General features: G+C 47.5%; 59 protein-coding genes and 1 riboswitch (1 of these 60 running past the window's edge). Of the genes, 14 read left to right on the top strand and 45 right to left on the bottom strand.

Annotation, left to right across the window (positions count from 1 at the left end; translation table 11 throughout):
- Window positions 1–492: the 5' portion of a hypothetical protein gene (locus A1sIA79_RS02365; protein WP_125918786.1), read on the bottom strand. It extends 255 nt beyond the left edge of the window; only the first 492 of its 747 coding nucleotides appear in the window; the start codon lies at window positions 490–492; its stop codon lies off the left edge, out of view.
- A gap of 79 nt (window positions 493–571) precedes the next feature.
- Here A1sIA79_RS02365 and A1sIA79_RS02360 point away from each other — a divergent pair, with 79 nt between their 5' ends.
- Window positions 572–1,039 (top strand): NUDIX hydrolase, encoded by a 468-nt coding sequence (locus A1sIA79_RS02360; RefSeq protein WP_095674634.1) that lies wholly within the window; start codon window positions 572–574, stop codon window positions 1,037–1,039.
- Here the strand turns inward: A1sIA79_RS02360 and A1sIA79_RS02355 are convergent.
- The 3 genes from A1sIA79_RS02355 to A1sIA79_RS02345 are packed head-to-tail and all read right to left on the bottom strand — an operon-like array spanning window position 998 to window position 3,500.
- Complete coding sequence (locus tag A1sIA79_RS02355) at window positions 998–1,615, bottom strand: ABC transporter ATP-binding protein (protein WP_095674633.1); 618 nt, start codon at window positions 1,613–1,615, stop codon at window positions 998–1,000. The two genes, A1sIA79_RS02360 and A1sIA79_RS02355, sit on opposite strands and share 42 nt — an antisense overlap.
- Window positions 1,606–2,577: a FecCD family ABC transporter permease gene (locus A1sIA79_RS02350; RefSeq protein ID WP_095674632.1), complete on the bottom strand. Its 972-nt coding sequence runs from the start codon at window positions 2,575–2,577 to the stop codon at window positions 1,606–1,608. The genes A1sIA79_RS02355 and A1sIA79_RS02350 overlap by 10 nt, the downstream gene beginning before the upstream one ends.
- Window positions 2,577–3,500, bottom strand: coding sequence for a heme/hemin ABC transporter substrate-binding protein (locus A1sIA79_RS02345; RefSeq protein ID WP_095674631.1), 924 nt, complete (start codon window positions 3,498–3,500; stop codon window positions 2,577–2,579). Before A1sIA79_RS02345 ends, A1sIA79_RS02350 begins: the two co-directional genes overlap by 1 nt.
- Window positions 3,501–3,607: 107 nt before the next feature.
- Here A1sIA79_RS02345 and A1sIA79_RS02340 point away from each other — a divergent pair, with 107 nt between their 5' ends.
- Window positions 3,608–4,072 (top strand): hypothetical protein, encoded by a 465-nt coding sequence (locus tag A1sIA79_RS02340; protein WP_095674630.1) that lies wholly within the window; start codon window positions 3,608–3,610, stop codon window positions 4,070–4,072.
- A gap of 24 nt (window positions 4,073–4,096) precedes the next feature.
- Window positions 4,097–5,077: a hypothetical protein gene (locus tag A1sIA79_RS02335; RefSeq protein WP_095674629.1), complete on the top strand. Its 981-nt coding sequence runs from the start codon at window positions 4,097–4,099 to the stop codon at window positions 5,075–5,077.
- A 1-nt stretch (window position 5,078) separates the two neighbouring features.
- Here the strand turns inward: A1sIA79_RS02335 and A1sIA79_RS02330 are convergent, their stop codons facing one another.
- Window positions 5,079–7,076: an ATP-dependent DNA helicase gene (locus A1sIA79_RS02330; RefSeq protein ID WP_095674628.1), complete on the bottom strand. Its 1,998-nt coding sequence runs from the start codon at window positions 7,074–7,076 to the stop codon at window positions 5,079–5,081.
- Between the two features lie 93 nt (window positions 7,077–7,169).
- Between A1sIA79_RS02330 and A1sIA79_RS02325 the strand changes: the two genes are divergently transcribed.
- Entirely contained in the window at window positions 7,170–8,066 is an 897-nt protein-coding gene (locus A1sIA79_RS02325) for a 2-hydroxyacid dehydrogenase (RefSeq protein ID WP_095674627.1), read from the top strand.
- Here the strand turns inward: A1sIA79_RS02325 and A1sIA79_RS02320 are convergent.
- The 3 genes from A1sIA79_RS02320 to A1sIA79_RS02310 are packed head-to-tail and all read right to left on the bottom strand — an operon-like array spanning window position 8,063 to window position 9,875.
- Window positions 8,063–9,226 carry an MFS transporter gene (locus tag A1sIA79_RS02320; RefSeq protein ID WP_095674626.1) on the bottom strand — a complete coding sequence of 388 codons (1,164 nt, stop codon included), beginning with the start codon at window positions 9,224–9,226 and terminating at the stop codon, window positions 8,063–8,065. The genes A1sIA79_RS02325 and A1sIA79_RS02320 overlap by 4 nt on opposite strands.
- A 50-nt stretch (window positions 9,227–9,276) precedes the next feature.
- On the bottom strand, window positions 9,277–9,465 hold the full coding sequence (locus tag A1sIA79_RS02315) for a hypothetical protein (protein ID WP_095674625.1): 189 nt from the start codon (window positions 9,463–9,465) through the stop codon (window positions 9,277–9,279).
- 47 nt (window positions 9,466–9,512) lie between these two features.
- Window positions 9,513–9,875 carry a hypothetical protein gene (locus tag A1sIA79_RS02310; protein WP_150122979.1) on the bottom strand — a complete coding sequence of 121 codons (363 nt, stop codon included), beginning with the start codon at window positions 9,873–9,875 and terminating at the stop codon, window positions 9,513–9,515.
- 108 nt (window positions 9,876–9,983) lie between these two features.
- On the opposite strand from A1sIA79_RS02310, the gene ppdK reads away from it, so the two are divergent.
- On the top strand, window positions 9,984–12,698 hold the full coding sequence (gene ppdK, locus A1sIA79_RS02305; protein ID WP_095674623.1) for a pyruvate, phosphate dikinase: 2,715 nt from the start codon (window positions 9,984–9,986) through the stop codon (window positions 12,696–12,698).
- A 33-nt stretch (window positions 12,699–12,731) separates the two neighbouring features.
- On the opposite strand, the gene A1sIA79_RS02300 is transcribed toward ppdK, so the two are convergent.
- The 19 genes from A1sIA79_RS02300 to A1sIA79_RS02210 form a co-directional block, all read right to left on the bottom strand.
- A complete protein-coding gene (locus tag A1sIA79_RS02300; RefSeq protein ID WP_095674622.1) occupies window positions 12,732–13,649 on the bottom strand; it encodes a hypothetical protein in 918 nt (305 codons plus the stop codon).
- Window positions 13,640–13,975 (bottom strand): metal-sulfur cluster assembly factor, encoded by a 336-nt coding sequence (locus A1sIA79_RS02295; protein WP_095674621.1) that lies wholly within the window; start codon window positions 13,973–13,975, stop codon window positions 13,640–13,642. Before A1sIA79_RS02295 ends, A1sIA79_RS02300 begins: the two co-directional genes overlap by 10 nt.
- A 50-nt stretch (window positions 13,976–14,025) precedes the next feature.
- Window positions 14,026–15,075 carry an amidohydrolase family protein gene (locus tag A1sIA79_RS02290; protein WP_095674620.1) on the bottom strand — a complete coding sequence of 350 codons (1,050 nt, stop codon included), beginning with the start codon at window positions 15,073–15,075 and terminating at the stop codon, window positions 14,026–14,028.
- A gap of 131 nt (window positions 15,076–15,206) precedes the next feature.
- Window positions 15,207–16,280: an ABC transporter ATP-binding protein gene (locus A1sIA79_RS02285; RefSeq protein WP_095674619.1), complete on the bottom strand. Its 1,074-nt coding sequence runs from the start codon at window positions 16,278–16,280 to the stop codon at window positions 15,207–15,209.
- 2 nt (window positions 16,281–16,282) lie between these two features.
- The gene (locus A1sIA79_RS02280) at window positions 16,283–17,362 is read right to left on the bottom strand and encodes an ABC transporter ATP-binding protein (protein WP_223298183.1); all 1,080 of its coding nucleotides are present in this window, start codon (window positions 17,360–17,362) and stop codon (window positions 16,283–16,285) included.
- A gap of 10 nt (window positions 17,363–17,372) precedes the next feature.
- Complete coding sequence (locus A1sIA79_RS02275) at window positions 17,373–18,209, bottom strand: carbohydrate ABC transporter permease (RefSeq protein ID WP_095674618.1); 837 nt, start codon at window positions 18,207–18,209, stop codon at window positions 17,373–17,375.
- Between the two features lie 3 nt (window positions 18,210–18,212).
- On the bottom strand, window positions 18,213–19,037 hold the full coding sequence (locus A1sIA79_RS02270) for a carbohydrate ABC transporter permease (protein ID WP_223298371.1): 825 nt from the start codon (window positions 19,035–19,037) through the stop codon (window positions 18,213–18,215).
- Between the two features lie 172 nt (window positions 19,038–19,209).
- Window positions 19,210–20,823, bottom strand: a complete 1,614-nt coding sequence (locus A1sIA79_RS02265) for an ABC transporter substrate-binding protein (protein WP_095674616.1) — start codon at window positions 20,821–20,823, stop codon at window positions 19,210–19,212.
- Window positions 20,824–21,107: 284 nt separating this feature from the next.
- Window positions 21,108–22,082 (bottom strand): quinone oxidoreductase family protein, encoded by a 975-nt coding sequence (locus tag A1sIA79_RS02260; protein ID WP_095674615.1) that lies wholly within the window; start codon window positions 22,080–22,082, stop codon window positions 21,108–21,110.
- 87 nt (window positions 22,083–22,169) lie between these two features.
- Complete coding sequence (locus A1sIA79_RS02255) at window positions 22,170–23,222, bottom strand: NAD(P)-dependent alcohol dehydrogenase (RefSeq protein ID WP_095674614.1); 1,053 nt, start codon at window positions 23,220–23,222, stop codon at window positions 22,170–22,172.
- A gap of 92 nt (window positions 23,223–23,314) precedes the next feature.
- Entirely contained in the window at window positions 23,315–23,770 is a 456-nt protein-coding gene (gene ribH / locus A1sIA79_RS02250; RefSeq protein WP_095674613.1) for a 6,7-dimethyl-8-ribityllumazine synthase, read from the bottom strand.
- Window positions 23,771–24,988 (bottom strand): 3,4-dihydroxy-2-butanone-4-phosphate synthase, encoded by a 1,218-nt coding sequence (gene ribB, locus A1sIA79_RS02245; protein ID WP_223298370.1) that lies wholly within the window; start codon window positions 24,986–24,988, stop codon window positions 23,771–23,773.
- On the bottom strand, window positions 24,978–25,589 hold the full coding sequence (locus A1sIA79_RS02240; protein ID WP_095674612.1) for a riboflavin synthase: 612 nt from the start codon (window positions 25,587–25,589) through the stop codon (window positions 24,978–24,980). Before A1sIA79_RS02240 ends, ribB begins: the two co-directional genes overlap by 11 nt.
- Window positions 25,590–26,588 carry a bifunctional diaminohydroxyphosphoribosylaminopyrimidine deaminase/5-amino-6-(5-phosphoribosylamino)uracil reductase RibD gene (gene ribD, locus A1sIA79_RS02235; protein ID WP_095674611.1) on the bottom strand — a complete coding sequence of 333 codons (999 nt, stop codon included), beginning with the start codon at window positions 26,586–26,588 and terminating at the stop codon, window positions 25,590–25,592.
- A gap of 13 nt (window positions 26,589–26,601) precedes the next feature.
- Window positions 26,602–26,729, bottom strand: a riboswitch (FMN riboswitch).
- Window positions 26,730–27,253: 524 nt separating this feature from the next.
- Window positions 27,254–30,094, bottom strand: coding sequence for a vitamin B12-dependent ribonucleotide reductase (locus A1sIA79_RS02230; RefSeq protein WP_095674610.1), 2,841 nt, complete (start codon window positions 30,092–30,094; stop codon window positions 27,254–27,256).
- Window positions 30,095–30,097: 3 nt separating this feature from the next.
- Window positions 30,098–30,637, bottom strand: coding sequence for a transcriptional regulator NrdR (gene nrdR, locus A1sIA79_RS02225; RefSeq protein WP_095674609.1), 540 nt, complete (start codon window positions 30,635–30,637; stop codon window positions 30,098–30,100).
- Between the two features lie 199 nt (window positions 30,638–30,836).
- The gene (locus A1sIA79_RS02220; protein WP_223298390.1) at window positions 30,837–31,205 is read right to left on the bottom strand and encodes a type II toxin-antitoxin system VapC family toxin; all 369 of its coding nucleotides are present in this window, start codon (window positions 31,203–31,205) and stop codon (window positions 30,837–30,839) included.
- The gene (locus A1sIA79_RS02215) at window positions 31,205–31,495 is read right to left on the bottom strand and encodes an AbrB/MazE/SpoVT family DNA-binding domain-containing protein (protein ID WP_095674607.1); all 291 of its coding nucleotides are present in this window, start codon (window positions 31,493–31,495) and stop codon (window positions 31,205–31,207) included. Before A1sIA79_RS02215 ends, A1sIA79_RS02220 begins: the two co-directional genes overlap by 1 nt.
- Before the next feature lie 16 nt (window positions 31,496–31,511).
- Complete coding sequence (locus A1sIA79_RS02210) at window positions 31,512–31,871, bottom strand: LysM peptidoglycan-binding domain-containing protein (protein ID WP_095674606.1); 360 nt, start codon at window positions 31,869–31,871, stop codon at window positions 31,512–31,514.
- A 148-nt stretch (window positions 31,872–32,019) separates the two neighbouring features.
- Here A1sIA79_RS02210 and lexA point away from each other — a divergent pair, with 148 nt between their 5' ends.
- From lexA to A1sIA79_RS02195, 4 genes are all read left to right on the top strand, one after another.
- A complete protein-coding gene (gene lexA, locus A1sIA79_RS02205; RefSeq protein WP_223298369.1) occupies window positions 32,020–32,649 on the top strand; it encodes a transcriptional repressor LexA in 630 nt (209 codons plus the stop codon).
- A 247-nt stretch (window positions 32,650–32,896) separates the two neighbouring features.
- The gene (locus A1sIA79_RS02200) at window positions 32,897–33,271 is read left to right on the top strand and encodes a hypothetical protein (protein WP_095674604.1); all 375 of its coding nucleotides are present in this window, start codon (window positions 32,897–32,899) and stop codon (window positions 33,269–33,271) included.
- Between the two features lie 3 nt (window positions 33,272–33,274).
- Complete coding sequence (locus tag A1sIA79_RS07000) at window positions 33,275–33,397, top strand: hypothetical protein (RefSeq protein WP_257789624.1); 123 nt, start codon at window positions 33,275–33,277, stop codon at window positions 33,395–33,397.
- A 157-nt stretch (window positions 33,398–33,554) separates the two neighbouring features.
- On the top strand, window positions 33,555–34,232 hold the full coding sequence (locus A1sIA79_RS02195; protein ID WP_095674603.1) for a hypothetical protein: 678 nt from the start codon (window positions 33,555–33,557) through the stop codon (window positions 34,230–34,232).
- A 3-nt stretch (window positions 34,233–34,235) separates the two neighbouring features.
- On the opposite strand, the gene A1sIA79_RS02190 is transcribed toward A1sIA79_RS02195, so the two are convergent.
- From A1sIA79_RS02190 to A1sIA79_RS02180, 3 genes are all read right to left on the bottom strand, one after another.
- Window positions 34,236–34,544, bottom strand: a complete 309-nt coding sequence (locus A1sIA79_RS02190) for a nucleotide pyrophosphohydrolase (RefSeq protein WP_223298368.1) — start codon at window positions 34,542–34,544, stop codon at window positions 34,236–34,238.
- 8 nt (window positions 34,545–34,552) lie between these two features.
- Window positions 34,553–36,406: a DUF2075 domain-containing protein gene (locus tag A1sIA79_RS02185; protein WP_095674602.1), complete on the bottom strand. Its 1,854-nt coding sequence runs from the start codon at window positions 36,404–36,406 to the stop codon at window positions 34,553–34,555.
- A 247-nt stretch (window positions 36,407–36,653) separates the two neighbouring features.
- Window positions 36,654–37,118: a hypothetical protein gene (locus A1sIA79_RS02180; protein WP_150122977.1), complete on the bottom strand. Its 465-nt coding sequence runs from the start codon at window positions 37,116–37,118 to the stop codon at window positions 36,654–36,656.
- A 15-nt stretch (window positions 37,119–37,133) separates the two neighbouring features.
- On the opposite strand from A1sIA79_RS02180, the gene dcm reads away from it, so the two are divergent.
- Both dcm and A1sIA79_RS02170 read left to right on the top strand, forming a co-directional pair.
- Window positions 37,134–38,480 (top strand): DNA (cytosine-5-)-methyltransferase, encoded by a 1,347-nt coding sequence (gene dcm / locus A1sIA79_RS02175; protein WP_223298389.1) that lies wholly within the window; start codon window positions 37,134–37,136, stop codon window positions 38,478–38,480.
- Window positions 38,473–39,042: a hypothetical protein gene (locus tag A1sIA79_RS02170; protein ID WP_095674599.1), complete on the top strand. Its 570-nt coding sequence runs from the start codon at window positions 38,473–38,475 to the stop codon at window positions 39,040–39,042. The genes dcm and A1sIA79_RS02170 overlap by 8 nt, the downstream gene beginning before the upstream one ends.
- Window positions 39,043–39,044: 2 nt before the next feature.
- Here the strand turns inward: A1sIA79_RS02170 and A1sIA79_RS02165 are convergent, their stop codons facing one another.
- From A1sIA79_RS02165 to A1sIA79_RS02135, 8 genes are all read right to left on the bottom strand, one after another.
- Entirely contained in the window at window positions 39,045–39,491 is a 447-nt protein-coding gene (locus tag A1sIA79_RS02165) for a hypothetical protein (protein WP_095674598.1), read from the bottom strand.
- Window positions 39,488–41,509: an AAA family ATPase gene (locus tag A1sIA79_RS02160; RefSeq protein ID WP_095674597.1), complete on the bottom strand. Its 2,022-nt coding sequence runs from the start codon at window positions 41,507–41,509 to the stop codon at window positions 39,488–39,490. Before A1sIA79_RS02160 ends, A1sIA79_RS02165 begins: the two co-directional genes overlap by 4 nt.
- Window positions 41,510–41,662: a hypothetical protein gene (locus A1sIA79_RS06935; RefSeq protein WP_190277080.1), complete on the bottom strand. Its 153-nt coding sequence runs from the start codon at window positions 41,660–41,662 to the stop codon at window positions 41,510–41,512. It abuts the gene before it with no gap.
- Window positions 41,655–43,832, bottom strand: coding sequence for a DEAD/DEAH box helicase family protein (locus tag A1sIA79_RS02155; RefSeq protein ID WP_190277079.1), 2,178 nt, complete (start codon window positions 43,830–43,832; stop codon window positions 41,655–41,657). Before A1sIA79_RS02155 ends, A1sIA79_RS06935 begins: the two co-directional genes overlap by 8 nt.
- A complete protein-coding gene (locus A1sIA79_RS02150; RefSeq protein WP_095675469.1) occupies window positions 43,825–44,319 on the bottom strand; it encodes a protein-tyrosine phosphatase family protein in 495 nt (164 codons plus the stop codon). The genes A1sIA79_RS02155 and A1sIA79_RS02150 overlap by 8 nt, the downstream gene beginning before the upstream one ends.
- A 14-nt stretch (window positions 44,320–44,333) precedes the next feature.
- On the bottom strand, window positions 44,334–45,644 hold the full coding sequence (locus tag A1sIA79_RS02145) for a vWA domain-containing protein (protein WP_095674595.1): 1,311 nt from the start codon (window positions 45,642–45,644) through the stop codon (window positions 44,334–44,336).
- 90 nt (window positions 45,645–45,734) lie between these two features.
- Entirely contained in the window at window positions 45,735–46,262 is a 528-nt protein-coding gene (locus tag A1sIA79_RS02140) for a hypothetical protein (protein ID WP_095674594.1), read from the bottom strand.
- Window positions 46,252–46,623: a hypothetical protein gene (locus A1sIA79_RS02135; protein WP_095674593.1), complete on the bottom strand. Its 372-nt coding sequence runs from the start codon at window positions 46,621–46,623 to the stop codon at window positions 46,252–46,254. Before A1sIA79_RS02135 ends, A1sIA79_RS02140 begins: the two co-directional genes overlap by 11 nt.
- A 226-nt stretch (window positions 46,624–46,849) precedes the next feature.
- On the opposite strand from A1sIA79_RS02135, the gene A1sIA79_RS02130 reads away from it, so the two are divergent.
- Complete coding sequence (locus A1sIA79_RS02130; protein WP_095674592.1) at window positions 46,850–47,920, top strand: hypothetical protein; 1,071 nt, start codon at window positions 46,850–46,852, stop codon at window positions 47,918–47,920.
- On the opposite strand, the gene A1sIA79_RS02125 is transcribed toward A1sIA79_RS02130, so the two are convergent.
- Window positions 47,914–50,298 (bottom strand): serine/threonine protein kinase, encoded by a 2,385-nt coding sequence (locus tag A1sIA79_RS02125; protein WP_095674591.1) that lies wholly within the window; start codon window positions 50,296–50,298, stop codon window positions 47,914–47,916. The two genes, A1sIA79_RS02130 and A1sIA79_RS02125, sit on opposite strands and share 7 nt — an antisense overlap.
- A gap of 120 nt (window positions 50,299–50,418) precedes the next feature.
- On the opposite strand from A1sIA79_RS02125, the gene A1sIA79_RS02120 reads away from it, so the two are divergent.
- Entirely contained in the window at window positions 50,419–50,898 is a 480-nt protein-coding gene (locus A1sIA79_RS02120; RefSeq protein WP_095674590.1) for a T3SS (YopN, CesT) and YbjN peptide-binding chaperone 1, read from the top strand.
- Here the strand turns inward: A1sIA79_RS02120 and A1sIA79_RS02115 are convergent.
- The 6 genes from A1sIA79_RS02115 to A1sIA79_RS02090 all read right to left on the bottom strand — a co-directional run bounded on the left by A1sIA79_RS02115 (window position 50,888) and on the right by A1sIA79_RS02090 (window position 56,120).
- Window positions 50,888–51,490, bottom strand: coding sequence for a hypothetical protein (locus tag A1sIA79_RS02115; RefSeq protein WP_095674589.1), 603 nt, complete (start codon window positions 51,488–51,490; stop codon window positions 50,888–50,890). The genes A1sIA79_RS02120 and A1sIA79_RS02115 overlap by 11 nt on opposite strands.
- Before the next feature lie 135 nt (window positions 51,491–51,625).
- A complete protein-coding gene (locus A1sIA79_RS02110; protein WP_095674588.1) occupies window positions 51,626–52,852 on the bottom strand; it encodes a hypothetical protein in 1,227 nt (408 codons plus the stop codon).
- Between the two features lie 9 nt (window positions 52,853–52,861).
- Complete coding sequence (locus A1sIA79_RS02105; protein WP_095674587.1) at window positions 52,862–53,350, bottom strand: hypothetical protein; 489 nt, start codon at window positions 53,348–53,350, stop codon at window positions 52,862–52,864.
- Window positions 53,347–54,276 (bottom strand): tetratricopeptide repeat protein, encoded by a 930-nt coding sequence (locus A1sIA79_RS02100; RefSeq protein ID WP_095674586.1) that lies wholly within the window; start codon window positions 54,274–54,276, stop codon window positions 53,347–53,349. The genes A1sIA79_RS02105 and A1sIA79_RS02100 overlap by 4 nt, the downstream gene beginning before the upstream one ends.
- A 278-nt stretch (window positions 54,277–54,554) precedes the next feature.
- Window positions 54,555–55,604, bottom strand: coding sequence for a GIY-YIG nuclease family protein (locus A1sIA79_RS02095; RefSeq protein ID WP_095674585.1), 1,050 nt, complete (start codon window positions 55,602–55,604; stop codon window positions 54,555–54,557).
- Window positions 55,605–55,847: 243 nt separating this feature from the next.
- Window positions 55,848–56,120: a hypothetical protein gene (locus A1sIA79_RS02090; RefSeq protein ID WP_190277078.1), complete on the bottom strand. Its 273-nt coding sequence runs from the start codon at window positions 56,118–56,120 to the stop codon at window positions 55,848–55,850.
- 378 nt (window positions 56,121–56,498) lie between these two features.
- Here A1sIA79_RS02090 and A1sIA79_RS02085 point away from each other — a divergent pair, with 378 nt between their 5' ends.
- Window positions 56,499–57,050: a hypothetical protein gene (locus A1sIA79_RS02085; RefSeq protein ID WP_150122976.1), complete on the top strand. Its 552-nt coding sequence runs from the start codon at window positions 56,499–56,501 to the stop codon at window positions 57,048–57,050.
- Window positions 57,051–57,131: the final 81 nt, after the last annotated feature.

Below are 57,131 nucleotides of genomic sequence, written 5' to 3'. Positions count from 1 at the left end.
GAAGGTGGGCTTAAGTGATACCTCAACAACTTCGCCCACGATTTCAATCTTTTTGGTAACAATAGTTGGAATATCGGACCAGAAGAAGACCGGCACTTTAATGAGCGGCTGAAATGAAGGGGAATAAGCGATACCAGCAGTGGGCAGAATTTCAATCAACTTATCGCTCAGCGATGTGGCCGTGGGGGCTACTTCGGGCTTTACCCGTTTTTTCACTATTGGTTTTTTAGTAGCGGTAATAATCTTTGGTTTTGCACTCCCGGTTGGTTTCGGCGGTGGGGTAAATGTTCTCTTGATGATTGGCTTTCTGGTCTTACTCGGAGCCGGTGCTACCTCTTTCTTTTGCACTGCACCCGTTCCTTTACGCCCTTCAATGACAATCTTGCCGTCCTGGGTATAGACATCAATACATGCTCGCTCGATGCAATCTTGGGCATGCGCTGAAGGTGAAATAGTCGTCAGTAGTAATGCGATTACTAGGAATCTCTTCATGCGCGGGAGGTTAATTCCCTTGAGCGCGCAGAAACGATTCAATCGTGCTGGTTGTGGATAGATATGAGAAAGTAGGACCATGGCGGCCCGCGATGGAGATGGATGGATCCAATGCGTATGTGGCTCCAAACATTGGGGCGTTCACGGCGCAGCAGGGCTACTCATTATTCGTGACGGCGCTATCTTCTTGCAGCATCGCGCACCATGGGTGCATAACGGAGACACTTGGGGAATTCCAGGTGGCGCGCGAGATTCGCATGAAAGTGTCATGGAAGGTGCGATTCGGGAAGCGGTAGAAGAAACTGGCATCAACCCAGGTGATCTAGAGCCGCTTCATACCTTTACCGATGATCACCAGGGCTGGAGTTACTCAACAGTGATTGCCCGCGCAAATCAATCACTTGAGGGCCATGAACTCAACGATGAATCATTTGAAGTGCGCTGGGTGAAATTCGATGACGTTACGCGCCTGCCCTTGCACCCTAGCTTTGCTAAGAGTTGGCCGTTATTGCGCCAATGTATCGATGATCTGATCACACCAGGATAAAGAGCTCTTATCAATATGGGCAATCACCAAAACTGTTCGCCCTTGATCACGCAACTCTTGTAAGAGCGCAATAATCCGCGCTTTACTCTGCACATCCTGCGCCGATAAGGGTTCATCTAATAAATAGATGGGGGTATCTAGTATCAACGCCCGCGCAATTTCAACTCGCTGTGCTTCTCCCCCAGATAAAGTAGTAACGCTCTGGTTTTCAAATCTAGTCATATCAAGGCGCTGCATCACAGCGTCCACGCGCGCAAGTTCGGCTGGTCCTTGGCCCATTTCGATCAGTTCCCGGGCGGTGTAGGAAAGCCAGTAATTTCTATTTTGTAAGACAACACTGCGTAACTGTGCTTGTTCGGCTACCGAAATCTCTTTTAGATCGCGACCAGCAATAGTGATCACCCCAGAAGCAATAGGCAGATCTCCGGCCAAAGCTCCGAGCAATGTGCTCTTCCCGCTGCCATTGGGCCCGATGATTGCCGTGATCTTTCCCGGTTCAATACTGGCGCTGAAATCGGTAAGGACGTTCTTGCCACCACGAATAATGGAGACTTTCTCAATCGTAATTAGCGCCATATGTCACCACTTTTTTTAAGAGTGAGGATCAAAATCGGTGCACCAATCAGTGATGTCAAAAGGCCAATCGGAAGTTCAAATGGTGGAATTGCAGAACGCGCTGCAGTATCGGCAATGAGGAGAATAAGTGCGCCAATGAGTCCTGAATAAATCACTAGCACCCGATTGCGTGGGCCACATAAGTAGCGCGCTATGTGTGGCGCAGCCAGAGCTAGGAATGCAATGGAGCCAACGCTGGAGACAGTCACTGCAACAAGAACTGCCAAGATGGCAAATGCGGATAAGCGAATGCGTTGTGCGTTATGTCCGATGTGTCTTACCGATGCATCACCTATCGAAAGTAGATCAAGGGTTGGCGCAATCTTCCAGGCAATCACAGCAGCGATGACGAGCACTGGGGCTAGTACGTAGAGCGTCTTGCTGCTCACCAGTGAGAGTGAACCAAATGACCAGAATGAGATAGAACGCGCATCTGGTCTGCTCACCGCTGAAAGTGTGAGCCCCACAATTGCACTCAGAATTGCCGAGACGCCAATGCCAATCGTAATTAGCTGCAACGCAGAGCGAGCGAGTGAAAATGTCAGCAACGTTGCCGCCATCGCACCAATTGCTGCGCAGACAACGGCGCCGGCTGAGCCGATGCTGACTAAGTTGGTCAGTACCCCAAGTAGAACTCCAAGTGAAGCACCTGCTGATGTTCCAAGAATTGCTGGATCTGCCAAGGGGTTATTGGTTGAACTCTGAGCAAGGCAGCCGGCCATACCCAGTGCGGCGCCAATCAAAATCGCTGCTCCCACACGCGGTGCGCGAATCTGCCAAATAATTTGGTGTGATGCGCTCTCCGGATTAAGAAATGGATTAAAGATATATCGAAAAAGTTCACTTACCTCGGTCGCACCGAGTGATAGCGCAACGATAGAGATAATGGGAAGTAAAAGAATCAGTGGCGCAATCTTTTTCATCACTTCATCGCCTTTGCCATTGCCGCACTTAACTTAATTAATAAATCAGGGGTGCGCGGACCAAAAGAGAGCAGCAGTGAATCATCGACGGCAATCACTCGCTTATTCTTACCGGCATCAGTCTGTGCGATTCCGGGAAGTTCTACCAATCCCTTGAGGCCACCGACTGATTGCAGCCCCTTGCTCATCACAAGAATGACATCAGGATTCAGTGAAGCAATGAGCTCACTTGTCATAGCGTTAAATGGATTAGCAAGCGTTGCTGCCCCAACATCTTGCGCCCCGATTGCTGTGATTAACGAATCAGCACCTGATCCTTTTCCACCAATTAAATAGATGGAACTGCCACCGCGAAGATAGAGAAAGACGACTCGACTCTTTCCTTTAGCAGCACCGATTTTTGCAAGGGATGAATTCATTGCCGCGCTCAGGGCAGTCCCACTTGCCGGCGCCCCGATTGCATCGGCAACGGCGCCAACCTTTGCCGGCAGATCACTTAACGTCCATGCCTCTGGCGTTTTCACTACCCGAATTCCGGCTACCGCTAGCGCATCGAGCGCGCTTTGCGGGCCGGTGGATTTATCAATAATGACCAGATCTGGTGTGAGGGCGATTATCTTCTCCGCAATCACTTGGTGTCCGGATGTCACTACCGGCACCTTTCTCAGGTCTGCATCAGTACTTGCTATATCGCGGCCAATCAGAATTGATTTATATCCCATGGCAGAAATAATCTCTCCGGCGCCATTGGCAAGTGCCACAACTTTCTGCGCTACCGGACTTTCACTACTTTCAATGGTGGTCACTTGCGCCGATGAAATCTCAATTGCCTTTGATTGCACCTTGCTGCAACCGGTAAGTAAGAGCGCAACCGATGTGATTATGAGAACACCTAAGGTGATCACACTTCGCTCTTTACGCATGAATGAATCCTCTCAAACATTTTGCCGACAAGTTTCGGCCTAGTTGTCGGATAAAGCTAGGTGCCACCTTCTCTATTCTTCTCACCATGCGTAGGAAGTGGGTAGTAATGACGGTTATCGTCATCGCTGCTGCGCTGCCCGCACCAGCGATGGCTGCCACCACTGTCGTTGGCGCAGATGGCCAAAAATTTAGCGCATCTGCTACGAAGGTGAAGAGCGGGCAAGAGATATCAGTATCAGGAAAAGGATTTGATGAAACTGTAGGAATTTATCTCGCTTATTGCCTGCTGCCTAAGAAGGGTCAGCCTCCCACACCATGTGGTGGTGGAGTCAATAAAGAGGGTATTGGCGATGCTTCTTATTGGATCTCATCTAACGCACCTGCTTATGCCACTGGGCTAGCAATCGCATTCGCACCTGGTGGACGTTTTGTTGAGAAAGTTCGAGTAACAAAGAAAATTGGTAAGCACGACTGCACCCAAGTTAAATGCGCCATCACAGTCAGATCAGATCACCTGCATGAAGGCGATCGCACCCACGATCTATTTATTCCCGTCACCTTTAAGAAGTAAATCAGCTACGAAACTAGGAGAAACATGTTTACCGCACATAAGAAAGCTCTCATCGCACTTACCGTCATCGCTTTAGTTGCCCCCATCGGCATCGCCACACCAGCCCAGGCCGAGACCTTTGCCTTCGCAAGTGCGCCCCTGACAAATCTCAATCCAGCCGGAGACACAATCAATGGCGGTTTCACTAAGTTTCCAACAAAAGCTGGAATGTATATTCAACAATGCATCGCACCAGTAGGTGCTGCTCGCCCGGTAACGTGTGATGACGTAAATCAACTATGGGTAACCGGAACCGGAGAGCCAGGCTCAAGCATTTCAACGGGTGCGATTAAGATTAAAATTTCTGGATCCATTACCGGTAAGGGCGTCACAGTTGATTGCACAACTACCCAATGTGGACTCTTCTTCCGTTTAGATCGAACAGCTGGTACTGATACTTCCGAAGATAAGTTCTTGCCCATTACTTTTAGAGCCGGTGCCCCAGCGCCGACACTTCCCGCTGATGAAATCACTGTCACTCTTAATGGAACTGCCCTAGTTCGCAATGTGCCAAGTAACTTGGCTTACCGCGCAGTTGCCAAGATTGTGGCAACTGCTAAATCAGGGCTACCAATTACCTTCACATCTCTCACACCTGAATGCTCCTATGCCGACGGAACATTGACCGCCCTCAAAGGCGCAGGGCAATGCGCACTTGGCTATGCAACTGCCGGAAATGAAACCACAGCGGCGGCAACAGGTAACTTCCCATTCATCCTTACACCGGGAGCCCAGAAGATTGGCGCACTGCCGAAATCACTGAAAGTCGGTTCGAGTAAATCACTTCCGAAGTTATCGAACTTTGGTGAAGTAGTTATGTATATGACTTCCTCTAAATCTTGCTCCATCAAGGCCAACGTTCTTAAGGCAAGTAAGCCAGGAACATGTGTTCTCGGTTATCGAGCAGAAGCCAAAGCTGGAATGTGGCAGATGAGCCATGGTTCAGTAAAGATTGCGATTAAGTAACTTACTCATCCACACTTGAGGCAAGTCTGCGAAGTGATTCGCGCACCACTGCCCCATCACTTGTTCGCCACAGCGGTGGCATCGAGTTAAGCAGCACGCTGCCGTAGCGCTTTGTGACAATTCTGGAATCAAGGATTGCCACAACGCCCCGGTCTTCAATGCTGCGAATCAAACGACCAGTTCCTTGGGCCAACAAAAGTGCGGCGCGCGGTACTGATACCTGCATAAATCCACTACCGCCTGATGCATCGGCAAGTGATGAGCGCGCAGACATCACTGGTTCATCCGGGCGTGGAAATGGAATGCGATCGATGGCAACTAAAATGCAAGAATTTCCTGGAACATCCACGCCCTGCCATAGCGACATCGTGCCGAGCAAGATAGAAGTTTCATCTTTAGCAAAACGCTCTACCAGAGGCCCCACCGCATCACCACGTTTTTGCGTGATAATCGAAATCGGTAAATCAACTAATACTTCACGCAGGTGGGCATCTGCTGCCTCCACCCCGCGCCAGGAACTAAAGAGAGCAAGGGTGCGCCCGCCTGCAGCGTCAATCAGTTCCCCGAGTTCATCCAGTACCTCTTTGCTCGGACCATCGCGGCCTGGCTCTGGTAAATGTTTTGGCAGATAGAGAACTCCCTGGTTAGCAAAATCAAAGGGAGAACCAACATCGAGCATCTGCACATTTGCTGGGTCGATATCTTCACTATCACTTTCAGCATCAGCATCTCCTCCCACAACGAAACCAATACTGCGTGCCATCGCATCGAAGTTATTGCCCACAGTTAACGTGGCAGAGGTGGCAATCACTGGCGTCTTAGTGAGCAAATTGCTGCGCAAGACGTGTGAGACTGAAAGTGGTGCTAAATGCAGGGTGGAAAATGTCGGCTCATACCAGAGCACGTGTTCATCACCCATCTTGAGTAACTTGCCGGCGGTCGTTGCAATCTCTTGCACCGCACCCTTTACTCGAGCACGCTCGGCATTGCTATCAGGATCGATAATTTCATCATCGGCGCTCAGTATCTGCACAAACGCCGTTGCACTCTCTTTTAACTTTCGAATCGGTGCTTCTAACATACTTGGAATATCTTCCAGGCGACCTTGCGCTGCAAAATCACTCTTCACGCTTTCACCGTAATCCGCCATCGCATCATGAAAACTATCGGCTGCCTTTGTCAGCGCCTCACTTGGCTTGCCAGGTGAGTATTTGCGAGCCATGGCAGCAGCTCTCTGCACCCGCCCTGATGTGAGCTCTTCAGTCACCGCTTGGGTGGTGCGATCCATAAATTCATGAGCTTCATCCAAAATCACGGCATCGCGCTCTGGCAAAATCGGATGCGAATCAACTATCTCGATAGCAAGCAAGGTGTGGTTGGTAACAACAACATCAGCCTCTTGCGCTTTTGCCTTAGCTTTTGCAGCAAAACATTGCGCGCCCCAGGCACAGACATCGGCGCCTACGCATTCACGTCCTGATAAAGAGTTAGCCGCCCATACTCTGCGATCTACATCTGGTGCATCATCTCGGTCACCTGATACTCCGGGCGTCTTAGCCCAGGCAATCAAGCGCTTGGCATCTTTTTCTAGATAAGAAGATTCCAGTACTAACTCACCATCTGGGTCGGTGTCATCGGCATTCATCTTCTGCAGACAGACATAGTTGCCTACACCTTTATAAATTCCATAAGTAATCTCGCGCCCCAGCACTTTTTCCAGCGCTGGCACAACTGCTGGTAAATCACGTTCTACCAACTGTCGTTGCAGGGCAAGAGTTGCTGTCGCTACCAACACTTTTCGACCATGAACCAGTGCGGGAACAATGTAGGCAAGTGACTTGCCCGTACCGGTGCCGGCTTGAACCATGAGGTGGTGTCTATCAGTGAGCGCGTTCGCAACTGCTTCGGCCATCTCGATCTGGCCTTCGCGCGTTGATCCGCCAATCGCTGCTACTGCAGCATCGAGTGCTTTTCGCACCTGCGCAGATAAATCGCTCATGGTCGCACTCTATCTGCCCGTGGATTTGTCATCATGCTCATAGTGATAAATGGTTATAATTCGGCGCAATGAGAAGATGGGATCAATAAAGTAATGAAGATCTGGACTCAATGGAGTGATCTCACTCTTCCCGCCGGCATGACACACCTAGAAACTGATGGATTTGTTCCATCCGCATCGCAATTTGATGCAATTGAGTTCTATGTCCCCAGCTATATGGGCGGTCTTAAGACCATTGAAATTATTCCGAAGATGAAAAACCTTAAGGTTGTGCACTACAACCAAGCTGGATATGAAGATATCTTGCCCCACATTCCGCAAGGAGTAAGCCTGTGTAATGGAACCGGAATTCACGATGTCTCCACCTCAGAACTGGCAATTGGTCTAGCGATTGCTTGCCGCCGCGGATTTGCCGAGTTTATGGATAACCAGAAGCAGGGCATCTGGAAGCGCACAACAAAGCCAGCACTTGCTGACTCACACGTTGGAATCATTGGCTATGGCCATATCGGCAAGCGGATTGCATCCCTGTTAGAGATGTTTGAAACTAAAGTCACCGCCTTCACCCGAAGTGGTAGCGATGGCTCAATAAAAATTGCAGAATTTGATGCCTATCTTCCAAAGCTCGATGTCATTATTTTAATTCTGCCACTCACACCTGAATCAAAGAACTTTATGAACGCAGAACGTATAAAGAAGATGAAGGATGGCGCCACCTTGGTTAACGTCGCTCGTGGTGCCATCGTCGACACCGACGCACTCGTTGCCGAACTCAACACCGGGCGCATTACCGCTGGCTTAGATGTGACCGATCCAGAACCACTTCCCGAAGGTCATCCGCTCTGGTCGGCGCCGAACGTCATCATCTCCCCCCATGTGGGCGGAGATAGTGGAGCCTTCCAACCGCGAGCACGCGCAATGGTGTCGCAGCAGCTACAGCTGCTATCTGAAAATAAACCCTTGCTTAATCAGATTATCGCTGCGAGTTAAACCTTCTCGTTAGATCCGGCCTTAATGGCAACAAATACCTGTAGCGCTGCAAGTCCGATGATGAAGTAGAGCGCGCGATCCCAATTGCCGGTGATGTCAAAGAGTCTGCCAAGAATGATTGGCGAAACTGTCGCCATCACATAGCCAACTGATTGCATCATGATGGAAAGTGACTTGGTCTTTGCCGCATCTGCTGCGCGGAAGACAACCAAGAACAAAGCGATTGAGAAGGTCACATAGACCCCAATATTTCCAAGGATGACCCATACCCAGAGGCTTATGCCGGTATCAACTGAGATAGCAAAGTAGGAAATCGCCAGGAAGATTGAGAAGACAATTAACACCATGCGGAAATCTTTCCGCTTTGCCGCAAAGTGCGGAACGGCCAAGCTAAGCAGAGATCCCACCAACGTTGCTACCGCAACCAGAATTCCCGCGTTGACCAAGGTGAAGCCTTTAGTTATCAAGATAGTTGGCAACCAGGTCGCTGATGCGTAGTGAATCATGTTCAGCAGACCGAACAAGATTGTAATCGACCAAGCAGAGCTGCTCTTAAATAGTGGATTTGCCCAGAAACTTTCCTTGCTTTCAACAACATCAGATACCGAAGAGCTAGGAATCTTGATCCACCACCACAGCGCGGTGAGGGCGCCGATGATGAACCAAGGAAGCATGGCCAGGCGCCAGGTGTAGGAAGATGCCTCGGCAAGAGGTGCGGTGATGGCAAGTGAAATGGCTGCGCAAGATCCCATAACAGAGGCATAGATTCCGGTCAGTAGCCCCGCATTTGAGGTGCCATTCTCCTTTACCCAGACCGGCAACATGTAGTTAAGCACAGCCACTGAGATACCGAGTGTGATGGAGAAAATCAAGATGGATGCAATATCAAAGGTAGTACGTAAGAAGAGTGAGAGTGTAAGAAGTGTGATGGCGTAAGAAATAACGCGATTGGTATTTCCTAGACGGCTAATACTGCGCATTAAAATTGCGGAAAGTGAGAAGCAGAGAAGCGGTGTTGCAGCCAGAATAGATTCAGTAAAGACGCTGATTCCGTATTCTTCTTTAAGGATGGGTAGCAACGGGCCAATGAGAATAAGGCCGGCTCTCATATTCGATGAGATGGCAAATATCGGCAGGCCCTGCTTCAAGGTATTTTTCATGGCGCCAAAGTAGCAGGGCGCACCACTAATAAGAGGAAATTAGGAGAGTTTTATTTGCCTTTTGCCATGCGAAAGAAGTAGTTAATGATGAAGGCAATTACATATCCAAGGGCACTGTTTACAATGATTGTCGTTGGATAGATGCTGGGCCAGAAGAGGGTGAATCCAAGAGCAATCAGGGCTCCGAGCCAGCCGAACTTAGCTGCCGCACGATGTCTAGAGATAACTTTTTTCGCCATGGCAAAATGATAATCGAAAATCGAAGGTAAAGGTAGGTGACTTATCCCTAATCCAGTGCCGAAATCCGAAGGGAAAAGGAACCGCTCTTAGAAAATATATTGATTGACGCTTCTGAATCCAGGATGCGCACCAGAGTTTGCGAGTGGGCATTTACCCAAGGCCCCGGGTAATCCCAACTCGTAATCTCCGGCCACGGATCAGGGGCCACTCTGGAACGAAAGAGCTCCACGACATCGTCTTCAAACTCTTCGGCAAGAAACTCGGCAATGACTCTCACATCGTGAGAAATTATCTCGGCCGTGACTACCTCACTTGTGGGTAGCGAGGCAGTTTTACGGGTGTGATGAACCTTCCGTCGCATTTCACTCAAGGCATCGGCGCTCAAGAGACAGCTGACCAACCCCTCCATCGCTTCCTCCTCAACTGGCGAATTCTGAGCGGACTCTACAACAGCAGGCTGCTTCTGGCATGTCAGGGCGTTGGGTCCCCCGTTTTGAAAAGCATGTATCATCCGTCCATGCCTGCAACGCCGCTGGTTTATCCGTTCACCTTCGGAGATCGCTCTATGGCCGATCTCCTCGGTGGCAAAGGTGCCAATTTATCCGAGATGACACGGATGGGTCTTCCGGTACCACCGGGATTTACCATCACCACCCAAGCTTGTCGAGAATTTCTGGCATCTGGCGTCATTCCATCTTCCCTCACTGGTGAAATCGAAAGCGCACTGCGCGAACTCGAGAAGATGCTTGATAAGAAATTTGGCGATCCGAAGAATCCACTCTTAGTTTCTGTTCGCTCTGGTGCAAAGTTTTCCATGCCAGGCATGATGGAGACTGTTCTCAATGTCGGCATGACTCCAGAAGTTGCCGAATCACTTGCAAAGCAAACTGGTGATGCCAAATTTGCCTGGGATTCCTACCGCCGCTTCATCGATATGTTCGGCCGCATCGTCTGCGACATTCCGCCGGCTGATTTCAAGAAAATTGAAGCTCGAATTCTTGAATCACATTCCGTAAATAGCATTCAAGAGTTAACTGTAGATGGCCTAAAAGCCCTATCACAGGCTCTCATTAGAGAGATTGAAGCCCAGACCGGTAAGGATTTTCCAACCGATCCACGCCAGCATCTGATTAGTTCTGTGGAAGCAGTTTTCCACTCTTGGAATTCAGAGCGCGCCCAGATTTATCGCCAACGTGAGCGCATTCCATCTGATCTAGGTACTGCGGTAAATATTCAATCAATGGTATTTGGAAATCTCAGTGATGATTCTGGAACAGGCGTTGCCTTCACCAGAAACCCAGCAACTGGTGAAAACGGTAGTTATGGCGATTATCTAGATCGCGCCCAAGGTGAAGATGTGGTTGCCGGTATCCGCAACACGATGACTTTAGTTGAGATGAATGAGCGCGAGCCAAAGGCTTTCCAAGAGCTAGAGCGAGTGATGTCACTTCTGGAAAATCACTACCGCGATCTATGCGATATCGAATTCACAGTAGAGCGCGGAAAACTCTGGATCCTTCAGACTCGCGTAGGAAAGCGCACCGCCGAAGCAGCATTTCGCGTTGCCCTACAACTTGTCGATGAAGGCAAGATTTCTATGGATGAAGCCCTCTCTAGAATCTCTGGTGAGCAGCTAGGTCACCTCATGTTCCCGCAATTTGATTTGGCCGGACAAGTGACAGAAATTGCCCGCGGCATCCCAGCCTCAGCAGGTGCGGCCGTCGGTGAAGTTGTCTTTGACTCAAGACGAGCATTTGATTTAGCACGCGCCGGCCACAAGGTAATTTTGGTAAGACGTGAAACCAGCCCTGATGATCTAGTGGGAATGGTTGCCTCTGAAGGAATTCTCACCAGTCGCGGTGGCAAGACTTCTCACGCAGCTGTGGTGGCTCGTGGAATGGGTAAGACAGCCATCTGTGGAACAGAGAGCATCTCAGTTGATGAGCGCGCTAACTTGTTTACCGTCGGTGCACTGACCGTTTATGAAGGTGAAGTTATCTCTATCGATGGCACAAGTGGCATCGTCTACTTAGGTGCCCTTCCAACGATCGCCTCCCCTGTTACCGCCTACCTAGAAGGCAAGCTTGATGCTAATTCGCCACAGGCAACTCCAGTTGTAAAGGCGGTGGACCGCATTTTGCAGCATGCAGATGCCTCACGTGTGCTGCGGGTTCGAACTAATGCTGATACCCCAGAAGATGCTGTGCGCGCCCGCATTCTCGGCGCCGAAGGTGTGGGGCTTTGCCGCACAGAACATATGTTCTTAGGACCACGCCGTGCCTATGTTGAGAGCCTGATTTTGGCTGAAAATGAAGAAGCACAACGTGGAATCATCGCCGAAATGGAACCACTACAACGTGGAGATTTCGTCGGCATCATGATGGCGATGTCTGGACTGCCAGTGACAATCCGACTTCTTGATCCACCACTCCATGAGTTCTTACCTAACATCGCAGAGCTCAGTGCTGAGATGGCGCGCGCGGAAGCACTCGGAGAAGAAATTTCTCCGCGCCAACAAGCAGTCTTTGCCGCAGTTAAGCGCCTGCATGAATCTAATCCAATGCTGGGTCTTCGTGGAGTTCGCCTTGGAATTTTGATTCCAGAACTATTTAAGATGCAGGTGCGAGCCCTTGTGCATGCCTGCCTTGAGGTTCGAAAGCTTGGCCATAACCCAATGCCTGAAATTATGGTTCCACTCGTTGCCACTCAGCGAGAACTTCTCTACTTGCGCAAGACGCTGGAAGAAGAAATTGCCAATACTCTTACCGGCACCGGACAACACTTCGATATTCCAATCGGCAGCATGATTGAGACACCTCGCGCTGCGATGACTGCCGGCAAGATCGCAGACCATGCCGACTTCTTCTCATTTGGAACAAATGACCTAACCCAGATGACTTGGGCCTTTAGCCGTGATGATGTGGAGTCCAGCTTCTTGCCGCGCTATCTAGATTTAGAGCTCGTGCCATTTAATCCATTTGAATCACTGGATCAAGATGGTGTGGGGCTGCTGGTGCGCATCGCCACCGAACAAGCTCGTGCGCACACCTCAGACTTTAAAATTGGTGTCTGCGGTGAACACGGTGGAGACCCACGCAGTATTCACTTCTTCCACTCACTGCACCTTGATTACGTCTCCTGCTCACCATTTAGAGTGCCGATAGCGCGCTTGGAATCAGGTAGAGCAGTGGTGCTAGCTAATATGGCGGGCCCAGCAAGTTCTAGTACCTGAGCCAACATTCTTTAAACGGCAAGTACCGAGTTTTTAATCTTCGGGACGAGTAAGACCGTTCTCTTTCCAGAAATTACGTCCTGGAATTCCCCACTCAAGGAAGAAATCTCCGACAGTTTTGCATAGCTCGCTATTCACACCGTTCACGGTCTCAATAATGGACTCCGAACGAGTGGCAGCATGCTCCATAAATCGCTTGAAATCTGCCGCATCTGCAAAGAGTGGATCTTCAGACTTTGGATTACGGATAGCTAATTGTTGATGGAGCGCTTCCCGAGCCTCTTCGCCTAAGAAGGTGATGCGAGGTCCCTCGCTTGTCTCAAACTGGAGAACAAGTGGATCGCTATATGGATTTTCCACAATATTTCCATCAATATCTAATGAGCCAGAATCCTTGACCTTAATCTTTTCCAGCTCTTCAAAATCAAGTCCGGTGCCGACCAGGCTGAGCATTAACAAACGCACGACCGGGTCAAAGTCACCCTTTTTGCTATTTGCAATATGTGGACGTGGCACGGTGGTGAACTGCTTAACCCAAGGAACATCTACTCCGTGAAATGCCCACCAGAGCTTTGGTCCCAAGATAAGGGCGGCGAGTTGGACTGAAGTGAGGTCCTGGTGCAGCTGTAAATACTTCTGGTTCAGTAGCTCTGCTGTCAGTGGATCAGCTTGGCCAGCCTTCAGGGCTGCCTCTAAATCTCCATCGCAGACCTCGCGCGCGAATCGATCAAGTGTTGTAACAGCGCTGCGGATCCAAATATCTGGTTTTCTGGTGCGCTCGGCGAGAATGCATGCAACGCGCATTACCGAAGGAATTTCTAAGAGTGAGAGTTCGCGGCGATTCTTAAGGCTTCTGCGCGCTACTTCATCTGCTGATAAATACTCAATAACTGATTCGGCTGTTTCATAGCCAGGAAAATAAGTACTGCCGGTTTCATACCTTATAGCCATGGTGGTGCATCCTTTGCAATCTCAACCTCATTGACCTTGGCAGCAATATCTTTTGCAATAAAGTGATCGCGAATTTCAACTGTGGCGCGTGTGACGCCTTCAACTTGTTCTACGCGACGTCGTATCTCTTTGCCGATTGAGATGGCGAAAGGGGAAGGGCAGAGAGGCGAGGTCAGGTGGTAACGGATAATCGCGTTACCACCCTCCCTCAGCTCTACTTCATCAATCATGCCTAGCTGAGCCATGGTCTTGCGGATTTCAGGATCGGGAACGCTACCTGCCGCAGTACGAATTTCTTCTTCGATACTCATGGATGTTGTAGACATGGCTTCTTTCTTTTTTAGTAACTATTAGTAACTAATTGGTCGCTTAAGAATTAAGCACCGACGTAGGAAGCCTTGTTCGCAAGGAATTCCTTACGGCGCTGGCTAAATTCATCGTTCTCAATCTTCTTGAGCTTTGCATCGGTGTCAATGCCGTATAGACGTGCGACGTTTCCACCGATGATCTTTGCCTTGATTTCAGGAGTTAGCTGAACGCCAAACTCATCAGCGATATCGTCTGGGATCTGGTATTCCATGAATTCATCAAGAATCCAGTGTGGGTACCAAATTGGGAAGTCTGTTCCCCAGATGATGCGGTCTTCGCCGAGCCAGAAGAGAAGGTTTGCCATCATTTCACCGAAGTAGCGAGGACGCTTGTGAATAAATGCGTTCGCAACTGCAAGTGATGCATACACGTTAGTTGAACGTGCAGCAATCCAGCAGAACTCATCCAAACGTGGAAGACCAATGTGATCCACAATGAAGTTAAGTTCTGGATAGAGTGATGATGGTTCGTCAATGTCATAGACGTCGAACTTCTCCATTGAAAGAGGCTCTACAGCAGGGCCCTTATGGAAGTGCATGTTCTTAACGCCCATTGCAATTGCTTCTTCATAGCAAGGGAATACAGCTGGATCATTTGCTTTCCAACCGCGTGATTCTCCGCGCCATTCAGCGGTGTACCACTTGAAGCCCTTCATGCCATCTTGCTCAACTTGTTCACGCATGTGACGAGTTGCGTTCTTATCGCGTGGATCTACTCCACCAAGTCCGATAAGACGCTCTGGTGCGCGAGCAACCATCTCAGCATTGCGCTTTGAGTTTGTAAATCCTGTGTGATAGAAATCCATCAATACCTGTGTAGAAAGAATAGCCATATCCATTTCACCACGTACGAACATGTGGTGGAGATACCAATCTGGATCTACCTTACGGAACTCTTTATCAAAGTCCATTGTCCATTTTGGATCTGGTGGATTAAAACCAGTCTGAAATGCATAAAATGTTTCAGCGAAAGCTAAACCATATTCATTTTTAATGTTCTCTTTGCTGGCATCCCAGAAACCGGTATGCGCATCAAGAACGAATTTTCCATCCTTCATGTGTTCCCTTTCTTCTTGCACACGAAATGTGTTTGGGAAAATGTAAGTGATAGCGATGCACTCCGCAAGGCGAAAATTAGGTGATTTGCAGCGCTCTATGGTTTGGAATGTAACAATCTGGTAACGAAGAGTTAGGCTAAATGCCCATCTTGGTAGAGCCAGGATTTCTCGGAAGGAAGTTTCAAAAACAGGTTCTTGCCAGCAGGCAACCCTTCGCTGCGCGGGATCTTTACCGAGATTGGTGAGCCCCCAGAGACACATTTAAGGACTCGGACGCTGCCTAGGTCATCATGGCCTAGTAGCTCTGCCTCAATTACATTCTCGCCCGCACCCGTTACAAGTGAAACGTATTCAGGGCGAATTCCCACTTCAATGGCCTTGCCTGTGAACGCCGTGTGGGCAGAGCTGGTCTTTAACTTTGTCGAACCAAAGTAAATCTCACTTGATTTAGCTTCCACCGGCAAGAAATTCATGGCTGGGGAGCCGATGAAGTTACCGACATACTTTGAATTAGGCTTTTCAAATAGCTGCTCTGGGGTTCCACGCTGGATTACTTCACCAAAGCTCATGACCAGCAACTCATCGGCAAAGGTCATCGCCTCATACTGATCGTGGGTCACATAGATAACGGTCAAGTTATTGATCTTATTAATAGCCTTGATCTTCTTACGTAGCTCAAACTTAGATTGTGGGTCAATCACTGTCAGCGGTTCATCCATTAGTAGCGCACTCACGTCATCGCGGACCAAACCACGCCCCAGTGAGATCAACTGCTTCTCATCGGCGCCGAGCTTTACGGCTGAGCGGCCCAACTTATCTGTGATCTCTAGGATCTCAGCAATCTCATGCACTCGCGCCTTAATCTTCTCGGGCTTCCAGCCGCGGCAGACCAATGGGAATGAGAGATTTTCAAATACCGACATAGATCTGTAAATGGTTGGGAATTGAAAGACTTGGGCAATATTTCGTTGCGCCGTAGGAATATCAGTAACATCTTGATCATCGAAAAGTAAACGGCCCTGGTGCGGGGTTACCAGACCTGAGATGGTGTTAAGAATGGTGGTCTTGCCGCAGCCAGAAGGACCGAGAAGGGCATAGGTCTTACCGGACTCCCAGACCATATCAAGGGGCTTAAGTGCCCAGGTTGATTGATCCTTATCCTTATTATAGGAATGCCCAATATTTGAGAGCGTAATTTTAGCCATCGTTACTCCCCTGCACTATCTGGTGAGACACAGAGCGCCCCATTAGTTTCGAATAGGAATAAGCGGTTGCCCGGGAGTTCAATCGAGATTGATTCACCGACTTTTACGTCGTGGATACCTTCCATTTGAAGAACTACTTCACCGGCTGGCGTATCAACATAGACCAGGGTCTCAGAACCAGAGACTTCTACCAAGGAGATGGTTCCCTTTTCCCCGCCAGATTTAGCACTGACAATGTCATTTGCCCGGATACCAACTTGATAATGGCCTTCTTTAAAGTTCTTCATCTTCGCTGGAATTGGTTGCGAATAACCATCACCAAAACGAATTTCTCCGGCAGAGAGTGAGACCGGCAAGATGCTCATTGGAGGATCGCTGATTACACGCGCCACTGTGGTCGACTGTGGCTGCTCATAGACCTCTGTTGGGCTGCCGTATTGAATGATTCGACCCTCGTGCATCACCAAGATCTCAGCGCCGAGAATGAGCGCCTCCGGAGGTTCGGTCGTGGCATAGATTGTTACTGCATCTTTTTGAGAATTAAATATTTCCTTAAATTCAACTCGAAGTTGTTCGCGTAGCTTGTAGTCAAGGTTCATCAGTGGCTCATCAAGTAACATGATGTGAGATTGACGAGATAGGGAACGAGCTAGCGCCACCCGCTGCTGCTGGCCACCTGATAGTTGTGCTGGTTTGCGATCAAGGTAGTCACTGAGCCCAACTTTATTGATCGAAGCAAGTGCGACTTCGCGCGCTTCTGACTTCTTAAGCCCTTTACGAAGGAGCGGGAACTCAACATTTTGCAGAACTGACTTGTTGGGATAGTTAATAAACTGCTGATAGACCACAGCAACATCGCGTTCCCAGATTGGCTTATCCTCAAAATCTTCACCATTCATGGTGATTTGACCGCTATCGATAGGCAAAAGCCCAGCGATGGCGCGCATCAGCGAGGTCTTGCCCGATGTAGTACGTCCAATCAGGATGTAGATACGGCCAGGCTTAAATTCAAAGGAGATATCGTCCAGGATCACGCCTTCTTTTTCGGTAGTTACCGAGACGTTTTTAAGTATTAAAGACACTTGATACCTTTCATCGAACAGCTCCGCCAAGGTTTCCACGAGATAAGAATCGTTCAATCACAAAGGCTAATCCGACCAACGGAATAATTGAGAAGACAGTAGAGGCGGCCAGGATCCAATAAGGCGTCACTGTGCCGTTCAGGGCGATGACAGCAACCGGCAAGGTAAGCACCTTTGTTGCGGTCAGTGTGAGTGCGAAGAAGATATCGTTCCAGCCAAAGATGACGCAGAACATGCCAGCCACAGTCAGACCTGGCTTAGATAGCGGCAGGATGGTTCTAAAGAAAGCCTGGATTGGATTACATCCTTCTAACATCGCCATCTCATCGATTTCGCGTGGAAGTGCGTTAAAGAAATCAACCATCAACCAGACCACAATCGGCATCAAGCCAGAAGTAAGAACCAGGATTAATCCGAGGTGGGTATCAAGTAACTTAAGCTCTTTGAGCAAGAGGAAGAATGGAATAGCAAGAACTACCGGCGGCATGATGCGCTGGGAGACGAAGAAGAAGATGATGTCAGCGTTGCTGTAGTTCTTCCAGCCGTAGGTGAAGCGAGAGAGTCCGTAGGCGGCCAATGATCCGAAGATTAGTGAGATTGCGGTAGCACCTGCGGTGACGATAAAGCTGTTTAACGTTGGTGTCAGCAGATTTGTCAGTGAATCTGGACCAGGAAGGATTGCTTTCCAACCAATCAGACTTGGTTGAAACTCCAAGAATGGAATAAAGGTTGCGCCATTTACTACGGCAGACTCTGGCTTAAAGCTAGTCGTGATCGCCCACATGATTGGGAAGAGAACGAAGAGGCTCCAGATAGTGATGAAGGTTGCCTTTAAGACTTTATACATCAGTTAGATCCCCCGAGGCTTCGATAGACGGGCAAAGACTTTTCCGATAATAGTCAGCGTCAAGATTGCGAGAATCAAATACATCAGTGCCAGGGTGGAACCGTAGGCAATCTGGAAATCCTGCAAACTGCGCTGGAAGATATAGGCCGCTGGTGTTTCAGTTGCATTTCCAGGACCACCTCGCGTCATAGTAAAGACGGAGTCGAAGATCTTTGAGGCATCAATTAAACGAATCATGATTGCACCAATACTGATTGGCGCCATCATTGGGAAAGTCACCCGCGCAAATGTCTTCCACGCACTAGCGCCATCAATTGCCGCTGCCATAAATGGTTCTTTCGGCAAGCTAAGAAGTCCGGCCAAAAGAATCAAGAACATAAATGGAGTCCACTGCCAGACTTCGACGATAGTGATTGCAATGTTCGCGGGTCCACTTTCGGTGAGCCAGTTAACTGGACTGAGGCCAACACGGGTGAGAAGTCCATTGAGTGCACCAATATCTTCGGTGAAGATCGAACGCCAGATGATTGCCATAAGTGATGGTGTTGTCATCATTGGAACCAACCAGAGAACTCGGTAGAAGCGGCGCGCTGCTATTCCTTTCCAAGCGAAGAGCGCGATGGCAAAGCCGAGGACATACTGAATTGCTACTGTTAAAAATGAGAGATAGAAAAGTCTAAGTAGTGAGCCCCAATAACGGGTGTCACGGACCATCTCGCCCCAGTTTTCCCCACCAATAAAATTAAGTCCTGATTGAGAAACGTTCCAGCTTGAAAAAGTCACACGAATCGTGAAGAGAAGCGGGAAGATAATAATTGCGATAAGCAAGAGCAAGCCTGGAAGAAGAAAGAACCGTGGGTAACCTTTTTTCACTGAGATCCTGCTCCACTTCTGCCCGCTAATTAAGGGGCAATAAAACCATTACCCGGGTCATTATGCAAAACTCATGGGTGTCGCGCGGCCAAAAAATCTGACCGCGCGACACCTTCGAACGAGTTACTTACTTGATGTTATCTTCAAGCGCAATTACGTTCTGGTATGCAGACTTCACCTTAGTGATACCTACACGCTTTGTAATTGCATTCCACTCTTTAGCAGCCTCATCGAGTGCCTTTTGTGGTGTTGCTTGACCTGCAAGGGCCTTTGCAACTGCATTTTCCATAGCTGTCATGTAGTCAGAAACGCCAGGAACGCGGAGGTCGAACACACGGTTGGTGTTCTTCTCGTAGTTCTGCATTGTTCCGAGCCATGAATCTACTGCTGGCTTGCCCCAGTTCATTTCCTTTACCCAGAAGTCAGATGTGAAGTCTTCTGTACGTGAAGGGTTTACGCCCATGTCACCGATGGTGAGATCGAGCTTGTGGTTCGCCTTATTTGCCCAGAAGCAGAGGTAATCAAATGCCATCGCCTTTGAAGGTGATGCAGCTGTTACTGCTGATGACCAACCCCATGCGATGTATGGCGCGTAGTTGACTCCACCCTTAGGTGTATCCCACTTCTTTGTCACACGGTTCCAGACTTTTTCAGCTCCTGGAAGAGGTGCAGCCTTTACCTTGTTCTTGATTGGGCTTGTTGGCTCATTTGACTTTGACCATGCATCATCCCATGTGTAAGAAAGAAGTGAATCTCCACGTCCAAAGGATTCAATTTCCTTTGAAAGGTCGAAGTTCTTTCCACCGACTGGCATGAACTTGGTTGCTTCAACGAAGTCAGTTAGACCAGCAACGAAGCCTGGGTTGTTGACCTGTGGAACCATGTTTTCATCGAACCAGAATCCACCCTTAACGTTTGGATTCTTTGCATATGGTGCAACGCGGTCGATAAATGCACCGAACATGAGGCCACCCTTTTGAGTGATTTCTGTTGTTCCAGTGAACTTAACTCCTGCTGGCTGACCTGCTGCCTTGTAGCCATTGAATGTCTTTGCGTGAAGGTTGTATTCCTTCCATGTCTTTGGAACTGCAAGCTCTTTGCCAGTCTTTGACTTGTAGAAAGCCTTGGCTGCTGCATTCTCGTAGACATCTGTACGGTACTTGAGGAAGTGACGATCAGCGTCGATACCGAAGAGCTTGGTCTCGCCATCCCACTTGTAAAGTTCCTTGTAAAGAGGTGTAAGGGTTGCAAGTGAACCTTTGCCCTTGGTTACTGAATCTGGAACCTTTGCGTAGTAAGAGTGGAAATCACCAATCTGGTATGAACCATTGAATACAACGTCGTACTGGTTTGTATCTGTCTGGTATGAACGAAGCTGCTTAGCGTAGAGGTCACCGAATGAGACGTGCTCAACTTCAACTTTTCCACCTGTTAGCTCTTCGAACTGCTTAGCGTGAAGCGCTGTTGGCTTACCCATGTTAGGGATCGCGTGAGTGAGGACACGAAGAGTCTTACCTGAGTAATCCTTCTTTGATGTCTCATACCAAGAGCAAGCGTCATCTCCATCAGCTGTGGTTGCAACATTTGCGTACTCAGCACCGTATGCCTTGTATGAAACTTCTTGGCCTGGTGTACGAGTAAGAGTGCCACCTGCTGATGCAGGTGCAATTACTACTACTGATGCAGCAAGCGCAATTGGAAGCGCTACGGCAAGTAGAGTCTTTACTTTCTTTGTGAACATAAAATTCCTTTCAGGAATATTTCTTGAGAGTGTTGTTTAAAACTCATCTGAAGATAATCAGATGAAATTTCGCTTCCAAGTTTCACAAGCTTCTCCCCGAGATTTCCCCCGAAGTTCCCTCGCAACTTTTGCAGCATCCGAATATTACGCAGAATTCATATTTTGGGTAGTTTGAAATCGTGAGGAATGATCATCGGCTATCACCCTGTAACGCTTGTGCAGTGGCCTTTATAACGGTTTGGTAACACGATTTCTATAACAATTTGATAACACGGCAGCTTGCGCTAGGGAACGAGGATGAGCTTGCCGCTGGTCTTGCCGCTAGCTAAATCATCATGCGCCTTATGCGCATCGCCCAGGGCGTAGCGCTTATCGATGCGCACCGTTAACTTGCCTTTGAGTAATAAATCAAAGATCGCATCGCAGCGCCCCTTAAATTCGGCGGCATCTGCCACGTAATGGGCAAGTGTTGGCCTGGTAAGAAAGAGAGAGCCAGAAGAATTCAATCGCATAATTTCAAATGGTGGAACCGCGCCACTTGCTGCGCCAAAGAGCACCATCATGCCCCGGGGTTTTAGACAAAGTAGTGATTGATCAAAAGTTTTTGCACCCACTCCGTCATAGACCACATCGACTCCACGGCCACCGGTAATTTTCTTTACTTCGGCAACGAAATCTTCTTTGTCATAGCGAATCACATGTTGCACACCTAGTGCTCGAACAGTTGCTTCCTTGGCTTCGGTGGATGTCGTACCAATGACGGTTCCACCTTTAAGAAGAATTAATTGTGCAATCAAACTTCCGGTGCCGCCAGCGGCAGCATGCACAAGTGCGATATCCCCTGCCTTAATTTCATAAGTGGAGTTGGTGAGGTAATGGCCAGTAATTCCCTGCAACATAAATGCCGCAACCTCTTCTAACTCAAGGCCCGACGGAACGATTGCCGCTTTCGCCTCCTCCACGATTGCATATTCGGCGTAACTTCCCAGCGCCCAGGTCCAGGCAACGCGATCGCCAACTTTGATTGTCCTAACATCGCTACCTACTGCTTCGACAACTCCAGCGCCTTCCATACCTGGGGTGTAAGGCACCTTCATGCCATAAACGGGATTTCCATTTCGTTGATAGATATCTACGAAATTAACTCCAGCGGCTGCCACCTTAACCAATAGCTGGGTACCTGTAGGGGTAGGGGTAGGTGCATCTACCAATTGCAAAGTCTCGGAGCCACCGAACTGCGCGATTTCAATCTTTTTCACTGGCAGTTCATCTCCTTCGATGAGGTGGTCTTCCGAGACTTTACAAGGTATTACTTAGAACTTCTTTAGGGTTTCTTAACTTTGATATTAAGGAACCAGAATTGCGCGACCCTTAACCTTGCCAGCGTTGAGATCATGTAGCGCCTGATCGGCATCCTTGAGCGCATACTCCACGGTTGATAGGTGAACTAATCCACGCTCAGCCAAGGACATGAGCTCGTTGAGATCAGCCCATGTTCCGACCAAGTTACCGACGATATTGCGCTCAGTTGTAATGAGATCGAGCGCTGAAATCTGGATATCTTCACCGTAACCAACGATGTAGTAGTTACCAAGTGCGCGAGTCATTGCTAGACCCTTCTTGATTGAACCCTTCTCGCCCACGAAGTCGATGACCGCTTCCGCGCCGAAGCCCTTTGTCAGCTGCAGAACAGCTTCCACTTCATTGCCATCAGCCTTAATGACGTGATCGGCACCGCTCTCTTTTGCCAACTTCAGCGCCATATCTGACATGTCGACCACAATAATTTCGGCGGCGCACATTGCCTTCAAGCATTGAATACCAATATGTCCAAGTCCACCTGCGCCGATGGCCACAACAAACTGGCCTGGCAAAAGTGTGCGAGATGCTTTCTTAGCAACGTGATAGGCGGTAAGTCCAGCATCTGCGTACGCTGCAACTGCCTTAGGAGCGAGTGACTTAGGAAGGGCGACAATGTTACGAACGCTGGTGACTAGTGCTTCAGCGTAGCCACCGTTCTCACTTACGCCAGGAAATGTTCCAGTGCCGTGCATATCTTCACCGCGGCGGTGCTCAATTTCAAAACCAGAAGATAGCCGTGGGTGCAAAATTACTGGATCACCTTTTTTAAGGCCAACAACTTCGGAACCAACTTCTTCCACCCAGCCAGCGTTCTCATGGCCCATGATGTATGGAAGTAGGGTCTTGCCATCTGGATCCATACGTGAACGCCATTGACCTTCAATCACGTGCAAGTCGGTGCGGCAGACGCCAGCGCCACCAATCTTTACCAGCACATCTGTTGGCTTAGTAATCTTTGGATCTGGAACATCCTCATATGTGACCCAGTTACTTGCAGTAAGAGACTCGTCGTATTTATGAAGTACTGATGCTTTCATTGTTCCTTTTCCTTTTCCTAAAAGTTTTCCCGCCGTGGGGACGCAAATGTAGGCTCCGCACGAAGAAATTTCAAGCGGTGACGCCTTTTGCGCTAGAGCGTAAGCAGTGTCAGCGCTGCAATAGCGCTGTCGTATCCCTTATCTTCTTTGCTGCCTGGGCGCCCCGAGCGCGCAATAGCTTGCTCGAGGTTTTCACACATGAGCACACCGTAACCAATCGGCTTTGACCATTTTAATTGCACATCAATCACACCTTGGGTGACACCTTGGCAGACATAATCAAAGTGTGGGGTTTCACCTTTAAGTACTAGCCCCACCGCAACGACTGCGTCATATCCCTTTTCAAGCATCTTCTGGGCGGCCAACGGAATCTCAAAAGAACCTGGGACATAGATGGTCTTAATCTTCTTCACCTGGGCCGCTTCCAGCGCACGGGTGGCACCGGCGATTAGATCATTACAAATATCTAGATGCCAGGAGGAAGAGATGATGGCCACCTTTGCCTTGGGTAGTTGTGGAACTGTGATTGCAGGTGCGTTACCGGCCATTTATTTACTCCCTTGGGTGCGCCTATGTCCAAGGCGATCGCGCTTAGTAGATAGGTACTTCTCGTTATATTCATTACTTTCAATAGCAAGGGAGACCTGCTCGCAGGTGATTCCACATTCTGTGACCGCAGCTATCTTCTCTGGGTTATTGGTGAGTAACTTCACTGAGCTCACCTTGAGGTTTTTTAAGATTGCAATCGCCTCAGACCAATCACGAGAATCGATGACATGGCCCAGCTCTAAATTGGCATCGACTGTGTCCAGCCCCTGATCTTGCAAGGTATAGGACTTAAGTTTTTCAGTCAGCCCAATGCCACGACCTTCGTGATCGCGCATATAGATAATGTATCCGCAGCCATAGGCTTCAATGGCGGCAATTGCGGCATCTAGCTGTTGTCCACAATCACAGCGCTGTGAGTGCACCACATCGCCGGTGAAACATTCCGAGTGAATGCGCACCATCGGCACTTTAACTTCTCGGCCATAGCGCATCACTACTTGTTCGCGGTGCTTGAGTGATGGATAAGTTGCAATCTCCCACTCAGCGTTTCGCAACTGAACCTTGACCCATTCAAAATCATAAGCCGGATAGTTCACTAGCGTTGGCACATGCTCTAACTTGATCTGGTATTCATAGATATCGGCTATTGAGACGATTGGAATCTGGTGCTCGTGTGCAAAATCAAGTAGCTCTTGTCCGCGCGCCATCGAACCATCTGCTGCCACAATTTCTGAAAGTAGCGCCGCCGGATAGGAGCCGGTGAGTTCGGCAAGTGCCACACCGGCTTCGGTATGTCCCTTACGCGCAGCTAGCCCTTCGCTATGTGCAATCAGTGGAAAAATATGTCCGGGGCGAATGAAATCTGTTGGTAGTGATCTGGCGCTACCCAGTGCGCGAATTGTTGCGGTGCGCTCTTGCGCGCTGACTCCAGTAGTGATTCCTTGGGCCAGATCAACTGAGACGGTAAAGGCGGTCTTTCGCACATCTTGGTTCTGTTCGACCATATAAGGAAGGTGCAAACGACGCGCTTGCTCGCTAGTAATTGCAACACAGAGAATGCCGGTTGTGTGGCGCACCATGAAGGCAGTTTTCTCAGCCGTTGCATACTCGGCCAACATAATGAGGTCGCCTTCATTTTCGCGCTCGTGATCATCTACAACAATGATCATCTCACCGCGTCTAAATCGATCTAGGCTATCGGCAAAGTTAATTTCCACCGGCAACACCTTTCTTCAGTAGTCGCTCGACATACTTGGCCAAAACATCTACTTCCACGTTTACAAGTCCGCCAGCTTTCTTTGCGGACAAGTTTGTCTTGGCTAGCGTCTCTGGAATCAGCCAGACGCTCACGCCATTAGTTGCATCATCGAGTGCACCCACCGTCAGTGACACACCATCGAGTGTGATCGAGCCTTGGGCAACTACATACTTCATTAATTCTGCTGGCACCGTGAGATCTAACTGTGCCCATTTTTCACCAGGAGTCAGCGCAACGACGGTGGCCACACCATCGACATGCCCCTGCACAATATGTCCGCCTATGCGCATATCAAGCCGGGCCGCCAGCTCTAGGTTCACAGGTGAACCCACTTGTACTTGCGAAAGTGATGTCAGCTTCAGTGTCTGCACCATGACATCTGCGGTGAAGCTATCACCGGTGATTGAAGTAGCGGTCAGACACACACCGTTTACGGAAATTGAGTCGCCAAGGCCAAGGCCGGCTACTGACTGTGGTGCGGTGATAGTAAAGATGGCAGAGCTTTCACCGCGAGTAATGCCTTGCACGGTGCCAAGTTCTGTAATAAGTCCAGTAAACATTTAGCGCCCCTTCACAATTCGGTAATGGGATTTAGTATCGCCACCAAATTGCGCAGCTGATATCAGCTCCAGGCCGATGTGATCTGCCAGCGTGGAAATACCGAGATGGTTGACAAATTCTTTGCCAGCGCCAAGTAGCTTAGGTGCCTGATAGATAATGAGTTCATCGATATTTCCAGTTGCCATCAGGGCAGAGCCCAGTGTGGGACCTGCTTCAACTAATACTTGGTTAAATCCTTCATCGCTTAACACCTTCATCAGCTCTGGAATCGACTTTGATTTCACAGTAATGGTGCGTGCTTGCTCATCAAAAACATTGTGGGTAGGTGGCACCACTTGTTCTCCGCACACAATGCGCACTGGACGAGCGGTGTGGCCGCGAGGAACTAAATGAGGGTTATCAATGATTGCGGTATTTGTTCCAATCACAATGGCATCAGATTGCGCGCGCATCACCTGCACGTCATCCCTAGACTCTGGCCCACTAATCCATTGTGATGTGCCATCACTTGCCGCCACTTTGCTATCAAGTGTCATAGCAACTTTCCAGATCATCAGCGGGCGACCTAGTAATTGCTTAGTCAGCCATGCTCGTTGGATGAATTCCAGTTCGGCACTCTTTTGATGTTTCACCGTGATACCGGCAGCGGTGAGAAGCTGCGCTCCCCCGGCCGCAATCGGGTTGGGATCAGTAATGGCATAAATAACTTGTGAGATTCCGGCATCAATAATTGCCTGCGCACAGGGCGGAGTTGTTCCGGTATGAGCACATGGCTCAAGTGAAATAACCATCGTGGCACCGCGCGCTGCAGCCCCTGCTTTTTTGAGTGCAACAACTTCGGCGTGATCGGCAGATTGCGCGCGGTTATGAAAACCATCGGCAATGAGTTTTCCGTCAGCGCTATAAATAGCAGCTGCAACATTTGGGTTGGGGTATGTGCCACCCAAGCCAGCATGGCTGAGCGAGCATAGATGCGCGTAGGCGTCATCGATAAACATGGTGCACCGATTCCGCTGTTATCTCTCATCCGGACTTTAACCGTCGGTCTCAGAGTTTCACTGAGTCAACCGCCCACTGGATGTGTGCGGGTCGCGGACTATAACCGCCGGTTCGAAATTACATCGACCCCGATAACAACACCGTAATTCTAGCGCCTTTCGACTTTTACACAGAACCCCAGGAATCCACAGACCCCTGGGGAACCGCATTTGCTCGAGCCACAAATCACTACCTTGCGCACGCTTCAACTTCTTTCGCTCTGTTCGGATCCGTCATTTATGACTTCCCCAACAGAGTTTCCCGCGATGAGCGGGTGAGAAAGGAGGTTCTATGAAAGTAATTGAACTGCTCTCGGTGCTGATTGCGGCTTGCGATCTGATGCTCCAATTATTGGAATATCAGAGGGCTCGACGTGACGGCGACGAGCCCTTCGATACTTCGTAGTCCGAAGCCGAAGAGCCGCTTTGGATATTTTCCTTAGCGGTTTCTTCGTTTCTCATAGTAAGACTGTAAGAGAGATTGATGAATTATCTGGTGAAGAAGAATTGGGTTTTCAAAGAGAAATCCCCCAACCTGTAACCAAGTCGAGGGATTTTCTTACTCTGCGTAATGCAAAAGCCCCGCTGATTTCTCAACGGGGCTTTTGAACGGGGTTGGACAAGAATTAACTGCAACCAGATGTGTTTCCGCATCCTTCGCATACAAAGCAAGCACCTGACATACGCATCTTGACTCCACATGTCATACAGAGCGGTGCATCAGATTTGATTCCCATTGACTCTAGGAGATCAGATGATGAACCGATTGTTTGAACAGGTGTTGAGGCAACTGGTGCTGCTTCAATCTTTACCGCTACCGGCTTTGGCGCTTCAGCTTTTACAGCCGCAGGAGCCGCCACAGCCGCAGGTGCTTTTGGGGTATCAGCACTCGCAATTGGTGCGTATTCGCCACCGTTATCAAGGGCTGCTGCCCGCTCTGATGCGGTGTAGAGACCCATTGCTGAACGTTGTTCAAATGGCAGGTAATCAAGTGCCAAGCGACGGAAGATGTAATCCATCATGGATTGCGCCATGCGAATATCTGCATCATCTGTCATGCCAGCTGGCTCGAAGCGAAGGTTGGTGAACTTCTCAACGAATGTCTCTAGTGGAACTCCGTATTGAAGTCCGATAGATACTGCGATTGAGAATGCATCCATGACACCGGCAAGAGTTGATCCTTGCTTACCGAGCTTGAGGAATACCTCACCGAGTGCGCCATCGGCGTATGCACCAGCGGTCATGTAACCCTCGGCGCCTCCGACTGAGAACGATGTTGTTGTTGATGGACGTGACTTAGGAAGACGCTTACGAACTGGTTCAGCAACTGCCTCCAGTGGTGCATCCTTCTTCTTCGCCTTGCCATCAGAAAGTGGCTGACCGACTTTGCAGTTATCGCGATAGATGGCGAGTGCTTTAATGCCCATCTTCCATGCTTGGAAGTGAACTTCTTCCACTTCTTCCACAGTTGCTTCCTCTGGCAGGTTCACTGTCTTTGAGATAGCACCTGATAGGAATGGCTGGCAGGCAGCCATCATGCGCACGTGGCCCATTGGAGCAATTGAGCGCGCACCGAGTGCGCAGTCAAATACTTCATAGTGCTCCGGCTTAAGCCCTGGTGCATCAATGACGTGACCATTTGCGGCAATGAATTCAACGATCGCTTCGATCGTCTCATCTGTGTAGCCAAGCTTGCGAAGTGCTGCTGGAACGGTCTGGTTCACAATCTGCATGGAACCGCCGCCAACGAGCTTCTTAAACTTAACCAGTGAGAAGTCAGGTTCGATACCTGTTGTATCGCAATCCATCATCAGACCAATTGTTCCAGTTGGTGCAAGAACTGAGATCTGCGCATTGCGCCATCCGTTCTTATCACCGGTTGCAAGACATGCATCCCATGCTTTGTTCGCTTCGGTCCAGACATCGATATCGAGTGTGGTCTCTTGCTTAGCTGCAGATGATGCTGCAGCATGCTTGCGCATGACGCGAGTGTGGGCAGATGCATTACGGGCAAAGCCATCGTATGGCCCAACAATGCCAGCAAGTTCTGCTGAACGCTTGTAGGTAATACCAGTTAGAAGTGAAGTGATGGAACCAGCAAGTGCGCGGCCACCTTCTGAGTCATAGGCAAGACCTGATGCCATAAGAAGCGCGCCAAGGTTTGCATAACCGATTCCGAGCTGGCGGTAGGCGCGAGTGGTCTCACCAATTGGCGCTGTTGGGAAGTCTGCGAAACAAATTGAAATATCCATCGCAGTGATGATCATCTCGGAAGCTTTTCCAAATGTCTTAGCATCAAATGAACCATCTGATTTAAGGAACTTCATCAAGTTCAGGGAAGCCAAGTTACATGATGAGTTATCTAGTGACATGTACTCAGAGCAAGGGTTTGACGCGTTAATGCGACCTGTCTCTGGGTTGGTATGCCAATCATTGATGGTGTCATCAAATTGAATTCCCGGATCAGCACATGCCCATGCGGCTTCGGCAATCTTGGTAAAGAGTGCGCGCGCATCTACGGTTTCAATTACTTCACCAGTGGAGCGGCCAACTAAACCAAACTGCTCGCCCTTTTCTACAGCGCTCATGAATTTATCGGAAAGGCGCACTGAGTTATTTGCATTCTGATATTGAACCGAGATGATGTCTTTTCCACCCAAGTCCATATCAAAGCCGGCATCGCGTAGGGCGCGAATCTTCTGCTCTTCTGAAACCTTGGTCTCGATAAATTCTTCGATATCTGGGTGATCCACATCTAGGACAACCATCTTGGCTGCACGACGGGTAGCGCCACCAGATTTGATTGTTCCAGCAGAGGCATCAGCACCGCGCATAAATGAGACGGGACCAGATGCGGTTCCACCTGACTTCAATAGTTCCTTTGATGAACGAATACGGGAAAGGTTAAGACCAGCACCAGAGCCACCCTTAAAGATCATTCCTTCTTCGCGATACCAGTTAAGAATTGATTCCATCGTGTCATCAACAGACAAGATAAAGCAGGCAGAAACTTGCTGCGGGGAGGCAGTTCCTACGTTAAACCAGACTGGGGAGTTAAATGAGAAGATCTGATGCAAGAGCATGTAGGTAAGTTCGTGCTCGAAAATTGTTGCATCTTTCTCAGTTGCAAAGTATCCGTACTCTTTTCCAGCTTTTGTATATGTTAAAACTACGCGATCAATAACTTGCTTAAGAGACCATTCACGATTCTCAGCACCGACTGCTCCGCGGAAGTACTTGGTCGTTACGATAGTTGAAGCATTTACTGACCAGAAGTCTGCAAACTCAACACCGCGTTGTTCGAAAACAACTTCGCCTGTCTTCCAATTCTGTTGAACAACATCGCGGCGATCCCATGTGACCTGGTCATATGGGTGAAGGCCTTCTGTTGTGTAAATACGATCGATAGTAAGACCTTTGCCTGTCTTAAACTTCGATGCTGGTCGGTTGATGACCGTCTCTGACATGTGTTATTTCCCCGTCTTCTGATTAAGTGTTGCTGTTGATTTTTCTGGTGTTTGTACTTGTCGCACTTGTGCTGCTGGTGTTACCTGATTTACATTTGAAGGTAGCGCGCGGAGAAGTGCTATCTCACCTTCAAAATCTTCAAGGGAGGCAAAGTTACGGTACACGGATGCGTATCGGAGGTAGGCCACCTCATCGAGTTCGCGTAGTGGCGCAAGAATTGCCATTCCTACTTCTTGAGCTTCGATTTCTGCTTGCCCGGTTCCGCGAAGGGTCTCTTCAACTCGCTGGGCAAGTAAAACCAAATCATCTTCATCTACTGGGCGACCTTGGCACGCCTTGCGCACGCCGACAAGAACCTTCTCGCGGCTAAATGGCTCAGTGGCCCCTGATCGCTTGATGATGTTAAGCAGTGCCACCTCTTGGGTGGAAAAGCGCTGACCACACTTAGGGCATTCCCGGCGGCGGCGGATTTCTGTGCCATCAACGACCGGACGAGAGTCAACGACTCTGGAATCATCGTGTCTGCAGAACGGGCAAATCATCTCGGCGTGTCTCCCTTCGAAATACCTAGAATTTCCAATAAATGCATGTATTGGTGAATTGGTAAAACTACCGTAAAAACACTACTTATGGAAGTTTTATTGCTTTCGACCCCTACATCTAGTGGGAACTATAAAGTATTTCTTGAGACTCTGCAGGATGAAGCGCTGATCTCTTTCGCGTGTCGCAACTGGATGAGCCTTATGCCAGCAGGCGAGCGCCTTTGTGAGCCTTGGCGAGCTTGGCATCTAGGGTCCAGAGCTGGGCTTTGGTCTGGGTGGCACTGGCGCTAATAATCGCATCGGGAGTTTTTAGTCCTTGGCTCACGCGGATCGAGGCTGCCAGCTCGGCAATCTGGCTATCGAGGGCGATGATCTCGGTGGCTATCTGCAGCAGTTTTCCCATGACGGCCTGGGAGGTACCTGCCTTAAAGGCAGCGGGTAGAACTTCAGTGATGGATAGGGCCGAGAATTGATAGCGATGTGACTCTGAAAAGCTATCCACTGCAATCTGATGATGTTTATCTTCCGGATTAAGAATTGCAATCAAAACTGATGAGTCCAGAAGCACTAATCCCAATTAAGTTTTCTCTCTTCTTCCAGGTTAAAGCCGCGATAGGTATCCCCCGCAACGCGAGAGAGCTCAAGAAATAAATTCTTCTCTTCCACTTTGCGTACCTCGATAAAACCAGCGTCATTGAATGCAAATTCCACATCATCTCCTGCCTGTAATCCAACTGTTCGTAGGATATCTACGGGTATGGTCACTTGGTTCTTGGAACTAATACGACTTGTGGATGTACGACCGGCTCGAGTTTTCGGTGCAGAAACTTTCTTCTTACTCTTTACCTTAGAAGCCATAGGTAAAGGTTAGCACCTACTTCAGCGGGATGCGGATCTTCTGGCCAGCTGTGAGATCAACTGATGCCAGTGAGTTGACTGAAACAATCTCTGAGACGAGCGAGCGCAGATCTCCATCATGCTCAACGCGGGCGGCTAGTGACCACAAGGTCTCACCGGGAGCCACAGTGATTGTGATAAATGAGCCGGCAGCGGCCGGAACTACCTCGGTGCCAGCCCCAGCTTTGGCGCTGACAAGGGATGCTAAAACGATGGCAAGAGAGAGCACCACGAGGGTTCGAGCTAGACGACCACGGCGATTTAACTGGGTGCCGGACGGACGGAAGTTAGCGTTACTTGCGTAAACTCCTTGATTTGTAAGGGTTATAGCGCTCATGGTTCTCAGCTCCTGCTACTGCTTAAACCTTGGGGAAGGTTTTCGAACACTTGTTCGATGGGTAAACCATACCTGCCCCCACCGACACCTGCAAGTTATTTTCGAACATTTGTTTGAATTTATCCCCAACCTGTGGAAGAATATGTGTATGACCACAAAGCCCGAGCTCTCAGCTCGCCAGATCACCATCCTTGAATTCATCAAGACCTCATCCGAATCCCAGGGCTATGCCCCCTCTATGCGAGAAATTGGCGATGCCGCCGGCCTTAACTCCCCCGCATCGGTGAAATACCAGCTCGATATCTTGGAAGAGAAGGGATTCATCCGCCGCGATGAGAACCGCGGCCGGGCCATGGAAGTTGTCCTACCGGAGCACCTCACCGGCGCCGGCGCCCACACAGATAAGACCCGCTTTATTCCACTGGTTGGCGCAATCGCTGCCGGTATTCCCATTACTGCAGATCAACAAGTAGAGGCCACCATGCCACTACCTGAATCACTTGTCGGCAAAGGTGATCTCTTCATGTTGCAAGTCAAAGGTGAATCAATGATCGATGCCGCCATCTGCGATGGTGACTATGTTGTTATTCGCCAACAAAAAGATGCCAACAATGGCGAGATCGTGGCAGCGATGATTGATGGCGAAGCCACCGTTAAGACCTTCTCGCGCAAGGGTGGCCACATCTGGTTACTTCCTGCCAATAGCGACTTTGCTCCTATCGATGGTGACGCGTGTGAAGTATTAGGAATAGTCACAGCGGTACTGCGTTCTTTATAAAAGAGCTCTCAACTTCTTCCTAGGTTGTTCACTTACTTACGCGAAGGCGGCGGCCCAGAAGTCATCTCCGTTATTCGAAGTGTCGGCTTTCGCCTCTCAGATGCGGCGCAGCCGCTGATTGAGGCTTAATTTTCCGCTGCCGTTCACCGTTTTGAGATAGCGCCCACGCTGGCCATCCCTTAGCCTTTGCCCTGTCCGCCGTGGATACCTGCAGCAGTACTGGCTGCCTAAAGAGAGGGAATTACCCATGAAAGCACAAGATTTAATTTATCAGTGGAATCAGATGCGCTCACAGATCATTCAGGCACAGGTAGCACCAGCACTAGTTCTGATCGGCATCTTTGTCTTAGCTGCAATCGGCGCCTTTGAAAACGCCACAGATGGCGCTAAATTCCTTGCCATCGGAGTTGCAGCAGCAACTGGAATCCTGGCCATCATTTCGCAATACGCCGCCGTGCGCGAAGGCGAAGCACTCATCATTGACATCAGAGCAGCATCAGAGCAGAACGCGCTCACCAAGAAAATTGCCGACTCACGTGGTCTGCTCTCACTATCAGCTATCGCCATCGTTGGAATTGGCATTGCCACCTTCGCCCTCGTTGTCTGGGCAGTTCTAGGCTAAATTATGCGTATTGGTCTAGCGCTCATTGCTATCTACTCCGTGGCAGTTCTCTTTCTTGTCACGCGAGCAGATAGACCTTCTAAAAAGCGTGAGCGCTTAACTGGTCGTGGTGGAGATTTCGAATAGAAGGACCTTCGCTAAGTAGTATCTAGTGCGCTATATTTTCTGTAACGTCAGAGTGGTGCTCTCTAGCGCGAGCTACAGAGAAAAACCCGCAGAGTGATCTGCGGGTTTTTTATTCCCACAAACCCTAAATGTCACTGCCAGTGACTACCCTTACCCCATGGGCTTCTTCGCAGATTTCAAAGCAAAGCGGGCAGCAACAGCTGCCGCTAAAGCACACAGCGCAGCACTTGCCGACTGGGAAGATGATCGCGCAACGCTAACCAAACTCATCACCGTCTTTACTGCAGCATCCAAAGGTGAAGACTCAGTACCTAACTCACTGATGCAAAAACCTGGTGAACACACACTCTGGTCTGCCACAGGCATCTTTCATGAAACAGGTCGCACACCATCTCAATACGTTGGTGGCTCCACCGGGGTCAGCATCCCGGTAGGTGCTGGCATTCGCTTTCGCGTGGGTGCGATGCGCGGACAAGTAGTACCTGGTGAAGAGCAACAGATGGATAAGGATCAAGGCGTTGTCATGCTCACCACCGAACGGCTCATCTTCACTGGCCCCAACCACACTCGGGAATGGGACTTCGACAAACTCCTGATGGCCTCCACCACAGATGATGAATCTGATTACTTCCTAAGCGTTTCAAACCGACAAAAGACATCAGGAGTGCGCTTTAGTGTGAGAACCGGGCGAGAATTCAATAGATTCCTAGGCTCGGCAACGGTAGTCAATGAAAAAGGCTATGGAGCGCTCTTAGATGAGTTGCATAAGCTGGAGAAAGAGGCGGATGCGGTGCGGCCGGTGTTGGGTGGGGTTGTTGCCGAAATTGGTCAGTAACAGTTAGAAACGTTCCTCATTGATTTTCATTTTTTCGCGCATCACTTCAGCAAGATCAACATCTAAAACGTCACTTAGTCTGAATAGATAGAGCGCCACATCAGCAATCTCCATCTTTATATCGTTTAACTTCTCCGCGTCCAGGTTTTCTTTCTTGGATTCTTCGGCGGTCAGCCATTGAAATTCAGATACGAGTTCTCCAGCCTCACCCGCTACCGCCATTGATAAATTCTTCGGGGTGTGAAAGATCGCCCAATCGCGCGCATCTGCAAAAGCGCGAATTTCTGATTTCAATTCATTTATTTCACTCACGAGAGAACCTATCTACTCAGTCGATTTTGGAAATACTTAGCAACCTCTGGATCAGTGCAGTAAATATAGCAACCCTTCATTCCGCGAGTCATGAGGGTTCTGTAGGTATTCCTAATTATTTGGTCGGCTTTGGCACCCGCACTTATTGGGTCTTCCTTCATTTCCTTTTTGTATCCATGAAGTGAGACATCCGTGCTCGCCCGTCCTTCTGGATCCGAAACTAGCTCGCCACCTTCGATCTTGAAATCAGGGCCCACGATCACTCCGACATAATCCAGTTCTAGGCCCTGTGAAGTGTGAATACAGCCGATATCTTCAATGGAGTTTGGGTCGATAATCCAAGCACTTCCCCGAGATTCCAAGTTCCACTTAGCTGAGAAATCAAACTCAGGGAAGGTAATGTCGTCGAGTTTGGGATTGTTTTTGCTTACCCAATCCCAGCAGTATCCGGCAAGCATTCTGGACTTGTTGTTGATCTCATTCTTGCTTCTAATCTCCTTATACAACTCTGATGGATTAGTGAAGATCTTGAAGTCATAACTTGACTCTGGATAAGTCGTTTCTTCATCTGCAATAACACCTAAAACTTCATCAATCCAGGTCATGTATCCATCTGATCCATTGCATCGGAACTGAGATTTGAGCTCCAGGTGCTTCACTTCAGCATTCATGGACTTGGCAAATTTCTCAATTTCTGAAACTTCACCGATATCTTTCCAGGTCACTTTCTGAGCCTCGTCAATGAAAAATACAGAAGTCTTTGCAGCGTGGATTACTTCACGAATCTGGTTATCGCCACCTTTTGAATACTGTGTTCTTAACTTCAGCCGATGAGCTTCATCCACAATCAGGATGTCAAAATCACTTTCCTCAATTCCCGTGAAACTACCTGAGCCACTAAAAAGCTCCTTAATCTCTCCGCCTTTAAACGCTCCCTTGAGGTTCACTTCGAATACAGCACGAGGTGCAGCATTCGGCGTCACATATCGAGCGATTAGTCGTTGTCCCATCAAACGAGAGAGCGCATTAATGGCCACAACTGATTTACCGGTTCCCGGTCCACCCCTCACGATGAGCACTTGCTTCTTCCCATCAAGACCATCATGGGCAGCTTTTACGATTGATTCCAATACAGTTTTCTGATCATCAATTAATACAAATGCTTCTTTACCCTGCAGCATTCTCGACACGGCTTCCGCAAGCTGTAGTGACGGTCTGGTCGGCGCAGCGTCAATCTTTCGCAATAGCTCAACGCCATCGCCAGTCTTTATCTGGCTCGCTATCAAGCTGACAATCTCACTCTTCTGCCCCTTGATAAATACAGGCGTGTTTCTCAGCGCCTCTTCATACCTAGAATCATTGACGACTTCCAGCTCTGGGCAGTTATGCAAGTAAGCACATGAGGTCACATTTACCGGCGTCTCATAGACATATACGTTATACATCTCAAGCAAACTGGCATAACTGCGAGCCTGATATGAAGGATGGACTACATCTCGCTTTTTTTGACCCACAAATGTATTTACATGTTCAGGTAATTCTGAGTAATCAACCTCGGTCCACTGCTTTAGTTCAACAATGACAATCGATTCTTCTCCTTGAGCGTCCTTGCCGGAGACAATAAAGTCGATTCTATTTTTCAACTTATTGATCTGGTACTCGATTGCAATTCCTGCATCATCGGGAATTTCAGGGCTGGCAATAATGTGGGACATGCCATTCCCTAGTGAATTACGCCAAGAGGCGTATTCATTCTGACTCACTCCGATGCCAAGATTTTCCTTGACGGAATCGCGGACCAAGTCTTCGATGATGTGAGCATCTTCGAGAAATTGAGCCTTGTTGGCCAAATAAGCAAGCATGGGTGAAGGTTAGCCTTCACCCATGACCTTGCCTACCCTAGATAAATCTGATTACTTCATCAGTGCCTCTAATCGACAAAAGACTTTCAGGAGTCGGCTTGGGGGGAAAGATAGGTCGAGAATTCAAGGTGATGAAAATGATGCGTTGGTGCGGGAGCCGGGGTTGGGTGGGAAAGCTTCAATAACCGAATAGATGCACGGTTTCAACATCTATGTCGTGGGCTTGTTCATCAAAAAATGTGCCAATTCACTTTTCTACAGATTGAAAAATCTTCTGCTCTCGATGATTTCCAGTAACTCTGATTCTTGGAATCATAAGGAACAAGTGTTTTGCCTCTGAACAAATATGCGTCTTCCAAACATCAGGCAAATCCATGTTATTTGCAATCGTCTTTCCTCGTTCAACTTCAAACAAGATGCCGCCACCTTCAAGTGGTTTGAAATGATCTGGCCTAATTCCAGCTGCGGTCATATTTTTGAACAATCCCTTTCTTTCGCTCTGAAATCCCAGCTCAGTCATTTTCTTCAGAATCACGGATTGCACCTTTGCACTTGACGCACCGAATACATGTGCCTCGCTGATTCCCTCAGCAATCTCTGGGATTGAAAACATGCTCGAGACCTGCAATCCGAGCTTTCGTACGGCGGCTAAATTCGCCGAGTCTTCAAGCCCTGGTCTCTCAAATGCCCTGACCTGGACAAATTCAGTCATGCCCTCAGCTTGTCAGTGAATACCAAAAAGAGCTATAGCGAAGGCGCGTCGATCCCACACCTTGTCAGTCCTACTTCCTATGCTTCAGCCCGGAGGCAATACGTGGTATATAAATCTAAAAGTTATAAAGAACCCACCAACCCTGTCGGCAATGTAGCTGAGCTCTTTGCTGGCGTGGGTGGCTTTCGTATTGGCCTTGCACGTGCTGGATGGAAAACCACGTTCTCAAATCAATGGGAACCGTCAACCAAAGTTCAACATGCTTCTGATGTTTATGTCGCACAGTTCGGCGAAAAAGGTCACACTAATATTGACCTCGCTAAGATTAAATCCATTCCAAGGAATATTGATCTCCTCGTGGGCGGGTTTCCTTGCCAAGACTATTCCGTAGCTAAATCTCTAAACTCGTCCAAGGGGCTTAAAGGTAAGAAGGGTGTGCTTTGGTGGGAAATTCTTAGATTGGTTAAGCACCAGAAACCAAAATTTATATTCTTGGAGAATGTTGACCGCCTTTTGAAATCGCCATCGAATCAACGAGGCCGTGATTTCGCTGTCATGCTCAAAACTCTCGGAGCTCAAGGATATCTAGTTGAGTGGCGTGTGGTTAACGCTGCAGAGTATGGATTCCCGCAGCGACGAATTCGAGTATTTATCGTTGCAACCCGAAAAAAAACCTCAAAGATCCCGAATCCAGAAACATTGATATACAAATCCGGAATCCTGGCTCGCGCTTTACCAATTGAGAAACTAACGGTTGGTATCCAGGAAATTGATTTGAGCGACAGAGTGGAAAGAATTAGCGCCCGTTTCAATAAAGGTGAAGACAAGAGTCCATTCTTGAGTGCAGGCGTATATTTTGATGGGGTTGCGTACACCGTTCGAACTCGAGCTAAATTGACTACATCAGCTATGGTTCTTAGAGATATTTTGGTTCCTGATTCACTAGTTTCAGACGAGTATTGGATTGATGAGGAAAGACTTCCAGCCTGGGAATATCTAAAGGGTGCAAAGAGCATAGCAAGAACACACAAAGGCAGTGGAGTGACCTACAAATATGCTGAAGGCAAGATGGCATTTCCAGATCAATTAAGTAACCCAAGCCGTACCATCCTGACCGGCGAAGGAGGCACTACTCCATCTAGATTTAAGCACATCATAAAAATTAAAGACAGATGGCGCCGACTGACTCCAATTGAGCTAGAGAGACTAAATGGATTTCCTGATGATTGGACTAAGTTCAATCAACATGGAAGACTCATTAGCGATGGGAAGCGTGCGTTCTTCATGGGAAATGCCCTCGTAATTGGCTTGATTGAGAAGGTTGGAAAAGTTATCGCTTCGGAGGTAAAACAGAGTGGCTAATTTCAGGGTAGTCGAAGACGCTCTATCTGCAGTTGCTGAGGAACTCGAAACTTGCCTTACTGAACTCGTTCATAAAATTCGCTACGAGATTCAGGCGATGGATGGGCATAAGTCAATAAAGAATAGAAGTGAGTCCTTGAAAGGGGCTTTGACCGAAAATGTAAGGACGGTAAATTGGCAGAAGAAAAGTCTTTTCGAATCTCCCGATCTTGCAAATGCACCAGCTATATTTAGATTAGATGGGACTGCCCAGTGTGATCAGCGATGTGGGAGCTATCACCAGATAAATGTCGTCACTTGTTTGAATAATCGTGAGGTTATTGGGACGAATTTTCTGAAGTTGGAAGTTTCGGCAATCGAATCAATTAGAAATCACCCAGCATTTCCAATCTACGATTCCAATATACTTGGGTTGCTGATTACAATTGATGAAAATGTATTGCAGTTAGGTGGCTGGGACAAGGCCTATGCAAATTCTTCTGAATACAGTTTTGCATACAAGCACGCTTACAAGAGTTTGATTAAGTCAAATGTGTTATCACTGCAAATTCACCTAATCTAGTTTTATTCAACAAGATGATTAATTATATTCTTTGATTGAGTGTACAGCTTCGCGCTTAGCCAACCACCGAAGTCTTTCTGCTGAGCGATTTCATTTGCAAGAATCATAAGACCTCCAGCAGCGTACTGCTCTACTATGTCGTAAACAGCATCCTCATCCTGCAACACAAGATAACCTTTAGTGTCTGCTATCGCTATTGATTTGATGACAGCCATTTGCTGATCCGGGATATGCTCTAGTCTTGCTGAGTCTGTTTTGCGTGGTGGAACGTCTCTCTTCATCTTTGCTTCGAACCCAATTCCAAGACAAAGCATGAAAAGATTCAGGTTGGATATCGAAGTCTTTCCTGAATTCTTTAAGAGGTAATACTCTAAATCTTTTAGCACCGGCTTAAACTCCGGATCCCAGCTGAATGCTTGTCTTCTCGTTTTTTTGATTACTTCACTCATCCGATTTTCCTATCCGCCCAGTCTTTCCAGGCTTCATGTAACAACCAATCAGGATCTATACCAAACTCTAATGACGATCTAATATTCTTGAACTTTGGGTCCATCGCAAGATACGCCTCAATAGGTTTAAGCGTCTCAAAATATTTCTTTGTATACGGAGTGTACTCAGTGTCCTGCATTAGGAAGAATGCTTGTCGATCCGATCCAGCAATCTCTTCCTTTAAGAACACCGTGAGCATTTTCGCCAACTGTGCTCGATTTGGAGAATCTAAGCGCCCAAATGGTGTGTCAACAATAAGTGGAAATCCTAGATTAATCACTTCACGAAGCACAATCGAAAAAATGTATGCTTTCATCATTTTTTCACCCTCTGATAATTCCGTTTCTTCACCAAATTCATTCAGAGTTCGAACTTCAAAATTTTCTGTGATTTCAGTCCGGAACTTACCATCCTTAATGTGCGAGAATTTTTCAGTAAAGGATTCCTGAATTCGAGTTCGGACCTGACTGATTGCAATCTTGTGAATCTGTCTTGCCGATTTTGCAACTTCAGCAGCAAATGCAGCCTGAACTTTAAGTGTCTCGGCCTCGGCATTTCCTTTTGAAGCCAATTCAAATTCTTTCTTGAGAGTTTCAAGCTTATGGGTAGCGGCCTCGCTTTGAGCAAGCATGGTTGCATTTTGAGATACCAATTTTTCTATACTTTTATCAAGAGTTCTTCTCTCATCAGCTAGTAAACGTATTTCTGAAGCATCATGATCTTGCAATTTCTCGAGCAATCGATCTCTTTCTGCCTCCACTCGTTCGATATCTTTCGTTGATTTCTCTATTGCACGATTTTTGTCCTCAATGACTTTCCATCCTATTGCCATTTTTTGTTCTAGTAAATCTACTTGCTTCGAAGTAGTGTCCAAGACTTTTCCTAGAATGCTTGAGACCTGAAACTTTTCAATCAATCTCTTCAAGGAGTCAGCTTCCTTGCTACCAGGAGACAGGTCTGTACCGCATATACATGATTGCTCGTCGAGCAATTTTAAAATTCTGTCAGGCTCGAAGGGAGGTGGGAGACGATCTTCAGTTTTAGCGAGTTCAACTTGCTTCCTTAGTTCAGGGAAGGACGCGACTAGTAGGCCGTGTATTCCATTGGTTAGAATCTCCGTTTGGAAATCTTGTGTTGCTTGCGAGTTCGCCTCACGGTGTGACACCAATTCGAGTTCCATAAACTTAAGTCGCTCAGCGGCGTCAGTAAGACCCTCTCGCTCTGAGAGAATATGAGATATTTCTTCTTTTCTATCTTTTTTGGTGCTGAGTTCCCCTTCACCTTGCTGATACTCCAGATACAAATCAACTAACAGTTTTTGCTGGGCTTCTAGCTGCATATTTATCTTTTCGGCTTTCGCGCCAGTAAGTTTGGAGATTTTTCTATTTAAAGTCGCTTCCGCGGACGACATTTGGTTTGCAATATTTTCAAATCTGTCGACATTGGCAATCTCTCTGACCGCACTCTCCACCGCACCTTTAACTTTCAAATCGAAGAAATTTTTCATTTTCTCGCCGTCAAAGAGGAAAAAGTCCATTAGCCTGCGTGGAAAATAGTTCCCTAGCCAGGCGTCTGGATTTGCAAGAACGTCTGTAAAAGATCCCTTTTCGGATTTGCGCGTTTTGACTATAAGTTGTGACTGACCAACTCGTTTTGCGCCTCCCGACTCAGTCTTTTGGAAGACCTGTGAGCGCTGGATGTGAGCGGTTAAACCAGTTTTGTCCATAACTATTTCAGTTGTGACACCCGTCGTGATTGTCTGGCCGGATTTAGCCTCATTAAGAGCAAAGCTTGACAAGAATTTTGTCGCTTCTGGCTCGTCTCCATAAATACACCACTTCAAAGCTGACTGAAAAGTAGTCTTTCCGCGACCGTTACGGCCATTTAGGAATACAAGACTTCCGGCCTTAGAAGAAATGTCCATAGAAATTTCTGAGATAATTCCAAAATTTGCGATATCAATTTTATTGATTTTCATTTACTCGCTGCTCAATTTCTTGACCAGATTAAGGTACTCGGTAGGTCCGGCGTCCTGAATTTCAAGTGCTATGCACTGCATTAGGGCTTCCTTTATCTCCTCTGAAAAATCAGAATTTGAAACAAAAGATCTAATTACTTCAAAATCAGACATTCGTAATCACTCCTCTGGATGCAATAATCTCATGAACTTCGTCATAGTTTGCAGCGTCTTCTGCAAACTCGAGAATCCGAGCCAGCTCAACAGTCACTAGGGCTAGTCCGTTAACTGGGTCATCTACATTTTTAGGAAGTACGCAGAAATCATATATCTTTGCGATTTCCTTACCCGGGAACGGTCGCATTAAACGCCCTCGTCTCTGGATAAATTCCTTTGTATTTCCAGAACTAGCCAGGATGATTCCCATCTTTGCTGAAGGAATGTCGACACCTTCATCAAGACATTTAATCGCCAATAAAACCCCTATGTGACCCTGTGCAAATTTCTGAATAATGTACTCACGCTCGGATATTCCCCCAAATTCATCTGACGGAGCGGTTCCTTCAGCGCCAGTAATCTGTTGTGAATCAATTTTCATCTCATGAAGTATTTCGGCAACAAGGCGCAATTGCTCAAAATCTGAACAATAAATCAGGCACTGATTTAGCGGTTTAGGTAGTTCCTCCAGGAGCTTTTTTACTCCTGGGAGCTTACTGCCTGCGGATTTCACAATTGATGATCTTTGATTATACAAGTATTCCAATTGAATTGTGTCAACCTTTTCTTTGATTGCTTTTAGTTTTCCAATTTTCGCTGTTAGTTCTCGATATTTGGCTAACTCATCATCAGATAACTCTACAAATTGAGGGAAATATTCGTAAGGACAAAGAATGGGATTACCGTTTTCGTCGAGGATTCCGAGTGCTTTCTTGATTGATAACTCATAAACTGTTCCGTTAAAATACTCAATCAGGAAGTCGGTGCCTTCTTCGTCAAAGTATCTTCTGGGAGTTGCACTGAGTCCCAGACGAAAATTTGCGACCTCAACCAGTGAAGGCTTAAATTCAGGTGCACCCAACCAATGAACTTCATCTCCTACAAAAAGTGTGTTATCGAATGCGGTGGCCATTTCTCCTATAACTTTCACAAAATCATCTTTTGAAGCTGTATTCTTGACAACAATTAAGGTGAGTGAGCTACGGCGTCCTAAAATAACTTCATGTTTGATTTTCTCGAGCTTGGTACGCCAATCTCCTCCCACGTTTACTGGGGAAAATTCACTAAGCTCTTTTGACCACTGATCGCCAATATGTTGGTAAGGAACAACAATGATTGTCAGTAGTTTTCCAAGTTCAGCAGAAGATGAAATACACGCTCTGGCGGTTCGTGTCTTGCCCGTTCCTGTGGCCATTTCTAGCATTCCTCTGCGCCCTGCCGAAATCCATTTTTCTAAAGCTTCATTCTGGTACGACCTAAGCCCCCAAGGAAATTCTGGTGCCTGATTTTCAATTTCCTTTGGGAAATCGTCAGGAGCAAAGTCTGAAATAATTTTATTTTTCACGGCGGATGGAAGATCTATCGTTCTCCATTGGCCAAACAAGTTATTAGTCCACAATTTTTCAAACTGCTTTATCTTCGGATCAATCCATTTGCTTTCTCCGTCTAGCCAACTTTGATAAACATCGAAATTCTCAATATTTCTTCTCCACGCGCCCTCAGTCTCATTAACGGAGCCCGAAAATGCCACTTGATTGCCGGATGAATCAACACATATTCCAAATTTAGGATGGAACTTATCAAAGTCTTCGGGGGTCACCATGGTCAAATCTGCACTATTTGGCACAACTACCTTGATTTCTAGAAACCCTTCTCGAAGCATCCAACACATAGCCGCAACGTGACTCTTGGCTATCGATTCTTTTAGGCCACCTAGCTCATTGAAGCTGCTAATAAAATCTGCAATTAGTTTATTTGAAAATTCATCAGACTCGAAATGATTTTGAAAAATCACCGTGTCTGACGGTGTAAATGCGTGACTGGTAACGAGTCGCATTTTTCCACCATTACGTACGAGGCCAGCCACGCCTCTCGCTGCACTCGCAAAAACTCTTGAAGAAAAGTAGCCAGCCACGCGATCGTATCGAATGGATTGTTCTAGTAAGGGAACATAGAAGTTCTCGACTACGTCAATATCGCCAAAACCAGAATCATATGTAGAAAGAAATTCGATATCCGAGAACGGCATGAAATGAAGTCTATGGCGAGAGTTATGAATCTGGAAGGAGGAACAATCTTCTGAGTTGCATTTCATTTTCGTTCCCCCCGCATCCTCAACTTCATGCATGGCCAACCACGCCTTCAGCAGGGGCGAGAAAGGCCAGTGCGTTCTCCCCGATCCAGGTTGCAAAGTCCAGATTGCAGAGAGCATCGCGATCGCGCTTGGTGCGCAGAAGCTCGATTGCCATTGCTGGGTCGTGCCCTTCCTTGATCAGCACTAATGCCGTGACCAAGCCAGATCGGTTTAAGCCTGCCTGGCAACGGATAAGAACTCGATCGCCTTCCTTCCAGCGGGCGTGTGCGAATTCAACCGCATCGCGTAGGCGATCTAGATCGATATCTGTCATGGCGGCATCAGGGATTCCGTAGCGGAATTCTAGGACGCCCCCAAAAGCTGGTCGAGCTAACTCATACATCGTCACTATCGCATCAAAAGGGAGTTCATTTCTGCGGTTGTAAATACGGGCCGGAATATGAATGACGTCATCGTCATCTGTCCCTCCCATAAACAAGTTAGGCAAGATTTCAGAAAATAGTGGTGGTAGTGGGTACATGGTCTCTCTTTCTCTTAGTTTGAAGATTCTGGTGTTTGGCGTTCATTACGTGAACGGGTCTTGCGAGAATAATTCTCGTGAAGAAGTTTCTGTGAAAAAGCGGCATCTTCGACTTCTGCAACTTGTGCGAGGTTTTCCATATCTTGTGCTTCTTCCAAGATGATTGCGAGGGATTCGGCGGTGCGTTCATCAACAACCCGGATCTCTGCTGCGATACGACGTAGATTTTCAGCAGTGCCTTTAAGGCGTGAAGAAGCTTGCTTTGTATTTCCTGCCCTCAATTCGTCGGTCGCAATTGCCTTCTCTACTTGCGCAGACAAGATTAATCGCTCGGCTTTTACAATCGGATCCTCGACCCGGCCAGCTGCGACATCTGCTGGCACCACATTGACATGCACGGGAAGCACTACCTGTACTTCACATTGCTGCTGCAAGTCCAAATATTCAATGGAGATTTCTGCGACTTTGCAAAGGCCAAGTGCAGCGATTCCAGGGATGGATAGATCCATGACAAATCGGCGTTCTTCTCCACCATAAAAATCTCCAAGTTGAACGAAGTAATCGTTACCTTCTCTCCAAAATGGTAGTCGCTGGATAATCTCAATGGAAGGGATGCCCTCAGCAAGTGCGGTGGGTGTTAACTTCATAACTACGTTGACCGCAACTTTTTCCAGCAAGTCATTGAACTCAGCAGCAAAGGCGCCAATCGCTTCATCGACACCGTGAGCAAAGCGGTGTCCGCCTCCCCCACCTTGAGCAATAGCCTCAAGAATCTTTTCGTCATATCCATTAGATAGTCCGATGGTGCTGCACGAGATTTTCTCGGTCGCAGCCTTGGATGCGACGGCGGTAAAGAATGCCGGATCGGTTTCTCCGGTATTGGCATGGCCATCACTGATTAGTAGAACAGTCGTTCCCGCTTCAGCTGTGCATGTGCGAGCTTGGCGTAACGCCATTGTGTAGCCGGCTGCGATATCGGTAGATCCGCCATCTTCAATATTGCGGATCGCTTGCTTGACTGCAAGCAGATCGTGCTCACCCATGCGACGCATCGGCACAATAACTCGAGCGGTGTCATCGAAGGTGATGAGACCAAACCAGTCTTTCTTATCAAGTTGCGAAAGGAGCTTGAGGGCGGATTCTTTAGCCGCATCAAGTGGGCTTCCAGCCATGGACCCGCTGTTGTCGATTGCAAGGATTACTCCCTGTGCTGGGCGAGATCCCTGAAGTGCTGCAGTGGGGGCCTTAATTTCAACGAGCAGCGTGAGGTTCTCATCCTGCTGGTTTGCCACTAAATCGGTATCAAGAATGAACTTTGTGCGCACTGGCGTTCTCCTTTCGAACAGTGGTGATTTTCACCGTGGTTATTACTATGTGTGCAATTAACTTTTTCTTTTTCGTGGTTGATTCCATTTTCAGAGTGCAACTCGCGATCTGCGAAAGTCTGGGTAGACCTCAAAACCTGTCTCTTCCTTGATATGGAAGATGGCGCCAAAGATGAACTGTTGGAAATCTCTGGCTGAGAAATTGAAGTCGGCTAGCTCGCAAGGACCATCTTCAGAGGCCAAACATTGACGATCTGGATACTCCGGTTCATAGTCATCGACGATTAGTTCAATGTGTGCGTTGTATCGATAGAAGCCAGTTGGCTTGTTAGCCTTCTGCAAAGCTGAGCGCAGTGGCTCTGGATATTCATTCCACTCCATGAGTGGCTGAACTGTGACAACATCGTTGACCCGTGTAGAAAGAGGGCGAATTTCAAGCCGCGCTCCATCACTAGCTGGGATGCGAAGGTAAGCAAAGGCGCCGTCTTTTTGGATGTACTCAGCGAGGATTCCCAAACTGCGGAATCGACGAAGCATGTACATCGCGTGCATAGATACCGATAGATCAGTGTTGGCTGATACCAACTCTTGGAATGCATCATTGGTATTAGGCTGCAAGGCTGTACTCCCCACGCTTGGAGGCCTCAAAGCGGGCGATGTATACGGCCTCATCCACGCTGGTGAGGTGGTACATCTTTACGCCATGGCTGTGGCACTCAAACCAACGAAGCTCGCGGCGCTTGGACGAGAGCCCATCTGCCTCAGCGCGCATGCGGGCGTTCTCCGCCCTTTGCACGGCGTATTTCACACGGTCTATCGAGCGGAAGCACTTCTTCTCACAACGCTCTTCTAGAACCTTGACTAGGCGGTTTTCAGGCTTTTGGCCCTTGGCACGGTTTGCATACTTTCCTGCTGGGCGTTGGCAGCTGCGATCCTTGCACACTGCAAAAGCACCCTTAGAGAACTTGTCAGCACTCACTGTTTAACTCCTACTTCTTAAGGCCTTCTGAGCCTTACTTGGTATAGCCGGTGTGGCTAGGGTCCTATTATAAGCAAACATTACTAAATATTGCAAATCGAGACACGCCGTTACTGAGCGTAATTTCAAAAAATACCTAAAAATATTTCCAAAAAATCGGATATTTCGGTAATATTAGATCCCTCGAGGGGTCCCAGGGCCCCTCCTCTACCCAGAATCGAGATCCATGTCCAAGTCCAATGCGGTGGCCTTTACCGAGACAACAACGGGTAAAGATGTTCTCGAACACATCAAGGGTCTCTTTGAAGTGGATCGCAAAGTGCGAAAAAAAGAAATTCAGGCAGTAGTCGAAGTTAACGCAAATAGCTTTATTCAAAACGAGTTAAATAATTTCTTTAGAACCTTTCATGTGTCAGTCTTGCGCACGCAAAGAACTAGCTTTGATTTTCAGTGGCTTTCAGAAATAATGTCAAGTGTTGCATTCGAGAAGGATAAAAGGATTCGTGTCCAAGAGTATTTAACTCGCACATATTCTGACACAATCGGAGCACAAGACCTAAAGGAAATAAGTGAAGAAATGCTCTTTCTCCTAGAGCGTGAGTTCAAAAAGATTAGAGGACTGAAGCAGGCTTATTATTATAGAAATCGCTCGGTGAAGGCCATCATCAACTTTCTAGAATCTGAAGAAGGTGCAGATCTATTACGCACCAAGATAGTTTCAAAAGAAGCCATTCCGGGTTGGCTAGATAAAATTAAAGTAAGATTCACAAATCTTGAACTAGGCGAGAAATTTACAAGAAATAGTTATCTCTCCGAGTTTGAAGTCTTTCTCCATGATGCCCATATTCTCTATGCCTCATCAGGAACAATTGATCCTGACAAATCATTTAACTACCGAGTTATGTCTGCAATCTCGCCAACAGAAGAAAGATTCGATCAATCACCCCAACTAAATCGTGCTTATCAGCAACTATCTTCATACTATGAGAAAGCTGTTGAAGTAAAAACAGATACTTCCCGCATCGATTTAGTGTTAGATCATGGCGCAGTCGAGTTCAAGGCGGTAAAGGGTGAAGGTTTATTTGCCTATTACAAGCCCAAGAAGGAGAACATGCAAGCTCTCAAGGATCTTGAGGCTCAAGTTCTTGCAGCATCTTTTGATGAAGAGAACTTGCCTGATATCGGCACTCAGATTGTGAGTAAGCCCGGCTTACTGCTGGTCATTAAGTGTTTAGGTAAGCCCAGCGCTCAGACCATCAAAGACTTTGAAAAATTCGTTAGTAAGGCGCTTCACTGAGAAGTAAGTCGCTTAAATTCTTCGAAATCTACATAGATGATCTCTCCATCCATGCTTACGCTAAATACGGGCTGCAGTCCTTCCAAGCCAACACCATATCCATCGCGAAGTGTTGAAATGATCAGACTCGAAATGAATTCAAGATTGCTCTGGGTCAAATCTAGGAACTTGACGTAGTTTGGGTTCTCACCAGCTGGCGGCTCCCATCCGGAGCGAATAATGTTTCGATTCTGTTCACTAGTGACTTCTGGACGAACACTCAAGCTTGAAGCAGCCTCAATCGTTATGCATCCACTTTTTTCTCTGAACCCTTGGAAGTAAATTCCTTCTATATCTAGTTGAGCAAAAGCAATATTGAAATTCTCAATACCCGAGTGGTTCAGTATCTTGGTGACTTCATCACCGAGATGTAGCCAGGTCTGCTTGACCGGCTCCTTCTTGAGCTTGGCTTGAGCATTGGCAAAATACTCTTCATCATCAAAAGGATCTATCTTCTCGCCCTCGGCTAAGTATGTGGAGGGGAGCTGATTTGAAACTTCCGGTGACTGTACTTGGTCTTCAACTTTTCCTCGGCGCATTGCAAGAGGAAGGAAGAAACCGAAAATGTAATTCATCACCCAGACTGCGGTTGCGTAGGTGGCAACCTCACTCCCCGAAGGAGTTGAGACAATTGCACCGAAAAATATGAAGACTGCAATGGAATTAATCGCCATGAATACAGACACGGGCTTGGATTTGAGTTGGAAGGCAAAGGGGATTCCAGCTACCGGACCTAAAAATCCGAATGAAATACCGTGCGTTACTAAATACCCAATTTTCCAACCCTTTAAGCTAATTGCAGCGTTTTCAGAACTACCTTGGGAAGGTGCATTTCGCTTTTTGTAAGCTCGGTAAATAAGCCAGCCAATCGGCGTCGTCAGCCAACCGATTAAGAGGTCTTTCCAATAAATTTGAAGGAAACTCGCGATGTTGCCAGGATTTCTGGGACCAGTCTCTTTGGGTTTAGGGGCCGGCCAAGCCTCTGCATCCACTTGTACAGAATTTCCGGAGATTGATAAGTTAGCTGGATCCACTGAAGCCCATCCCTCGACAACTTGCACCCGATTAGTTGATATCGCGAGTTTGGTCGGTTTTGTTTTGATGGGGGCGCCGGCCTGTGATGGATCTGGTAAATTCTTAATAAACTCCCAGCCCAGTTTCGCATTGACTTGACGGCTCACATCTTCCATCTCTTCCGTTGTCAGAAGATCTAAGACAGTAAGCATTTTCTTGACAGCAGCCCGTTGAGGAAAATCAGATGCAAGTGCATCATGGCCGAATTCTGAATCGATTATTTTAATCAGCATCTGCTGACGATGACTGCTCTCTTTCTTTAGTGCCTTACTCTCTTCTTTGGAGAGGTTTACGCGTGGTGAAATGACAATTTTCGGGCTCTTTTTTGGATCTGCATCCTTTATATTTTGTTGAGCTACCTTTACCGGAGCCGATTTACTAGGTCTCTTGGGAGCTCCTGCCGCCAAGTAATTCACAAACTCTTTATCCGATAACTTCTTCAGCTCCTTCAGTGCTTCCTCGGCAGAGGGACGGTTTTTAGGATTTTTTTCGTGCATCTTGCGCAGCAGTATTTTCTGATTTGAACTCATGCCGTAGTACTGCGGTTCCGACTTTATAATGTTGTAGGCAACCTCTTCAAAAATTCCTTGAGTTACTTCTCTATCTGATGAAACTCGTGTATCTGTTGTCCAAGGAGATCTGTGTGTCGCCGCAAAGACAAGAAGGGTGGCGAGTGAAAAAACATCTGACTTCTCATCTATCACCTGATTCTCATCATAAAGCTCAGGTGATCCATAAAGCCGATGAAATATTCTCTGGTTCCCAGAATAAGTTCCTTGGGCCTGACCCTGGGAAGAAATTCCAAAATCAATGATTCTGTAGCCCGCGGCGGTAGATACGATATTGCCTGGATTTAAGTCGCGATGCTTAATTTTTAGTGAGTGGACGTAAGTTAACCCTTCAAGTACATCGTTGGCTAATCTGACCCAGGTGAATTCATCTAACTGATAACTCTCAGTAATCTCAGATTTGAGAGGACGACCTCCAAATAATTCTGTCGCAATCCACGGCGGATTTGAATCCAAATCATCGTCCAGAAGTCGACATACCCGCGGGTTATTCAATTTAGAAAGAATATCTCTCTCTTTTTTAAATCGTTTCTTTGTCACGGTAATCGACTCTTGTGACTGGGTTAAGAATTTAATCACCGCGTACTCATTTTTGGCACTGGAGTCCTCAAAGACCCAGGCGTCACCGAACGCCCCGTTGCCAAGACGATGCTGTCGCAACCATTTCCCAAGTTGCTCGGGTGGAGTAAACGTCACTTCATCCCCTTCGCACGCCTCAACTGACCTGGCCGAAGTCTTTCATATTGGCACTTTTTTTAACATGTAAAGCGCCAATTAGGTACCATTTCGGTACGTCCGAGGAAATAGGTTAAGACAATGACTCTAGTTAAAGAGGTCAAAGAGAAGGTTTTTGAGTACACCAAGGCAATTTTCTCGAATGCTGAAATTGACCCTGATGGGGATACTACCTTTGAATACCAATCTACTAAGGTCTGGATTGACGTTGTCACCATGTCTCGTCCAGATACCGCCAAAATCAAAGAATTTGTGAACACACACCAGCTTCCTAACACGTTGATTCGAGTGCGAGCCCTCCTAGCTATGGATGTACCCAGATCTCCCGCACTCTTCCAATGGGTTGCAACGGATTCACGGAGAAACCTTGGTTCAATCAAGGTCATACTCGATGATGAGGGAACCTGCGATCTATTTTTCGTCTATGCATTGGCGGGTGATCAGATTTCTCCTGGAGAGCTCAAGCACGCTGCATTTATTGTTGCCGCCATGGCGGACCAACTCGATGATGAAGTTCAGGAGAAATTCGGTGGCAAGCGCTGGACTGAAATCAAGAGTTAATCTCGTTTCCCCACTGTATAAACTCAATCACTCTCACTGTATCTGGAAGTGGATAGGGAATTCTTACAGTATCGCCCTTGCTGAGCTTCTTGATAAATTCATTAATTTCTGGGTACTTAGGATAGTTAGACGCATCGAGTATCACAATTGCGGCAGGTTCTGCATATCTCTTTATCCAAGTTTCGATTTCTTCATTGTGGGCCATAGGGTTAAATGAAGTATTTAAGGCTTTGCTCGCAAAGTACATTAATAGGTGATATCTCCACTCAGGACCTCTGGAAGCGTAATTCGCGGCAAGGACAAAGCCCGTAGAGGTATAAATCTCTTTATCCCGGCTTTGCGCAGGAGAATTGGCAAAGACAAATTGATCAAAGAAGCCGTGGCTACTTTTGTCAGCCACAACTTCAGCAAGCGTACTGTTGAATGAACTGCAGAGTTCCTCTGCGAGTCGAGTATTTGCTGGTCTCTTTGCTGAACTCGTAGCCATGGACTGAGCGTTAAATAGGCTTGTACCGTGATACAGAAGTTTTAATCCTTCATACTTTTTCTCGAGCCTAGCCTGCTCTATTCTACTTTGATTCTCACTTTGCATTTGTCTACCTCTTTGCCTCGTTAATCCGCTTGTTGAATCTCTTCTGGATATATTCGATTGAAAGCGAATCTGCATCAGTCATACCAAGATTTTCCAGTCGACTTTCTACTTCAAATAGAAGTGATTTCTAGTCATCTAGTTGTACTCATGATAAACGCCACTTTTTGTAGAATCCTTTGTCATTGTAATGTATTGGACATCTCCACCGACGCCAGGTAACGGTTCATTCAGATATGATTTTAACGCCTCTAGTTCCACGAATAAGCGTGCAACGAATTCTAGTCTTCTCACTGTAAGCGAGTCGATTCTGTTGAGACTTTTTTGTATTCGTTGGGTACCCAACTCATATAACTTAGACATTAATTCGCTATTAGTTGATTCGTCAAGAGATTCAGAAGAAACTTCTATGAGACTTTCATGGAAGTCGCTTGAGTAACCTCTCGCTAGATCACCGACACCAGATGAGATTCCAATTGTCACGTACCACTGAAATTTGGGGTCTAAAACTTGCTCAACTGCGACCTGTCGAACCCCCCATTCAGAATCATAGATACGAAAAACTACAGCTCTGGGAATCCAATCATTCTCTCCATACCCAATAAGCATGCATCGTGCATAAGTCGCATCCGGGAAAAATAAATTTTCATGCACTTCAATCAAGGAGTCAATTAACCCAATATGCCAATCCCGATCTGAATCGAATTCTTCACCTGCAATGCTGGGAAATATTTCTGAAGCTCGCGAAAAACAGCGAGTGTAGCAATTAGCCCAATAGTTTTTATAGGATTCTGAACTTATTCGATAAGCAGAAACTTCATTATGTATCCGAAAAATACTTTCGTAACTCAAAATCTCAGCATCAGATTCGTACTCAAATTTATTTATTTCCAAATCAAGATACCTGTTACCGTATACATTCAGGGCAGCTATCGGTTGTTTTACCATTTTACTGGCAAGAAAGTCTGCGATTTCCTCTGCATTAGCCTCCATAAATCGCGGATACTCAGTCTTTAGAATTTCAAAGTTTTCTCTAATTGTAGAATCAAATTCATCTAGATTAAGTTCGGCAGATGTGTCAGGCAACTCTTGATCGTTAAACCAATTCAAAAAACTAATTGCATAATCTTCTATGGTGGGTAGCGGTTCCTTTAACTTTTTTGACCAGGTTGAAACCAGCACATTGACGTCAACCATGTCAATAAGCGAATCACCTGCTCCACCGAAAGCAACTTGGTGATTTGGGAGAGAAAATATCTTTTGAATTGGGTCAATCCAAATCTGTCCAGGTTCATTAATTCTTTGATTCGAATCTGCAGCAAGAGAAAAGCCGCTAGTATTCCAAAGAGCAAAAATTGCCGTCATCTTAAATCCTCACTCATCCCAACCCATCATCTCAATAAATTCCATCACATCCCACTTCAGCTCATCGCCCCTGCCAGACATGAAATCCTTACCTGATGCTGTACGAATGTCTAGCGTTCTCAAGTAATACTTTCCTTTGCGCTCTGTTAAGTCTGAGAGCGTCACCTTGACCTTCTCTTTCGCAATCTCTCCTTCTGCGCAACTCGGTTCACATAGCTTCTCTCGGAAAATGCCCATGCCTTCAGCGCCACCTTTTCCCCACTTACTCCAGGTGATGGTGTGAACCATCCACCCCCCATCTGCACAAGTGAGCATTATTGACTCTGGCTTGTATTCGGGGATCTCGCAGTTCCAGGTAAGGACTTCTTCATCTGCAAGGGTGGTAGGGATCGCAATTGCTCTGGGCCCGGTGGGTTCTTGCACCTGAAAGTAAGTCACAGCAAGTGCGGCGGATAGGAACCCCGCACCTGCTGCGAATACTGCTCGAGACTTGATCACGCTGCGATGGTCTCTTCGATGGTCTTGATGCGATCAAGACGCTTTTGGGCTTCAGCCTCACGGTTTAGCGCTGTGAGAGCCTGGGCCAGCTGCTTATTTACCGCGACGATATCTTCCCAATCCTTATCCTCATCGAGGGTAAGTAGTTCAAGAGAGCGAACTAAGTGCTTCTCTGCTTCTTCGTACTCTTCACAGAGGAGAAGGGCTGCCCCTAGTCGGTAGCGTGAATACGCTTCCATTCCTAGATCTTCAGTTACCTTGGTGTAGTTGAAGTAGTGAAGTGCGTGGAATTTTGCTTCTGGGCCGTTGTTAAGGGCGATATATGACAGTGCTAGATAGTTATCACACCATCCAACAAATTCTGGATTCTTTGCCTCTTTACAGAGGGAGCGAGCGCTTAAGTAATTATCAACTGCATCTTGATAACTGCCTAGCTTCGCTAGCGCCATTCCAATGTTGAGTAGGTCTACCCCCATCGTGAGCGTTGTGATACTTGGATCAAGTACTGCTTTTGCAGCTAGGTGATTGTCAAGCGACTTTCGCCACTCTTCAGTGCGATACCACGCACGTCCTGCCGCACGTAGTTCTTCAGCTTGTGCTTCGAAGTCGTTTTCAACGAACTTCATGACTGCTAACTCCTCGTGAGTTCTAGCGGCATCTTCATACCGCTTGAGGTTTTCAAAGCAGTGCACTTTTCCGTGATAGAGATGAATTAACTCTGTGAGATAAATATCTAAGCCGCCTTGTTTAAAGTAGATATCAATAGAGGTATCTACTAAATTCAAGCACTCGATGAAGTTATCTTTCTTGTATGCAATGTGGCTGAGTTCATCTAAGACTTCAGCTCGCTCTGCACCTTCTGTCGTGCTAATGCGATCCCAGAGTTCTTGCTCTTGGGCTTTTCCATTATTTGGTTCGGTACTCACCGTTACCCTTCTTATAGACACTGGAGCTTCTGACGTATGGAGAAGTTACTGGCCGTCACTGACATCTTCGCGTTGGGCCGGGGGTTACTGCTTGGAGCGGAGTTTTAGGGGGAAGCGGAGAGTAACATAGATTTCGAACAGGTGTTCGTACGATAATCATACGGTTGAGCGTAAAAAGGGGGTCAGGGTTCAAACTGTCGGGATATCCCGACAAGCCGTTCGGATTCCGAACACGAGTCCGTTAGGAATCCAAACAAGGCTTAAGCCTGGAGTTCGGCTTAGTAGCCCTTCTTCGGATCGACGATAACTGCCTTTATCGCCTCCCCAGCGGCGGTGAACTCTTCAACCAAATCGGGATGAGCTTCCTTCAGTGCTTTCCTATCCAGACTTTCAATGATCTTCTCTGTGCGAACCCACTTGAAGACGCCTTCAATTCCAGCATGAGTTCCACAAGCTACCTTTATTTTGCTCTCGGCTTTCATCTTTGACCACTCTGCTTCAGCTGAGGCACGGCGCAGGTCAAGGCTCAATGCATGAAGTGCCTCCTTCTTCTCCTTACCTGCAGCAATCTTTTCAACTAGAGGATCGAAACTTTCAACAATCTTGGCAAAGCCAGGATCAAATTCTGCAAATTCTTTCTTAAAGGTGCGCGAGCCTGAGTAACTAGCTGTTCCTTTGATTGTTGATTTAGTAATTATGTACTTCTTATAAATAGCCTCGTACTTCTCTTTAAAAGCAGTTTCATCAAAGACGGACTTGCCTTTTTTCTCCTGAACCTTGACAAAAGCCTCAACTTCTTCTTCCTCATCTTCATCTTCAAGTGCATCAGAGAGGACTTCCTTAATCACATCAAACATCTCATCAGATGCCTTGAGCTTTGCATTTGACTCTAGATATATCTCATTTAAGGCAATCAATTCGTCCGTCGCAGGGATTGTGACCTCGTCTGATTTTTCTTTGGCAAGCTTCTCTGCTTTTTGCAGGTCAGAAATGATCCCTTTTGCTTCTGCAGCTAATGCGTTCGCTTCTACTTTAACCTGCTCGAGCTCTGCGTCAGTGAGCTTCATCCACTCGCCGCGGACACCAAGGGGTGCGAACTTCTTATGGAGCAGGGTTTCTACCAACTCAACAAGGTCAGTCTTGACGACGCTCTCAATGTAGAGCTCACGTGGATTACCAGTTTGATGCTCAAGTAAGCGTTGAGTGGAATCCCGATCGGCGTTTTCAGGATTCTCCCGAACGATTCCAACCTTGAAGTAAGGAGTGATTTCCTTGGTACGGAGATCTTTTTCCCCAATAAAGTAAATCTCGCCTGCTGCAGTAGCCATAAGTCCTGTTCTATAGATGTGGTGATTTAAACGCCCTGGACGCGCCTCTTATTCCCGAAAGGGCATGGTGAACTGCCCTTTAAGCGGAAACTTACATATCTCACTCATGCGACATACATCGGCCATTCTCATAGATAATCCCATCGCAGAATGGATAGGCACATTCGAGGCTGTGAGAAATACAGATCCCGTATTCATATGGGATTCCATCACAGTAAGGTTTAATGCATTGGATTGAATGCGTTAAGCAAAGCCCTCGCTCAGCGACCATGTCTTGGCAATAAGGTTTCCAGCAAGAATTGACGTGATATGGGCAAAATTTGCCAGCTTGAATTGGAGCATCACATTCCAATTTTTGGCATTGTTTTTCATGCTGGAAGCAAATGCCATTCTCGTAGCAGGCATTCGGGCAATTGGGTTTCCAGCACTTACCTTCGTGTATCCCGCAAAATCCATCCCCATCATCAGTTCTGTATGAGTCTTGATTGCATGCAGGGACATGACATGAATATTCATGTGAATAACAAAGTCCGTACTCGTTCACGTACTCATCACAGCCAGTTTTGATGCAAGTTCCTTCAACGACTTTTTCCCACGTGGGAGTTCCAGGTGTGTTGTAGAAGCTCATACGAATTTCCTTACCTTAGGCATAGGGGTGAGTGACTTGATTCTGCCTCTAATCTCAATAAAAGAGTAGACCGCTCAGAAAATTTGTCACTCCCCCCTGCTACCCTTTCCCTAGGTCAAGAACTAAGCGTTAAGCCCTTTAGCTTGCTTAGTACCAATCCGCGCATAACTCGCGCACGGTGGTTCTAAAGGAAGACCTGCCAGCGATGAAAGACACCGCTGGAAGAGCGGGTCTCTATCTATGAGGTCCAGTAAGGACTATTTGCTATGTCACCGATTGGATTACTTATCTGTACTACCTGTTTTGGTCTCACATCTGCCGGACACGGAATGCAAGTCTGTAGATGTGAGGTCTATAAACCATATCCAGGAGTTGATTGCCCTAGTGGATTTCACCTGTGTTACATGTGCGCCTCATCAGTTGCAGGTGGCACCGGACGTTACTCATGGAATGTCTGTGAGGTGTGCTTAAAGTTCAACCGTAAGTTAGCAAGTGAGCACGGGGTGAGCCTGCCACTGGGGCGGCACTCAATCATGAATGGATACGGGATTCCCATCAGCGCAACTAAGCGCATTCAGGAAGAGGCAGCAAAGGATCTGCTGCACTTTCTTGATGTTGCCGGCAGCATCTCTGATTGGGGAGCCTTGCAAGCACGAGTGCTCTTTGAGTCAGTGCCATCATGGCGTAATGAGCCATACATCAAGCTTGATCGGTGGGAGGCGAAGTTCCACCTCTCCAAGGTGAAGGCAACGAGTAGATCGGTGCAGATGTTTAAGGATTACCTGCGGGTGGATGATTTCAAGGAGCTGCTCAGTTGACTCTTAACTGAGAAAGTTTATGGTTCTATCACCTAGGCAGAGAGTAATTTCTAGAGTACCTTTGCAGAGCCCACCAAAAAA

It is taken from the genome of Candidatus Planktophila versatilis (assembly GCF_002288105.1).
Lineage (GTDB): Bacteria > Actinomycetota > Actinomycetes > Nanopelagicales > Nanopelagicaceae > Planktophila > Planktophila versatilis.
This window is presented reverse-complemented; position numbering and strand designations above follow the sequence as displayed.

Coding starts and splice junctions, on each gene's coding strand:
- A1sIA79_RS02360 (WP_095674634.1), top strand. CDS start 572: ATGGCGGCCCGCGATGGAGATGGATGGATCCAATGCGTATGTGGCTCC.
- A1sIA79_RS02355 (WP_095674633.1), bottom strand. CDS start 1,615: ATGGCGCTAATTACGATTGAGAAAGTCTCCATTATTCGTGGTGGCAAG.
- A1sIA79_RS02350 (WP_095674632.1), bottom strand. CDS start 2,577: ATGAAAAAGATTGCGCCACTGATTCTTTTACTTCCCATTATCTCTATC.
- A1sIA79_RS02345 (WP_095674631.1), bottom strand. CDS start 3,500: ATGCGTAAAGAGCGAAGTGTGATCACCTTAGGTGTTCTCATAATCACA.
- A1sIA79_RS02340 (WP_095674630.1), top strand. CDS start 3,608: ATGACGGTTATCGTCATCGCTGCTGCGCTGCCCGCACCAGCGATGGCT.
- A1sIA79_RS02335 (WP_095674629.1), top strand. CDS start 4,097: ATGTTTACCGCACATAAGAAAGCTCTCATCGCACTTACCGTCATCGCT.
- A1sIA79_RS02330 (WP_095674628.1), bottom strand. CDS start 7,076: ATGAGCGATTTATCTGCGCAGGTGCGAAAAGCACTCGATGCTGCAGTA.
- A1sIA79_RS02325 (WP_095674627.1), top strand. CDS start 7,170: ATGAAGATCTGGACTCAATGGAGTGATCTCACTCTTCCCGCCGGCATG.
- A1sIA79_RS02320 (WP_095674626.1), bottom strand. CDS start 9,226: ATGAAAAATACCTTGAAGCAGGGCCTGCCGATATTTGCCATCTCATCG.
- A1sIA79_RS02315 (WP_095674625.1), bottom strand. CDS start 9,465: ATGGCGAAAAAAGTTATCTCTAGACATCGTGCGGCAGCTAAGTTCGGC.
- A1sIA79_RS02310 (WP_150122979.1), bottom strand. CDS start 9,875: ATGGAGGGGTTGGTCAGCTGTCTCTTGAGCGCCGATGCCTTGAGTGAA.
- ppdK (WP_095674623.1), top strand. CDS start 9,984: ATGCCTGCAACGCCGCTGGTTTATCCGTTCACCTTCGGAGATCGCTCT.
- A1sIA79_RS02300 (WP_095674622.1), bottom strand. CDS start 13,649: ATGGCTATAAGGTATGAAACCGGCAGTACTTATTTTCCTGGCTATGAA.
- A1sIA79_RS02295 (WP_095674621.1), bottom strand. CDS start 13,975: ATGTCTACAACATCCATGAGTATCGAAGAAGAAATTCGTACTGCGGCA.
- A1sIA79_RS02290 (WP_095674620.1), bottom strand. CDS start 15,075: ATGAAGGATGGAAAATTCGTTCTTGATGCGCATACCGGTTTCTGGGAT.
- A1sIA79_RS02285 (WP_095674619.1), bottom strand. CDS start 16,280: ATGGCTAAAATTACGCTCTCAAATATTGGGCATTCCTATAATAAGGAT.
- A1sIA79_RS02275 (WP_095674618.1), bottom strand. CDS start 18,209: ATGTATAAAGTCTTAAAGGCAACCTTCATCACTATCTGGAGCCTCTTC.
- A1sIA79_RS02265 (WP_095674616.1), bottom strand. CDS start 20,823: ATGTTCACAAAGAAAGTAAAGACTCTACTTGCCGTAGCGCTTCCAATT.
- A1sIA79_RS02255 (WP_095674614.1), bottom strand. CDS start 23,222: ATGAAAGCATCAGTACTTCATAAATACGACGAGTCTCTTACTGCAAGT.
- ribH (WP_095674613.1), bottom strand. CDS start 23,770: ATGGCCGGTAACGCACCTGCAATCACAGTTCCACAACTACCCAAGGCA.
- A1sIA79_RS02240 (WP_095674612.1), bottom strand. CDS start 25,589: ATGTTTACTGGACTTATTACAGAACTTGGCACCGTGCAAGGCATTACT.
- ribD (WP_095674611.1), bottom strand. CDS start 26,588: ATGTTTATCGATGACGCCTACGCGCATCTATGCTCGCTCAGCCATGCT.
- A1sIA79_RS02230 (WP_095674610.1), bottom strand. CDS start 30,094: ATGTCAGAGACGGTCATCAACCGACCAGCATCGAAGTTTAAGACAGGC.
- nrdR (WP_095674609.1), bottom strand. CDS start 30,637: ATGATTTGCCCGTTCTGCAGACACGATGATTCCAGAGTCGTTGACTCT.
- A1sIA79_RS02215 (WP_095674607.1), bottom strand. CDS start 31,495: ATGGCTTCTAAGGTAAAGAGTAAGAAGAAAGTTTCTGCACCGAAAACT.
- A1sIA79_RS02210 (WP_095674606.1), bottom strand. CDS start 31,871: ATGAGCGCTATAACCCTTACAAATCAAGGAGTTTACGCAAGTAACGCT.
- lexA (WP_223298369.1), top strand. CDS start 32,020: ATGACCACAAAGCCCGAGCTCTCAGCTCGCCAGATCACCATCCTTGAA.
- A1sIA79_RS02200 (WP_095674604.1), top strand. CDS start 32,897: ATGAAAGCACAAGATTTAATTTATCAGTGGAATCAGATGCGCTCACAG.
- A1sIA79_RS07000 (WP_257789624.1), top strand. CDS start 33,275: ATGCGTATTGGTCTAGCGCTCATTGCTATCTACTCCGTGGCAGTTCTC.
- A1sIA79_RS02195 (WP_095674603.1), top strand. CDS start 33,555: ATGGGCTTCTTCGCAGATTTCAAAGCAAAGCGGGCAGCAACAGCTGCC.
- A1sIA79_RS02185 (WP_095674602.1), bottom strand. CDS start 36,406: ATGCTTGCTTATTTGGCCAACAAGGCTCAATTTCTCGAAGATGCTCAC.
- A1sIA79_RS02180 (WP_150122977.1), bottom strand. CDS start 37,118: ATGACTGAATTTGTCCAGGTCAGGGCATTTGAGAGACCAGGGCTTGAA.
- A1sIA79_RS02165 (WP_095674598.1), bottom strand. CDS start 39,491: ATGAGTGAAGTAATCAAAAAAACGAGAAGACAAGCATTCAGCTGGGAT.
- A1sIA79_RS02160 (WP_095674597.1), bottom strand. CDS start 41,509: ATGAAAATCAATAAAATTGATATCGCAAATTTTGGAATTATCTCAGAA.
- A1sIA79_RS06935 (WP_190277080.1), bottom strand. CDS start 41,662: ATGTCTGATTTTGAAGTAATTAGATCTTTTGTTTCAAATTCTGATTTT.
- A1sIA79_RS02155 (WP_190277079.1), bottom strand. CDS start 43,832: ATGCATGAAGTTGAGGATGCGGGGGGAACGAAAATGAAATGCAACTCA.
- A1sIA79_RS02150 (WP_095675469.1), bottom strand. CDS start 44,319: ATGTACCCACTACCACCACTATTTTCTGAAATCTTGCCTAACTTGTTT.
- A1sIA79_RS02130 (WP_095674592.1), top strand. CDS start 46,850: ATGTCCAAGTCCAATGCGGTGGCCTTTACCGAGACAACAACGGGTAAA.
- A1sIA79_RS02120 (WP_095674590.1), top strand. CDS start 50,419: ATGACTCTAGTTAAAGAGGTCAAAGAGAAGGTTTTTGAGTACACCAAG.
- A1sIA79_RS02115 (WP_095674589.1), bottom strand. CDS start 51,490: ATGCAAAGTGAGAATCAAAGTAGAATAGAGCAGGCTAGGCTCGAGAAA.
- A1sIA79_RS02110 (WP_095674588.1), bottom strand. CDS start 52,852: ATGACGGCAATTTTTGCTCTTTGGAATACTAGCGGCTTTTCTCTTGCT.
- A1sIA79_RS02095 (WP_095674585.1), bottom strand. CDS start 55,604: ATGGCTACTGCAGCAGGCGAGATTTACTTTATTGGGGAAAAAGATCTC.
- A1sIA79_RS02090 (WP_190277078.1), bottom strand. CDS start 56,120: ATGAATATTCATGTCATGTCCCTGCATGCAATCAAGACTCATACAGAA.
- A1sIA79_RS02085 (WP_150122976.1), top strand. CDS start 56,499: ATGTCACCGATTGGATTACTTATCTGTACTACCTGTTTTGGTCTCACA.